Below are 57,671 nucleotides of genomic sequence, written 5' to 3' on the forward strand. Positions count from 1 at the left end.
TTAGGTCAGATTTCACTTCTGCAACGAATGATGATTCTAGACAGCCCGCGCGGTGACCACCTGTACCTGCCGCCCATGCTTTGGCGATATCCCAACCTTCACCTTTTGGATCGTTCTCTGGGTGAACAGCGATGAGTGTTGGAACGCCGAAACCACGCTTGTACTCTTCACGTACTTCAGTACCAGGACACTTAGGTGCAACCATGACAACCGTTAGGTCTTTACGGATTTGCATGCCTTCTTCAACCACGTTGAAGCCGTGTGAGTAACCTAGTGCAGCGCCTTCTTTCATTAGCGGCATTACCGTTTCTACAACGTTAGTGTGCTGCTTGTCTGGCGTTAGGTTGATCACTAGGTCTGCTTCAGGGATTAGTGTTTCGTAGCTACCGACTTCAAAACCGTTTTCTTTTGCGTTCTTGTAAGACTGACGTTGCTCGTCAATCGCCGCCTGACGTAGTGCGTACGCTACGTTTAGGCCAGAATCACGCATGTTTAGACCTTGGTTCAGGCCTTGAGCACCACAACCAACAATTACGACTTTCTTACCTTTTAGGTAATCCGCTTCAGTTGCGAATTCGCTGCGGTCCATGAAACGACAACGACCTAATTGGTCTAGTTGCTCGCGTAGGTTTAAAGTATTGAAATAGTTAGCCATCTGGGCACTCCTTAAAGAATTTTTCCATTGAGGTCGGTCGTTTTCTTACCGAATGCGTTCATACTAATTCAGGAACTTTGTTGCTTAAAGTGATATATTCACAATTAGTAATTGCAATAAATGCAACAAGGATGTAACCAATTTATGAACATTAAATGTCTGCAGCTGTTCATTCATCTGTGTGATAGTAAGAGTTTTGCGAAAACCGCTTCAGCGATGCATATCAGCCCATCAGCGCTCAGTAGACAAATACAAAAGCTCGAAAGCGACACTAATCAAATCTTGTTTGTGCGCGACAACCGCAGTGTTGAGCTTACTCCGGCCGCCAAGAAGCTGCTGCCCGTGGCACTCAACATTGTTAGCGAATGGCAGAATTACAATGCTCAGTTGAATGGCCATGAAGAGGAATTAAAAGGTGAGATCCGCTTGTTTTGCTCGGTGACCGCCAGTTATAGCCACCTTCCAGAGCTGCTGTCTGAGTTTCGCCTCCAGCACCCTTTCATTGAATTTAAACTGTCGACTGGCGACCCTGCTCAAGCCATAGAGAAAGTTCTGGCAGACGAAGCGGATATCGCAATCTCAGCAAAACCTGAACAACTCCCTGCACGAATCGAGTTCGAAACCATCAGCGAAATTCCACTTTCGGTTATCGCCCCGGTTGGTGTGAGCAATTTCGCCCAAGAACTGCAAAAAGAGAGCCCAGATTGGTCAGTGATCCCTTTTATTGTTCCTGAGTCAGGCACGGCCAGAGAGCGTGCCAACACTTGGTTTAAAGCAATGAAGATCAAACCCAACATTTACGCTCAAGTCTCAGGACATGAAGCAATCGCGAGTATGGTGGCATTGGGCTGTGGCGTGGGCATAGCTCCCGATGTGGTGATTAACAACAGCCCTGTCAAAGAGAAGATTCAGCGGCTAAAAGTCGCCTCCATCAAGCCATTTAGGTTAGGCGTATGTTGTAAGCGTTCGCAATTAGACAACCCACTCGTCAAGGCGCTGTGGGATATGGCGCAGAATACATACATCGCCCTCTAGCCTTGCATCAGATGCAACAAAGCCACCGCTTTTTCAGATATAGAAAACACGGTGGCTTCAAACTTTTGTATTTTTCAAATACGAAGAAAATTTAGATAACGCGAGAAAACTGCTGCTGACGCGCCTTCGCTCTTAAATACTTATCGAAACACATACAGATGTTACGAATCAGCAAACGGCCACGCAATGTCACGCGAATTTCTTTACCATCGACTTCAACCAACTCATCGTTGATAAATGTCTGAAGCAGCTCTAAGTCTTCTTTAAAGTAGTCGTTAAATGTCACGTCAAACTCCGACTCTATCGCCGTTTTGTCGAGTTTAAAGTTACAAATAAGCTGTTTAATCACCTCACGACGCAGTAAGTCATCACTATCCAGTGCGACCCCTTTCCATAATGCATGGCGCTGGTCACTCACTTGCGCGTAGTACTTTTTCAGCTCTTTTTGGTTCTGGGCGTAAGCATCACCAATCATTGAAATCGCAGAGACACCGAACCCAACAAGATCGGCTTCACCTTGAGTCGTGTAACCTTGGAAATTGCGATGAAGCACCCCTTCACGCTGAGCCACTGCCAGCTCATCATCCGGCTGAGCAAAGTGATCCATGCCGATAAACTGGTAGCCAGCATCGGTAAGGGTTGCGATAGTATCTTGTAGAATCGCCATCTTCTCTTCGGCGACTGGCAGGTCTTCATCTTTAATCTTACGCTGCGCCGCAAACAATTGGGGCATGTGAGCGTAGTTAAACACGGACAATCGACCCGGCTGCATCTCTAGCACTTGTTTTAGCGTCTCGGCAAAGGAGTCTTTGGTTTGCTTTGGCAATCCGTAGATTAAATCGAGATTGGTTGAACGAAAACCCAGCTCTTTCGCGCGGGCAACCATAGCAAAAATGAACGCTTCATCTTGTTCACGGTTGACCAGTTTTTGTACTTCTTTATTGAAGTCTTGTACACCAATGCTCAAGCGGTTAAACCCTTCGCCGCGCAGGTGATCAAGCATGTCCAACTCGATTTCACGTGGGTCTACCTCAATGCTGATTTCAGCATCGCCTTCGAAGCAGAACTCTCCACGAAGAATGGCCATCAGACGACTAATTTGCGCTTTGGTTAAGAAAGTTGGCGTACCACCACCAAAGTGCAGTTGAGTAACTTTACGCTCTTGAAGCAAAGCCGCTCGAGTGCGGATCTCAAGTTCCAACACGTCAAGATACTCATCCGCTTTGTGGGCGTGGCGCGTAATCACTTTATTACAGCCGCAGTAGTAGCAAAGCTTGTGACAAAACGGAATGTGAATGTACAGCGAAAGCGGACGCTCAGGGTACTGTGTACAAGCCATGTCGTAGTCCGAAACCGTAAAGGCTTCATGAAACTCGAGTGCTGTTGGGTAAGAGGTATAGCGAGGACCAGAGTAGTTGTACTTATCCAGTATGGCTTGATCCCAGACAATTTGTTGGCTTGCGACGACAGGCTGCGACATGTTGGTTTTTCCGTTTGGGCTGTAATGCTTAACTTATAATTAGCAGGCTATTTTGCCACACCTCAGTGAAACTGGCGGAAAGGCTGGCTGCTTTTTGAGTAGCAATACTCAGAATTGATAACTCGATCACTACCCACTAAGTGTAAGCGATCGAGTGATAGTTGCATCGACCTAGATCATTTGGATGTTGATCTGGTTGTTGAGAGGTTGAACCTTTTTCTGCAGTCGCTTGAGCTCTTCAATGATCGCATCTTGTAGACGCGTTTCGGCTTTATGGCGTTCAAGGTTTTGTTTCATGCGCTCTTTCTTAACCAAGTTCTGGCGTTCTTCACCACGAGCCATATCTTTTACGATATGGAACAGTTCGGATGTCGCTGGATACTCGGCGTCAAAATCGACTCTATCGTCACCTTGAACGTAATCCATGATGTTGTACAGGCGAATACTGATTTCCGACAAATCACATTGGCCTTGAATACCCGCCAAACAAAGCACGTGAACACTTTCAAAGATGTTCGCGTTTCGCTTTTCAATGGCTAGCTTTTGGTGCTGCAGTTGCAACTCCTTTTGCTTCTTAAGCTGGAGCAGAAGGTAACCTGCATATGAGGCTAAGCCGAGGATAATCGCTCCACCTGCAATGGCTAATAAGGTTACATTCATCGCTTACTTATCCTTTAAATTGGTCTAGATCCAAGTCTTCAAACTGTGAAAGTAGGTCTTCATCAGACCCTAGTTCACGACTCGACGTTTGCTCGGTGTGCTCTTCTTGCTCTGACTCATCTTCATCGTAGATGCCAAGTTGCTTCATCAGAACTTCAATGCGCGCCAGTTTCTCATCTACGTACTTCTGTAGACCTGAACCTAGGCTTTCACCTTCTTCAATACGGTCTAGCAACACATTAAGCTGCGCATCGTTTTCTAGCATTGCAAGCTCTTGCTCTGCGCTTAAACGACGATCCGCTTTGCTTTGTTTCTTCTGCGGCTCAACCACAAGTGGAATTTTCTTTTTGCTGCCTAAACGCGGATCACGCTTCTGCCCTGCTGTCTGTTGCTTATTTGCTTTAGCTTCAGAGTTACGGCCACCTGTTTTTAGGCCTTTGCGCTTTTTATCTTTTTTACGCAGACGTCCTTCAACATCTGATTGAGTGCGATTACGAACGACAACAACGTCGCCATTACCGCCAGATCTTACTTTTTTACTACGGCTCATTACTGGGCTTTCCTCAGTAAAATTACATCATTACCAATAAATTCAAGCTCGAGCTGATCCCGCTCTGCCAAATATTGAAACGTTTTACGACTGAAAAACACCACATGGGTCAGATCGTTTTTGTAATGCCAAGAGGCAAATGCTTCAACATCAATGACCATTTTGGTCATAAGACCAATCCAGCCACCAGGCTTAACCAAATTTAACCATTGCTGCCACACCAAGTTCGGCGTATAGAGGTGCTCGATCACTTCGGTAGCAGTCATAAAATCATACGACTCTGCTAGCACCGATTTATCTGGGTGATAGTAAATGTCGTAAAGACTCATGGTGTGTCCTTGCTCTTCCAACATTAAAGATAATGTTGGGCCAGGGCCACAGCCAAAATCGATCCCGTGAGAGTTAGGTTCAATACGCTCTAATATGGGGTCTGCAACCCGAGATAAAAAGCGTCGGTAGCCTTCATCTTGTGGGTTGTTTTCATGCATATCATAGTGCACTTTTTCTTGTTCTTCATCCAAACGCTGGGCTGGATTAACGAACACCAGTTCACATTGCAAGCACTGAAGATATTCTCGGCGCTTATCTTGAAAATAGCGCTTAGTCTCTGGGCTTTGGCAAAGGGGGCAATTATGCATAGCGTCTGCGTTGACTCATCCTCAAACGGGATGCGAAACATACCAGAAACTGGCGTTAGAGTGGAGCACTATTGTGCAAATAATCATCGATTCATTGAAATTAAGAGATAAAAAAAGCGATAGGGTTAACTATCGCTTTCTAAATGCCTTGCGGCCAAACTGTGTGGTACTGATTTCAGTACACCAATATTCCGTTTGTTTTTGGTGCTTTCCCTGCCAAAAATGTTGTTTGCCACCATCCTGGTGAGTTTTGGCTTTCCTTTTACTTCCTGCTACCTGGGTTAGTCCTTAACCTGATCCGTTTCACTGTCTTAAACCATTAGACAAATTGACCATCCCTATCCAGTAGGCTTCCTACCTACCCTGCATCCTGCTGATCAACCAAGCAATCCTAGCTTGCGTCCTTGGAGACCTCCTGGTCTGAAATCCTTACTCAGCTCCCTGCCGATGAATACACTCTACCGCTTTCCTCTCTCTGCGCAATCAGCTGGGAGAAATAAATCGAGATAATTTTTAACCCCTTCCATTACCCCATAATTTTCAATCACTTATTTTTAATGGGTGGATATTAATGGACGCAAGTATGGCAAATATCTCACACAGCACTGAGAAACAAGCAGTGACAAGGCACAAACTAAGAAGTGAGCTCTGTCACACGAAAAAGCCCAGAGACAATCTCTGGGCTTTTTCAATACAACTTTGCGCTCGAACAAATGATAGGGCTTAGTGCAGGCCGCCAACGTATTTAGAAAGAGTATCGATATCTTCGTCCGTCAGCTTCTTCGCAATATCACGCATCATGGCGTTCATATCGTTGTTGCGAGAGCCATCACGGAACTTCTCTAACTGAGCTTTAATGTAGTCAGCATGCTGGCCAGAAATCTTAGGGAAGCCAGAAAGCTCTGTGCCGTTACCACGAGGACCATGACAAGCAATACACGCTGTTAGACCACGCTCAGCATCACCCGCGGTGTAAAGTGCTTTACCCGCATCGACAACATTTTCTGGTGTTGTGTTGTGTGAGATCGGAAGCGACGCGTAGTAAGCCGCTAGGTCTTTCATATCTTGCTCTGATAGCGGCATTGCCATACCACTCATCACAGGATCCATACGACCTTGCTTTCCATTGCTAGTCATACCCAACTTGAATTCTTTCAGCTGCTTTTCAATATATTTAGCATGCTGACCTGCAAGTTTAGGGTACATAGCGAGTTGACTGTTGCCATCAGCACCATGGCAGGCAACACAGGTTTGGGATTTTGCTTTACCAGCTTCAATACTGCCTTGGGCCCATACAGAGCAGCTGGCTAAAAGACTCAAGATTAGCGCTAATTTCTTCATGACATTCCATTATAATTATCAAGCTTCCAGTACCACTTGCTGTTGCCAGTCGTGATACAATAGGCGACCTTATGCCGAGCACGGTTATTTTACACAATTTCACAAAAAAGTAATCAATCGACTACACAAAGTCGAGATGGAGTTAACAGTGAGCGTAAAAATTCATTATCAAAACACGCATTTCATCACGAGTGCGCCGGATATCCGCGCCTTGCCAGCCGATGAAGGTATCGAAGTTGCGTTTGCAGGTCGCTCCAATGCGGGCAAATCCAGCTCCCTAAACCGATTGACCAATCAGCGTAGCCTGGCAAAAACCAGTAAAACACCTGGCCGTACACAATTAATTAACCTTTTTAAGGTGACCGACGGCTGCCACATCGTCGACTTACCGGGTTACGGCTTTGCTCAAGTGCCATTAGAAATGAAGAAAAAATGGCAAAAGTCACTGGGTGAATACCTACAAAAACGCCAAAGCTTGAAAGGTCTCGTGGTGTTGATGGATATCCGTCACCCGATGAAAGACCTCGACCAACAGCTTATCTTCTGGGCGGTAGACAGCGGCATTCCTGTACAAGTTCTGCTGACCAAAGCAGACAAGCTCAAGAGCGGTGCACGCAAAGCACAAGTGTTGAAGATTAAGAAGGATGCCGTTGGGTTTGGCGGTGACGTAAGCGTTGCAGCGTTTTCTTCACTCAAAGGGATTGGTGTTGACACACTACGAAACAAACTTGATGAGTGGTTTGCGCCCGCATTGGCGGATGCAATCACAGATGACATCATCGACGAAGAGAATCAGGATAATCAACACAACTAGCCTGACAAAATAGCACTTGAAGCCCTGCCACCTTGGCGGGGCTTTTTGTTATGGGCATAAAAAACCCCGCCTTTGGGCGGGGCAACGGGAGAGAATATAGATAGGTAATAATTATTGTGTGCTGATAATCATCGATACCTGTCGACAATGCAATTCTGGTTTTAGTGAGGATTTCGAAGCAATCCCTTCCCCCACAAGAAAACAAGTTATTGTTTTATAATGACTTAGATAGCCTACAGCGAAATCTGGCACATCAAACCACCCGTTAGTTTCCTAACAAAAATAACCAAAGTGTGATTGGTATTTATTTACAAACGTTGTGAAAATTACAGACAGAGGAGTCTAAGCTGAGTGGCATTTGGACGACATAAACTGAGTGGATATGGGCGTTTTTAATGCAGGTTGTGACGTTTTACTCGCATGAGCTGACTTTTTCTTTGCCACAATAAAAAACGCCCCAGTCAAAAGCTGACTGGGGCGGCTGAATCAGCCTAATCCAATAACGTGAAACAAAAGGTCTGAAAGATAGAACATCTTACCTCTGTACCCTACGCCGATTAATGTACAACATTTGGTCAGAAATGAAAACAATTTTTGTAAGTTTTTTTCATGAAAATTTTGTTAAATAACATTTAGGCCAAACTTACCCTTACTTATTTATTGATAAAAAAAAGCCAGCGTTTGTGCGCTGGCTCATGTTATTTGTCCAATTTAGCCTATTTTGTGTCTAGTGCGCCTGATCCCAGTTGTCACCATGACCCGCTTCAGCCACTAACGGTACATCGAGTGTCGCTGCAGACTCCATCAATTGTTGTACTTTACTTTCAATTTCGGTCAAAGCTGACTCCTGAACTTCAAATACCAATTCATCGTGTACTTGCATCAGTAGTTTAACGCGACCATCACCTTCTGCCTGAATCCACTCATCGACAAGCAGCATCGCTTTTTTGATGATATCAGCAGCAGTGCCTTGCATCGGTGCGTTGATCGCGGCACGCTCTGCCGCTTTTCGGCGCATCCCATTGCGAGACTTGATTTCAGGAAGGTGTAAACGGCGACCAAATATCGTTTCTACGTAACCTTGCTCAGCTGCGGCACTGCGAGTGTCTTCCATGTACTGCATGACACCAGGGTAGCGTTCAAAGTAGGTGTTCATGTAGTCCTGAGCTTCACCGCGAGGAATCCCTAACTGTTTTGCGAGACCAAACGCACTCATACCGTAGATAAGACCAAAGTTGACTGCTTTCGCTCGGCGACGCTGCTCTGAGCTGACTTGGTCGATGGTTGTTCCCATAATTTCTGCCGCCGTCGCAGCGTGGATATCTTTGCCTTGTTGGAAAGCATCCAACAGCGCTTTATCACCCGACAGGTGCGCCATAATACGAAGTTCAATCTGTGAATAGTCGACCGCCATGATCTTGTAACCATGCGGTGCAATAAATGCTTGGCGGATACGACGACCTTCATCATTTCGAATTGGAATATTCTGCAAGTTTGGATCGGTCGAAGATAAACGCCCTGTCGCTGTCACTGCTTGATGATAAGAGGTGTGCACTCGCCCCGTCTCTGGGTTAATCATCTTCGGCAACTTATCGGTGTAAGTCGATTTCAGTTTGGCTAAACCACGATATTCAAGGATCAGTTTTGGTAATGGGTAGTCCAACGCCAACTCTTGCAGCACTTCTTCATTGGTTGAAGGCGTGCCTGATGGCGTTTTCTTAATAACAGGCAGACCCATTTTCTCGAACAGAAGTGCTTGCAGTTGCTTAGGTGAATTCATGTTGAACTCTTGCTCGGCAATTTCATACGCTTTCTGCTCGAGTTCGTCTAGGCGTTGTGCAATCTCTTGCGACTGAGCCGCGAGCTTCATATCGTCGATCAAGACACCAGTGCGCTCAATGCGTGATAGCACTGGGACAAGCGGCACTTCTATCTCTCCATAAATCGCTTTCAACTGCTCATCTTTTTCGATATTTGCCATAAGGCGGTTGTGCAAGCGTAATGTTACGTCCGCATCTTCCGCCGCATACGGTGAGGCTTGATCAAGTTCAATTTGGTTGAATGTGAGCTGTTTCTTTCCTTTCCCCGCGATTTGTTCAAACGAGATGCAACTGTGCTGAAGGAAGCGCAGGGCTAAGCTGTCCATGTCATGCTTACCACCGACACTATTGTAAACGTAGGAAGCGAGCATGGTGTCATGCTTGATGCCCTTCATTTCAATGCCATAACGTGCCAACACGCTTGCGTCATACTTTAAGTTTTGACCAACTTTCGCTTGGGTATCATCTTCCAAGATAGGTTTCAGCAGTGCCAATACCCAATCACGATCAAGTTGCTGTGGCGCATCTAGATAGTCATGAGCGACCGGTACATAGGCGGCAACACCTTCTTCTGTTGCAAACGACAGACCAACCAGATTAGCAACCATGTAGTCTAGGCTGTCTGTCTCGGTATCAAATGCAAAGACATCGGCGGCTTTTAACTTCTCAAGCCAAGTGTTAAATGTGGCTTCATCTAGGATGGTTTCGTACTGGCTGCGATCAATGGTAACAGCGGAAGTATCCATCTCAACCGTACTAGTACTCTTAGCTGAAGAGGCAGGAGCACCAGATTTTTCATCGGCTTCTACAACGCCCGAACCACCATCAAGCAGCTCGTTCAGCCATGACTTAAACACAAGCTGGCCGTAAAGCTTAATCAGCTCATCTTTATTCGGCTCATTTTTTAGCAATGATTCTGGCGTTTCTGCGAGTTCCACGTCCAGTTTGATGGTTGCCAACTCATAAGACAGCATGGCGTTGTCTTTGTTATCAACCAGTTTTTTCGCCATGGTCTTTGAACCACGGAAACCAAGTGGCGCGATATCATCAAGGTTCTCATACAGTTTTTCGAGACTACCAATACCTTGAAGGAGCGCTTTCGCGGTTTTATCACCCACCCCCGGAACGCCAGGAATGTTATCGACCTTATCCCCCATCAACGCGAGGTAGTCGATGATCAATTCTGGTGGAATGCCAAATTTTTCTACCACTCCGTCACGATCCATCACAACATTGGTCATGGTGTTGATCAAGGTAACGTTGTCATCCACGAGCTGTGCCATGTCCTTATCACCCGTACTGATCAAAACAGGCATACCCGCTTGCGACGCCTGATACGCTAACGTGCCGATCACGTCGTCGGCTTCTACACCTGGCACACAGATAAGTGGCAAGCCCATTGCGCGAATCACATTGTGCAGCGGCTCAATTTGGCAGCGAAGATCATCTGGCATTGGTGGTCGATTGGCTTTGTACTCTGGATACATATCATCGCGGAAGGTTTTGCCTTTCGCATCAAAGACCACTGCCATTCGATCTGAAGAGAATTGACGCATCATGCTACGCAGCATATTCACTACACCATAAACGGCGTTTGTCGGAATATCTCCGTTGCTCATGGTTTCTGGGTAAGCATGAAACGCACGATATAAGTAGGAAGATCCATCGATCAGAATCAATGGGTTATCAGGAATATTAGCCATAGTCTTTACGTATCCAAAGAAAATGCAGAAAGATCTGCCTAGGATGCCATGACTGTCGCGGTGAATCCATTTTAACTCTCTCGAGCCCATTCACACATTTGTCGATTCTTTTGCCAATGGAATGACTTGCTTGTGGATAACTCTGTTTATATTATTTATCCACAAGATATGAAAAACGCTTTCGCCCCATGAAATTCAAGACTAAGTATTTGTAATTTAAAGATTTATTATTCGATCGATCATCTAGAGATCGATCGAATTACGATCCTTAACTGTGGAAAAGGCTGCTGGTGTCCTTTTGTTCACTCTGAATGACAGGCATAAAAAAAGCGACATCGTATGATGTCGCCTAGCAAAAAGGGGTCAAAGCGAAATTAGGTGAATAAAGTGCTTTGCCATAAAGCTATAAATTACACTGGAAGCAATGTGAGCAATGTCGTGTCAAAAAGAACTCGTGCAAGTTCGATTAAGTTCAGTGTCATCACCGTCTCCAATTTGAATCTGGTAACTCAACGTCCTTGTGAACTTCTCTCATTCCCTAAGACGAGATAAATAATAACCATTCTCATTTGAGTCGTCAACACCTAAATGAGAAAAAATCTCATTTAATTTTTATGACTGGTTCTGAGTACTTTTACAAAGTGAATGCGACTCTCTAGCAGTGGCTCTCTTGCTTCATAGTTTTCTATCAGGTAACCATTTTTGATCAACAGTCTCAGCATTGAAGGAAACTGATTACGAGACTTTACCTTAAGATATTGATAGCCCTGCTCTGCCACCCAGTCTTCCTGTATTTCAAGGAGCCGCTGTGCGACTCCCTTATTTCGAGCAAGTGATGAGACACCACCAAACCAACTGTAGAATGTTTGGCTGTCCAATTGATAGCCAATCTTAAATCCGAGTAACTGCTCACCCTCTTCGGCCACTTGGACTAAAAACCGCGGCTTATCACGAAGTCGCGCAGATAAACTTTCAACGGTTTCTTTGTGTACAAACTCGGTGATCTGTTCCACCACTTGTACGCACTCTTCCAGCGTACCCTCACGATAGATAATGGTCACGATGCCCCTCCAAAACTAAAAAAGGCTGACAATTGCCAGCCTTTGAAATCCATGATCGGTGTTTATTCTTGCTCGTTTTTCAAAAACGTTGCAGCTTGTGCATTTTCTTCAGCTAGCCACTCTGCGACGTCTTTGGCAAAGTAGGTTAAGATCCCGTCTGCGCCCGCTCGCTTAAAGCAAAGCAGAGATTCCATCACGGTATCGCGCTCTTTTAACCAGCCATTAGCAAACGCGGCTTTATGCATCGCGTACTCACCGGATACTTGATAAGCAAACGTCGGCACTTGCAACTCTGATTTGACGCGGCGAACCACATCTAGGTATGGCATGCCCGGCTTGACCATGACCATATCCGCGCCTTCATTGATATCCATCGCCACTTCGTGGATCGCTTCGTCGCTGTTCGCAGGATCCATTTGGTAGTTCTTCTTGTTACCACCTTTTAGGTTACTAGCACTGCCGACCGCATCACGGAAAGGACCGTAGTAACAAGAGGCATACTTCGCTGAGTAAGCCATGATTTGGGTATTGATATGGCCTGCGTTCTCGAGTGCTTCACGGATTGCACCAATGCGACCATCCATCATATCTGAAGGCGCAACCACATCGGCCCCAGCTTCAGCGTGCGACAGCGCTTGTTTAACCAGAACCTTAGTCGTTTCATCATTTAGAACGTAGCCATCTTCATCAATGATGCCGTCTTGGCCGTGTGTGGTAAATGGATCCAGCGCGATATCTGTAATCACTCCAATTTCAGGCACATGCTCTTTCAGCGAACGAACTGCACGTTGAACCAAGCCCTCAGGGTTGTATGCTTCCGCCGCACAAAGGCTCTTCGCATCTTGGTTTACCACAGGAAACAGAGCAATTGCAGGCACACCCAGCTGCGCAAGGTATTGTGCTTCTTCCAGCATTAGGTCGATAGACAAACGCTCGACACCCGGCATTGACTCCACAGTTTCACGTCGATCTTTGCCCATCAAAATAAACATAGGGTAAATCAGATCACTCACCGATAATTGGTTTTCCGCCATAAGGCGACGGCTAAAGTCATGCTTACGCATACGGCGCATACGACGGCCAGGGAACTGACCTTGAATAGAAACTGACACTCTGTTCTCCTTGTATGGTGAAAGTGCTTGATTCGCATCATATCACTCCAAACTTGAGACGCCAGAGCGAGTCGAGAAAAATGCAGAAAATGACCAAAAGCTCACACTGCCGTATACTGACCTCTCGAAATAGCAAAGAGAATCACCATGATCGATACCCATGCCCATATCTACGCCAGTGAATTTGACCACGATCGCGATGACGTTGTACGCCGCGCACTTGAGCAAGGGGTTGAGAAAATTCTACTGCCCAACATCGACTTAGAGTCCATCGAACCGATGCTGAAAACCGAAGCCGCTTACCCAAAGGTGTGTCGCTCAATGATGGGGCTTCACCCTTGCTATGTTGATGGCAACGTTAAGCAAACCTTGGACGTCATTCACTCGTGGTTTGATAAACACAATTTTATTGCTGTGGGTGAGATCGGTATCGATTTGTATTGGGACAAAACCTATAAAGCTGAGCAAGAGATGGCATTTATTACTCAGCTAAACTGGGCAAAAGAGAAGAAGCTCCCAGTCGTCATCCACACTCGCGATTCGATTGAGGAAACACTTACCTTGCTGCGTAAAGAGCAAGACGGCTCACTTTCCGGCGTCTTTCACTGCTTTGGTGGGAGCGTTGAGGAGGCGAAAGCGATCAATGATCTCGGGTTTCACTTAGGGCTTGGTGGCGTATCCACATTTAAAAATGGTGGAATGGACAAGGTAATTCCACATCTAGACATGAACTACGTGATTTTAGAAACAGATTGTCCTTACTTGGCTCCAGTTCCACACCGTGGCAAACGAAATGAACCCGCTTATGTTTCATTGGTTGCACAAAGAATCGCCGATCTACGTAGTTGCTCTATCAATGAAGTTACAACAGTTACCAGCAAAAATGTTAAGCAACTGTTTTTATTGTGAAAATCAACAATTAGAATCCGTTAAATTTCTCATTATAGTGAGATGTAAGTCACACTTTAACCTTTAAAAGTAAATGCGACTGGTTTAGTATTGCGTCTCAAATATTAGAAGGCGTCTTGTATGTGCAACCACAGTAGTTACTTACAAAGACAGCACCGTACATTTTGGCAAAAGTTGCTAGGCATTAAAGAAATCTACCTATGCTCCCAATGTGGGCATATCATCAAGGTTAAGTAGTTCCTTGCGATAGTATGAGATGTATCGTTACTGTCAGAAAACAAAAAAGCTTGCCACTCGGCAAGCTTTTTTTGTTTCAGATGACAGCTAGTTTTATACGTCCTGCTGCTCTTCTTCCGTTTCATCTTTACGTACATAAAAACGGGCGAAAAACAGTCCGACCTCAAACAACAAGCACATAGGTATTGCTAGCAGTGTCTGGGAGATCATATCCGGTGGTGTCAGCATCATACCGACAATAAACGCCCCGACGATAATGTACGGACGTTTCTCACTCAGACTTTTCGGGGTTGTCGCCCCTGTCCAACACAGCAGGATAATGGCAACCGGTACTTCAAAAGCGATACCAAAAGCCAAAAACAGCGCCAATACAAAGTCGAGATAACTCGAAATATCAGTCGCAAATTCCACGCCACCGAGAGAAATCGCAGTAAAGAAGCCAAATACCAGCGGGAATACCACAAAGTAGGCAAAGGCAACCCCACAATAAAACAGCAACGAGCTTGAGAACATCAATGGCATGATCAATCGGCGCTCATGCTTGTATAAACCCGGAGCGACAAACGCCCAGACTTGATACAGGATAAAAGGCACGGCGACAAAAATTGACGCGATTAAGGTCAGCTTTAGGGGTGTAAAGAAGGGAGATGCGACATCCGTGGCAATCATGGTTGCCCCTTCAGGTAGACGCTCTACCAAAGGTGCGGAGATAAACTCATAGATATCATTTGCGAAATAAATCAGTCCAATGAACACCACCAGCACCGCTAATATTGCACGGAGCAGACGATTACGGAGTTCCAACAAATGGCTGATCAAAGGCTGTGTCTGCTCTACAGAAGACATGGAGACCTCATACTATAAACGATCGAAAAGGAGCTACTGGTTAGTAGCTCCTCCTAATGCGAGACTATTCGGCTTTCTTATCTGCCTGTGGTGAGTCTGGAGTGGTTAAGCTCTCGACTGCACCTGCTGAGTCATTGGCACTTTGAACAGAGTCTTGTTTCTCGTTCAAAGTCTCAGCAGCTTGCTCTGCTGAGTCGCTTTTGCTCGCATATGGGCGTTGCACATCTTGAGCAGCTTGCTTCAACTCTTCAACTGAAGATTTGAGCTCTGGAGAGAGATCTTCCATCCCCATTTGCTCAGCTTTGCGCAGATTTTCTTGCAGCTCTTGAACTTTCAATTCATGAGAAAGTTCATCCTTCACGCTGTTTGCCATGTTTTTCGCTGCGCCAATAAATTTGGACACGCTGCGGATCGCATGAGGCAAACGCTCAGGCCCTAGAACCACAAGCCCGACGACAGATATTAATACCAGTTCCCAAAAACCGATATCAAACACGTGTTACGCCTGCTCTTTGTCTTTCTTAGTTTCAGCAGTCGCTTCTGTTTTCTGCTGTTCTACGCTCTTTTGCTGATCGACAGCTTTTGGCTCAAAGTCAGCGTCTTTCTTCGCTGTCTCATCTTCGCTCATTGCTTTCTTGAAGCCTTTCACTGCACTACCTAGATCGCCACCAATACCACGTAGCTTCTTAGTACCGAATAGTAGAACGACGATGACAGCAATAATCAGAAGTTGCCAAATACTAATACCACCCATTCTTTTTACCTCGGGTCTATAAACAAATTTATTTCAAGAGTTTAACGTCTATTGACGGTAAGCTCGCCAACTAAGCAACCAAAATGTGACACCACCTAGGGCGCTGAACATAGAAAGTTGCTCATAGGTGCTGTTGACCAATATTGCCGAGCATACGACTAATGTGGCACCAACACCAAATAAAAATTTACCTGTTGCCTGCTGACGTTTGCTTGAACGGTAGCCTTGATAGAGCTGATCCATTCGCTGATTCATCATTTTACCTTGGCGCAAACTGTCGTACAGCAATTCTGGTAGCTCCGGAAGTTTTTCTGCCCAGAACGGAGCGCGATCTTTCACCGCGTTGATCACCGCTTGCGGGCCGACTTGATTCATCATCCACTCTTCAAGAAATGGCTTAGCGGTTTCCCATAAATCAAGCTGTGGGTATAGCTGACGCCCTAACCCTTCGACATAGAGCAAGGTCTTTTGCAGCAGAACCAACTGCGGCTGAACTTCCATATTGAAGCGACGCGCCGTATTAAATAGGTTCAGCAGTACGTGACCAAACGAAATTTCACAGAGCGGCTTGGCAAAGATCGGTTCGCAAACAATTCGAATCGCGAACTCAAACTCATCGACGTTGGTTTCACGTGGAACCCATCCGGACTCAACGTGCAACTCGGCCACACGGCGGTAATCACGGTTAAAGAACGCCAAGAAGTTTTCTGCTAGGTAGCGTTTATCTTCACTGTTCAATGTCCCAACGATGCCGCAATCTAAGCCAATCCAACGCGGGTTTTCAGGATGCTGCGGTTCAACAAAGACATTACCTGGGTGCATGTCAGCGTGAAAGAAGCTATCGCGAAAAACCTGCGTAAAGAAAACACTCACACCACGCTCCGCCAACAATTTCATATTGGTGCCGTTTGCGTGTAAGCCTTCTATGTCGGAAACCTGAATGCCGTATATTCGCTCAGAAACCATGACAGTTTTATTACTGAAGTCGGTAAAAACTTCTGGAACATACAATTCTTCACTGCCAGCAAAATTTCGGCGCAACTGAATCGCATTCGCAGCCTCACGACGTAAGTCCAATTCATCAAGCAGCGTCTTTTCGTACTCGCGCACCACTTCAACAGGTTTTAAACGACGTGCTTCAGGAAGCGCCTTGGCGACTATACGCGCCATGCGGTACATCAGTTTTAGATCTGCATCAATGACTGGGCGAATATCGGGCCGGATGACTTTTAATACCACTTCTTGGTTAGTCGATTTGAGCTTCGCAGTGTGCACTTGAGCGATCGACGCTGAGGCAAGCGGCTCGATATCAAAATCATCAAACCAAGTCTCAAGTGGACCACCGAGTGCGAGCTCAATCTGCTCTTTAGCCAATTGGCCATCAAACGGAGACACCTGGTCTTGGAGCAACGCGAGCGGGTCGGCAATATGAGGAGGAAAGAGATCGCGACGCGTCGACATCATCTGGCCAAACTTGATCCATACCGGGCCAAGCTCTTGCAAAGCTAAACGCAGGCGCTCGCCAAGGTCTTTTTCTGGATGCTGATTTTTAATCCAGAAGAGACTTTTGCGTGCCAGTAGTGGAGCCTTCATTAATTGATGGTCTGGCAAGAGTTCGTCCAAACCATACTCTAGTTGAACCTTGATAATTCGGTATAAGCGCTTTAACTCTGCAGTGGTCATGCGCGCTCCAACAGCTGATTCAAACGAGCTTCAACTTTTGCCGCTTGGCTTTTCACGTCATCCACTTGATCGCAAAAGTGGGCAACTTCCAATGGCGCGGGCGCGATACGCCACTCTTCGGTAAGAACCTGCCCCAAATGACGCTGATGTTTAGCGGCTTGACTCGTCACGATCTGACCAAAACCACTGACACCTTTTACCAAGGTATGTGCTACGACATCGCCCGTTACTCGTGACAGCCACTCTTCGATGTCTGGCTTGCAATCTGTCATCAATTGAGCAAATTTTTGCGCCAGTTGGATGTCACCTTCCAGTACTAACTTGTCTTGCTTGATGAGCTTGGTGATGTTGGATTGATCACGCAGTTCAGGAAGCACCGCTAGATTTAAGGAAAGGTAGCAGTCAGGCTCACCTTCATAGTTGGCCAAGACATCAATTTGCTGACTAAAAACAAAGGTCAATGTCTTGTTGATTTCTTTGAGATGAACTTGAATCACTTGACCTTTAAGGCGGCCAAGACGACGACCCAGCTCTGGGTCATCGTTGATGAGGGTATTCAGTGAAGTTTCTATCACTGCCGTAATGAGAGGTTCAAATGGCATAGTGCGTGACCTTAGAACTTGTAGCCGCGATGAAGCGCAACGATACCACCCGTCAAGTTGTAGTAGCTGGTGTTATCGAAACCAGCGTCATTCATCATGCCTTTAAGCGTTTCTTGATCTGGGTGCATACGGATCGACTCAGCAAGGTAACGGTAACTTTCTGAATCATTGGCCACCAACTCTCCCATTTTAGGTAGCAAGTGGAATGAGTACGCATCGTATACTTTTGATAGCGGCTCTAAGACGGGTTTAGAAAACTCAAGCACCAATAGACGACCACCAGGCTTAAGAACGCGATACATAGAACGAAGCGCTTGGTCTTTGTCGGTTACGTTACGTAAACAGAAGCTGATGGTAATCGCATCAAAATAGTCATCTGGGAACGGCAGCTCTTCCGCATTCGCTTGTACGTAGTGCACGTTACCAACAACACCAATGTCGCGCAGTTTATCGCGGCCAACATTGAGCATAGAGTTGTTGATGTCCGCCAAAATAACATGGCCTTTCTCACCGACAATACGTGAAAACTTAGCCGTCAAATCACCGGTACCGCCACCAAGGTCAAGGACGCGGTGGCCTGGTCGCACACCACTACAATCGATGGTAAAGCGCTTCCAAAGACGATGAATACCACCCGACATCAAATCATTCATGATGTCGTATTTAGCTGCAACAGAGTGAAAAACTTCTGCTACTTTTTCAACTTTTTGTTCTTTTGCCACGGTGGTGAAACCAAAGTGGGTAGTTTCACTCGATTCTAACGCTGGGTTTGATTGCACGCTTGTATCCGTCATGATGATTCCTCTTCGAGCAATGCTGATTATTAATTACGACCTGAGCACTGCGGGCGATTAGTTTACTTTATCCTCATCCGGATGTCTTTGTACGATAGAATCATTTTCATTCAATGCACGATTTTCTGTGAGCCCTTCATATTGAGCCATTTGAGTGAGCGCGCTAGAGATCGGTTTTTTGACCTCCACCCCTAACTGTTTGAAGCTCTCCGCTTGGCGAATGACGTTTCCGCGCCCGGTAGCCAATTTGTTCATCGCACCTTGGTAATTCTGGTTGGCTCGATCAAGCGCGCCGCCCAAGCTCTCCATATCGTCAACAAACAATCGCAGTTTGTCGTACAGCTTGCTGGCACGCTCAGCAATCACTTGCGCGTTTTGATTTTGTCGCTCATTGCGCCACAAGTTATCAATGGTTCGAAGCGCCACCAGCAAAGTGGTCGGGCTGACCAAAATAATGTTGTGCTCCATTGCCTCTTTAACCAAGCTTGGGTCTGCTTGAATGGCGATCTGAAAAGCGGGCTCGACAGGAATAAACATCAGCACGTAGTCGAGACTCTGAATGCCTTTCAACTGATGATAATCCTTGTTCGATAACCCCTTAATATGCGCTCTCAATGCAAGTAAGTGGTCACTTAGGGCTTTGTCTCGCTGAGCATCGGTTTCTGCATTAAAGTAACGCTCGTAAGCCACGAGCGCCATTTTAGAGTCAACAACCACCTGCTTATCTTGTGGTAAGTGAACAATCACATCCGGCTGATAACGTTTACCCGCTTCATTTTGCAAGCTAACCTGAGTTTGATATTCATGCCCTTCTCGCAAGCCTGATTCGGCAAGCACACGCGCTAGCACGACCTCTCCCCAGTTGCCTTGCTGTTTGTTGTCCCCTTTCAGAGCCTGAGTAAGATTCACAGCCTCTCGGGTCATTTGTTCGTTCAAACGTTGCAGGTTTTTCAGCTCATGAACCAGGGTATGACGCTCTTTGGCTTCGACCGTAAAGCTGTCGTTGACTTGGCGTTTAAAGCCTTCCAACTGCTCTTTCAATGGTGAGAGCAAGCCTTCTAAACTTTGGCGGTTTTGTTGGTCGACTTTGGCGGTTTTTTCTTCAAACAGTTGGTTGGCAAGGTGTTCAAACTGTTGCTTCAGGCGTACTTCGGCTTGCTCGAGTAATTGCAGTTTCTCTTGATTGGCTTTGTTTTCTTGTTCATGGCGGGCTTGTTGTTCGCGAAGCTGAGCATCAAGTTGTGACTTCTGCTCTCTTGCGATGTTTAGGTCGTCAGCGTATTGCTGACGTTCTTGTTTCACAGCGTCAAAGTAACGCAGCTTTTCCATCACCGCCATCAACTTACCGTGTGCTTGTTTCAGCTCATAAGCGGCTTTGTCTCTTTCGCTGTCTAATTCATCCAACTCTTGCTGGCATTGTTCGAGCTCTCGCTGCAACTGTTGGATCTGGCTGTTGGCAAGTTGTTGATTGGATTCTAGTTGCTGCTCAGTGAGTTGTTGCTGAAACTGCATTTTTTGTTTTACCCACCAACCGACAACAAAACCACCGACAACGGCACTGGTGATGGATGACATCAATAAAGTTTGATTCTCTAGAATCCATTGCATAGTAAAGGCTTAACTCGTGTTTATCGTCTTCACTCAATGGTATTTTAGCACTGGATAAATGTCCAGTTTGTCGGCCAGTTATCGAACAGCTAGACTAGGCGCTTCATACCCTCAGCCATACCAACAACCAGCGCAATATCACTGCTGGTTTGATGAAAGGAACATCATGAACGAGCGCCGCGCTTTAGGATTAGGTTTATCTGCTGTACTACTCTGGTCAACAGTAGCGACTGCTTTTAAGCTCACGTTAGCTGAATTCACCCCGATTCAGATGTTAACCGTGGCGAGTATTGTCTCGGCACTAGCGTTGATGATTATCTGCGCGGCCACCGGTAAGCTGAAGCAATTACCCCGCACGTTTCTATCTAACCCTTGGTACTACCTGCTACTTGGTGTCATCAATCCGCTGGCTTACTACATCATATTGTTCAAAGCCTACGATCTTCTGCCTGCCTCACAAGCGCAAGCCATCAACTACAGCTGGGCGATCACCTTAACCTTGATGGCTGCGGTTTTCTTAGGGCAAAAGATTCGCAAACAGGATTGGGTCGCTTGTACGTTCAGCTATCTGGGCGTGATCGTTATCGCGACCAAAGGGGATGTGCTAGGTCTTAATTTTGACAGCCCATTAGGTGTTGGACTGGCGTTGCTATCCACCCTGCTTTGGGCTGGTTATTGGATCTTAAACGCGAAGAACAAAGCCGATCCGGTTGTTGGTGTGTTACTTGGCTTTTTAGTCGCCATTCCTTTCGCTATTGGCTTAACCCTTTACGAAGGCGCAAGTTTTAGTCACATTACCAACAAAGGTTGGCTTGCGGTTACGTACGTCGGTTTGTTTGAAATGGGGGTGACGTTCGTCCTTTGGCTAAGTGCTCTAAAGGCCACGCAAAATACGGCGCGTATCAGTAACCTCATTTTTGCATCGCCCTTCATTTCGTTAATGCTGTTGGCTTCGATTATTGGTGAGGAAATCCACCCAGCAACGTTATTTGGATTAGTGCTGATTATCACAGGCTTGGTGATCCAGCAGATCAAAATCGGCAAAAAAGATCGCGCTCAAACTGACCACTCTAACGCACACAATAGCTAGAAAAGTTGATACGCCAGTTCACTGCCCTGACCGCGAACAGCATCAATACTCGCCGCAAGCGTTGGAGAGACATGCAGTGCTATCGCGGCTTTGCTCGTTGTCAGGTAGTGCTGCTTCTCTTGCTCATCAAGCATGTTGTCCCAACGTTGGTGAATGTCTCGCGCTAAGTAGAGTAAACATGCCAAACGTTTCGACTCTACCGCCTTCGCTGGGTGGTTAACATTGGCGATGGCATCCACCAGTTCGTTGGGGAACTGCCAGCTTTCTGCAAGCACGGCGCCCAGTTGCTGCGCGTCCGTACCTAATACTTCACGTTGAACCTGCGCGGCATTTTCCCCATTCCACACTCTTTGCTGAATATCGACGGCTTTTTCTGGCTCCAAGGCATGAATCATCAGCTCGCCAATATTGTGCAATATCCCTGTGGTAAACGCTTCATTCGGGTCCAGCTTGATGTCTTTAGCAATGGTGCTGGCAATTGTCGCCACTTCAAAGGTACCAGCCCAATAATCTTTGATATTGAGGGTTTCGAGCTTAGGGAAGGTTGTCGCGAGAATCGAGGAAGAGATGAGGTTACGAATGGCGCCAATCCCAATTCGAACAATGGCGTCATTGATGTTGGCGATGCCTTTCACGCCGCCAAACTGTGCGGAGTTCGCCATCCTCAACACACGAGCCAACAACACCTGATCCATCGACATTTTGCGCGCTAACTCGCCAAAGTCTATCGTCTCTCGATTGACCATTTCGAGTAACTCTTGCAGGACGCTTTCAATTCTGGGTAGTTCGTTAATACGGGAAATTAACGCTTCTTGACTCATAGGATTCACTCCTTTGACCACACTGCTATCTCACTAACTAAGTGTAGTACTAAAGAGTGAATTCTCAGTAATTATTCGTGTGACTTTACACCCACTGGCCAGCTACGAAACCTGAACTCCAACACCACTGGAAGTTATAACCTCCCAACCAACCAGTTACGTCCATCACCTCACCGATAAAGTACAGCCCTTTAACTTGCTTACACTCCATGGTCTTTGAAGAGATATGATCGGTATTCACACCACCTAACGTCACCTCGGCGGTGCGGTAACCTTCAGTACCATTCGGTACAATCTGCCAATGCTGTAAGGTTTGGCTGATCGCCTTAAGTTGATTCACACCAAACTGCTTGAGTGGCTTATCTTCTAGTACTTTGCGTTCTATCAGTACCTCAACCAATCGCTTCGGCAAGACTTTAGCCAACGTGTTCTTCAGACTTTGATTCGGATGTTTTTCCAAGTTTTGACTGAGTAACTCATCCATATCAACGTCAGGCACAAGGTTAATGGTCACCGTCTCACCCGGCTTCCAGTACGAAGATATCTGCAAAACGGAAGGACCTGATAAACCACGGTGAGTAAACAACAGAGCCTCTTTAAATACGGTGTTGTTTTCTGCTGTCAACTCGACCGGAATCGCAATGCCGGACAGTTCAGCAAAGTCTTCTTTGTCTTCTTTGTGCAAGGTAAACGGCACCAAGCCGGCCGTTGTTGGGACGATAGACAATCCAAACTGCTCGGCAATCTTATAGCCAAATGGGGTCGCACCTAGCTTGGGCATGGATAAGCCACCCGTAGCGACAACCAGTGACTGACACTCTATCACGCTGGTGTTGGCGTGCAGCTCAAAGCCTGACTCTGTCTGTTCGATATGGTGAATATCTTGCTGGTAGCGCTGCTCTACCGATGGTAACTGACACTCCGCAAGCAGCATCTTCACAATGTCTTTTGAGTTGTAATCGCCCACGCAAAATAGCTGGCCATGATCGCGCTCTTCAAACTCGATGCCATGTTTGTAGATCATCGAGATAAAGTCCCAGTTGGTGTATTGAGCCAACGCGGATTTTACGAAGTGTGGGTTTTGAGAAAGGTAGTGTTTAGCCGTGACATCGTAGTTGGTGAAATTACAACGGCCGCCACCCGCAATTAGGATTTTGCGACCGGGCTTTTTGGCGTGGTCGAGCAGCAGCACACTGCGCCCTCGTTTACCTGCTTCTGCAGCGCACATTAAACCGGCCGCACCCGCACCAATAATGACCACATCAAACTTTTCCGCCATGATACCCACTCAATCAAAGACCAATAAAAAAGGATGTGCACGATGCACATCCTTAGCAATTTAGGTCCGCTATTCTAGCGGTATTCGTGTTGCTTGCCAAATCATCAACGCTTAGAGAATGAACGCCGCAAGTAACGTAACACCTAGCAGGGAAGTCGACAAAATAAACAGCTCTCTGACCCGCTCACATTTACCCGTAAATACCTCATCATGATGATGGTGATACTCTTTGCTTTTTAGGTAGTGATAGAGACGCACTTGCTTGGTGACATTACCGTGCGTGGTGAAGAAACCGTTGCCATCAACTTGCTGATATAACAGCGGATGGGCTTCACGCATGATGTAAATAAGAGAACGGAGCGCAGTGAGGTATCTGGCTAAATTGACGAGAGTCACCAACATTAGCGTGAATAGAATTGTGTCTGCATTGATCATCTTTTCCTCCCTACATCTTCTCAGAATGCCCAGAAGAAAAAGACGACCTTTATAACGTCTTTCGCTGAAAGTTATTCAGCAGAGGCATCCATGATAGAAGATGAGCCTTCTTTAGCTAGAGCGGCTAGATCTTTGTCGATAAAGAATAGCGCTTTACCATCTTCACCAACGAGTTCTAGCTTATCTAAAATCCCTTTAAATAACTTCTCTTCCTCGTGCTGCTCAGCAACGTACCACTGTAAGAAGTTGAAAGTTGAGTAGTCTTGAGACGTAAATGCCACGTGAGCGAGCTTGTTAATCTTCTGAGTGATCATTTGCTCATGCTCGAACGTTTCACGAAATACTTCGCCAAGGCTTGAGAACTCATGCTTAGGCGCATCAATCGCACCTAAGATTGGCATCGCGCCTGTCTCACTTACATACGTAAATAGACGTTGCATGTGCTCCATCTCTTCTACGGCATGTGCGCGTAAAAATTCAGCCGCGCCTTCAAAACCTTTGTCTTCGCACCAAGCACTCATTTGTAAGTATAGATTGGATGAGAAAAATTCGAGATTAATTTGCTCATTCAATTGTTCAACCATTGCTTGTGAAAGCATCTGCTTCTCCTACTAAGTCTATGAACTGTAAATGACTATAACATGTTTGTTACTTTAACACTTTGACGTATGAATGTGGATCTGAGATCACTACAACAAAATTTATTGGTTGGGGGTGCTAATCTTTAAACAGACACCTAAAGGAGATAGCACTATGAGTTATCAACATATTTTGGTTGCCGTCGACCTCTCTGAAGACAGCAAACTTTTGATTGAAAAAGCCGTTTCTCTTGCCAAACCACTTGAAGCTGCCGTGTCGTTTGTACATATCGATGTCAACTACGCTGAGCTCTACACTGGGCTGATTGATATCAACCTAGCTGAAACCCAGCATCAAGCAGTGCAAGCGTCTCAAGCGCAACTTCAAGAGTTTGCCGATCACGCCAATTACCCCATCAAACATACGCTAGTGGGCAGTGGTGATTTAGGTAATGAACTGTGTGAAACCATTCAAGAGTTCAACATTGATCTGGTGGTATGTGGTCATCACCAAGATTTTTGGAGTAAGTTGCTTTCCTCTACCCGACAATTAATCAATTGCTCTCCTGTCGATATGTTGGTCGTGCCACTTAAAGACTGATCGAGAGGAAAATTTCCGCTAGACTGCAGAGCATTTATTGATAATGAGTATTAGTTATGGGTTATCTCTCTGCCGTCACCCTTTTATGGGCTTTCTCGTTTAGCTTGATCGGCGTTTACCTCGCCGGTCAAGTTGACTCTTGGTTCTCGGTCTTTATCCGTGTCGCACTCGCCAGCCTAGTGTTCTTACCTTTCCTACGTTTTAAAGGTATCGATCGTGGGCTCATTGCAAAACTGATGACCGTTGGTGGTTTTCAGCTTGGCTTGATGTACTGCTTCTACTACCAATCTTTCTTACTGCTTTCCGTTCCAGAAGTCCTTTTGTTTACCGTCTTCACGCCAATCTATGTCACCTTGATTTATGATCTTTTAAAAGGACGATTTTCACCATGGTATTTAGTGACTGCGATAATTGCCGTGGCGGGCGCAGCTTTCATTAAGTTTGCTGGAATCAATGAAAACTTCGTGCTGGGCTTCTTAGTGGTTCAAGGGGCGAACCTGTGCTTTGCCATTGGCCAAGTGGGCTACAAATACATCATGGAGAAAAGCCCAGTTGACCTGCCACAACATACGGTGTTTGGCTATTTCTACCTGGGTGCGCTCTGCGTCGCAACAATCGCCTTTGCCTTGATGGGCAACCTAGATAAGCTTCCAACCACTCAAACACAGTGGGGAATCTTGATCTACTTGGGCTTGATCGCGTCAGGCTTGGGGTACTTTGCGTGGAACAAAGGCGCCACCATGGTTAATGCAGGGGCACTGGCAGTCATGAACAATGCATTGGTTCCTGCAGGTTTAATCGTGAATATTCTGATCTGGAATCGAGATGTCGACCTAGTTCGACTCACCATTGGCGGCGCGATCATCATGTTATCGTTGTGGGTCAACGAAACCTGGGTCAAAAGAAAGGTTGAACAAAGCTATCAATCGGCATAAACAAAAACGCTCTCCTAATCGAGAGCGTTTTTTATTGTTAATGCACCGCAGCGTCGATCTGTGCTGCAACCAGTTCTGGAATAATCAAAGGTGTTTGGCGCTCAACTTGAGCTTCAAGTTTATGCTGCTTCTTAAGCAATTTGCGTTGCTTCTTAGCCAACTTGAGGAGCTTCTTCTGCTGCTTATAGTGTTTTTTAAGCGCCTTCTTCGCTGCTTTAATTGATGTGTTACTCGAGATATCGACCACCGATTCTGTGGACAGCGACGGCTTGTGAGTCGCCTTTGTTGCCGCTTTTTGTTTAACTTTGTCAATCACACGTCTAACGGCCTGTGCTTTCTTGGCATCAACGACATCTGCGCGATCTTGTGTTGGCAACGCTTCTGCAAGTAAGCCGCAAGCTCTTTGTTGCTCTATCGGCTTATCTTGGCACTTTTGAGGAGGAATCGCAGCAGGCTTACACAACGAGCCTTGTGAAGAAGACGAACGCGCACACGAGCGGCAGACAAACTTAGGTTCAATCACCAAACGATGAATGTCCCCTAGGTTTTCAGCGATCTGCTTGCGATTCATCTTACAAAGACGTTTAGCCATGCTACTACTCCAGCTAAGAATACGAATAATTCTTAGTAAGATATACCTACATGACGGTTAATTAGCAAGCACTAAATGAAGATTTAATCGGCTTTGAGCACTAAGTCATTGATGCTTTGACATAAACATCAAAACGATTTTTTTTCGTTTCAATCGCCATCGCCGGGCGCTGTTCATCAAGCCAGTTTGCGTAGTCAGGACGCTTCACCACCACTCGCTTCGTTGCCAGTTCAAGTGCAGGTGCTAACAGACCATCCGCATCCAAGTCTGCGCCAACTAAAGACTGAAATACTCGCATCTCTTTCTTCACTAACGCACTTTTCTTTTTGTTCTCAGGATGAGGGTACATTGGATCCAAGTAGACAACATCGGGTCTAACGAAGGACTCGTCGTTCACAAGGTCTTGCAACGCAGTGTGGCTAGAAGCATGGATCAAAGACATACGCTCACTTACCCAGGAACCGATCTCTGGATCTTGCTGAGCACGAGTCAGCCCATCATCAAGCAAAGCAGCAACCACAGGGTGGCGCTCTACCATTTGCACCTTGCACCCTAGCGAAGCCAATACAAAGGCATCGCGCCCAAGCCCCGCCGTGCCGTCCAATACATGAGGGGTCGCCCCTTTGTTGAGCCCTGCCGCCTTCGCAATAGCTTGCCCCTTACCGCCCCCGAACTTGCGTCGATGACCTACCGCACCGCCAATCAAGTCAACGTAAATGGCGCCTAGCTTAGGCTCGTCGACTTTACGCAGCTCAAGGCGCTCAGCTGTAAGCACTAAAGCAAACTGGCTTTGCGGGTTGTGCTCTAATCCCCAACGCTGAGCGATGCGCTCAAGCTGTTCATTCTGGTCTGGAGATTGACAAATAAGTTGTAACTGCACATTAGGCTCCGATTCAAGGGGCAATAAAACTGGCGCAAGTGTAATGGATTTTAAGATTGGGCACTAACCCTATTCTCATCGATCAACTCCTCCACCAGCGTCGGCAGGGGTTTAGGTTTTCCGATAATGTAACCTTGCGCGTAATCCACGCCAAGCTCCATCAGTTGGTCAATAATGCGCGTGTTCTCGACAAATTCAGCCACGGTTCGCTTACCCATTTGTTTCGCCAAATCATTGATTGAACGCACCATCAAATGGTCCATCTCATTGACATCAATATCGCGAACAAAGATGCCGTCTATTTTCACAATATCGACAGGCAGTTTTTTCAGGTAGCCAAACGAAGAGAGTCCTGAGCCAAAGTCATCCAAAGCGATCAAACACCCCAGTGCCTTTAACTGGCTAAAGAATTCGATGGCTTGCTTCATGTTGCTCATGGCCGCCGTTTCGGTAATTTCTAAGCAGACCTTGTTACACGGCACCGCGCTCTCTTGGAGCTTGTTGAGCAGAAACTGGATGAACTCTTGATTACCCATTGAATGACCAGACAGGTTGATCGCAACCTGACTGAGATTTTCCAATGCAGCAGGATTCGCGCTAAACCAATCCAAGGTTTGGCTTACCACTTCTCGGTCGATCAAATGCGCAATGTTGTAGCGCTCAGATGCAGGCATAAAGATACCCGGAGAGATGTAATCGCCATTCACATCACGAATCCTAACCAAGATTTCAAAGTGCATGCCTTTGTCATCGTTGTCTAAGGCAATAATGCGCTGGGCGAACAGCTCAATGCGTTGGTTAGCAAGAGCATCATGTACTAAGTTCACGCTCTCCATTTCTTGCTCACGACGGCGCAGTTCTTGATCATCAAGGCAGTATAAGCTGTAGCGATTACGCCCTTCCTCCTTCGCGACATGACACGCGGTATCCGCTTGTGCATGGACCATTTGCGGTGAAGAAGCAGTATGATCAATCAATCGAATACCGATGGAACAGTTGAGGCTTAATCGGATGTCTTGCCAGACGAAAGGTTGCTCACCAAGGTTATCGATGATCATTTTCGCCAGTTTCTTCGCGTCTAACTCGGTACAATCTTTGAGAAGAATCGCGAACTCATCGCCTCCCATCCGCGCTAAGACAGTGTTGTAAGGCAAGACTTCCTCCAACGTTCGCGCACAGAATTTGATCGCTTCGTCCCCTGCTTCATGACCTGCGGTGTCGTTTAATACCTTAAGCTGGTCAAGATCGAGATACAGCATTGCGTGAGTGCGCGTATAGCTTTCCACTTCCTTAAGTGCTTTGGTGAGCTCTTTTTCGAAAAAGTTGCGACTAAAGGTGCCGGTTAGAAGATCATGTCTGGCTTGATACGCCAATTGATCGGACAGTTTGCGCGTCTCGGTGATGTCCTCTCCGACAATGAGTAAATGCCCCGACTCGACCAAAGGACGGATATTTTCGCGAATCCACAGCACTTGTCCGTCTGCGTGGCGATACTCAATCTCACGTCGCCAGACCCCTTTCATAACTTGTTTAGGTTGCAGCAGTACCTGACGCGGAATAAGCGCATCCTCATGCAGATAAAACTCTCTCAAGCGATGACCTAAGATTTGGTCTGGCGTGTAACCCAGCAATTGTTCAGCAAATTGGTTCACTTGTTGGATGCGGTTTTGGTCATCGAGCGTCACCATCATCACCGGCTGTTGGTCGTAATAATGACTCAAGTTAGCCTCACGTTGATACAAACGCTCTTCGGTAATTTTCCGAGTAGTAATGTCTTTGGCTTCAAGTAAGTAACGCGCGGACTCTACGCCTGACGGGATCGGTTTGAGAGAGACTTCAAGAACTAACGCGCCCAGCTCTTCATGCCAGATTTCTGCCTCAAATTGGGTTACCGTCTCGGCTTGCTTTTCATCTAAGAAGCGTTTGAACTGAGCAACGGCGTCTTCTTGCCAGTAACGATGTTGCCAAATGGGCAAGTCTTGGCTGAAATCCTGACTGTAAAGCAACTCTTGCAACTTACGGTTGCTTGATGTCACGCCTCCCTTTGAATCGAGCACACCAATAAAGTGGTAACTTTGGTCAAACACCATTTCAGTCAGCATTTGGCTTTCCGTCGCCAACTGTTCAGTGCGCTTTAATCGGCTCAGGTAGTACACCAACACCAAAATGATGATAAGCAACACTGAAACCAGACTGGCTGCTAGATTAAGTTCACTTTGGTAGCGATCGGCAAACGATTGAGGTTTATTAAAAAACATCGACGCCGCCACGTCTTCTGCCCCGAGTCCCCATTTCTTTACAGCAACGTAATCTAACTTGATCTCTGGCGTACCAACTCGAACCTTAGGCAATTCTCCGCGCTCAATAATTTCTCTGAGCATTTCCCCTGTTTGCAACCCATGGACCAAACCGCTTTGTATGACACCGCCGACCGCACCATAACCTAGCCCGAGATCATGAACCATATAAACGGGGGCTGCTGAACGTAGATTCAGTTCTTTCCAAAGTTGCTTGTCGGAAATCACGTGGCCATTTTTGTCACGGTAGTAGACCCAAAACAGTGCGGCACTCTTTGCGTTTAGCTCGCTAAGCGTATCGAGTAATTGATCGTAACTTTCTGGGACCAGCTGAGTAATTTTGTTGCGGTAATTAGGGTAAGTATCAATGAACTTTCCCACTTGTTGTCTCACCGCCTCTCCTGTTACGGAATGATCGCTAATCACATAAATCGACTCGACGTTAGGCTGCAGACGCTCAATAAGCGAAATGTTGCTGTAGAGGTCAATGTCTTCAATCAGCCCCGTTGCGGTTAAATTACTATGCAGACTAGGGTCATAGTTGTTGATTCCGCCAAATACTACCGGCGTACTACCTAGCTGCTCCCCCAAACGATTCATAAGGTTGAGCGCATTGTTATCGCTTACCACAACCGCTTGAAACTGTTCTTGGCCAAATTTGGTGATATACAGATCAAGCAGCAAGTCGAGGTACTCTTGGCTTTGGTTACGTTTGGTATCGAGGTAGACGACTCGGGTGGAAATCCCTGAATCTTTTAGAGCGTTCTCTAGCCCTTCTTGAAAACTGTCGGTCCAGAAAAATCCTTGATGGTATGAGTGAACGACCAGTACGTCAGTGTCTTTCGCATAAATCGAAGAAGATAGAAATACCGCTAGAAGAATCAGACTAAAGCGCACTAAAATAGCTCTCAGATGGGAAATAACTCTTTTAATAGTATCACTCTTGTTGATATTTTGAACTAAGAGCCCGACCTTATTGGGAGAGAAATGTGCACGCACACAACGTAAAACTCGACGACCTCGATCGCGCGATTTTAAAGACGCTCATGGAAGACGCGCGAACGCCTTATGCCGAAATGGCCAAGCAGTTTAATGTTAGCCCCGCCACTGTTCATGTACGAATAGAGAAAATGAAGTCAGCTGACATCATTCAAGGTACAGAAGTTATTGTCGACACCAAAAAGCTTGGCTACGACGTTTGCTGCTTTATCGGCATTAACTTGAATGCCGCGCGAGACTACCACTCGGCACTCGAAAAACTCAATGCGTTGGAAGAAGTCGTGGAAGCCTACTACACCACGGGGGCTTACAATATCTTTGTAAAGCTGATGTGTCGTTCTATTGAGGAGCTGCAATACGTGCTCATCGACAAACTCCAAGCCATTGATGAAGTGCAATCGACAGAGACGCTGATTTCACTGCAAAACCCCATCAACCGAAATGTGAATCCATAAAAAAATGGCCCCTACGTTTAGGGGCCATTTTTTAGCGGGATTCTAAATACTGCTTAAGCTCTTCCGCTGAAATACCTTGCTCTGCTATCGATTTAGCAAGCAGTTCCACTTGCTCATCTTTGCGCGACTCGATTACTTGCTGGAACTGATAAACAATATCACGAAGCATATGCAGTGGAACTTGTTTCGCCGCACTTCGAATGCGCTCTCCACTCTGATTACCTAGCTCGTTGAGTAATTTACCAAACATGATTTTTTCTGGAGAATCTTCTAGTTGCTCCAAAACACGAGCCATTTCGTAGGTTGTCATCGACATCGTCGTTTTAAGTCCACAGTATTAGTTAGCAAAGGAGCTCAAATATACAACGTTTTGGTAACGCATCAAAGCAAATCACAACTTATTGCGCAGCAGCTACGTGCCAGTGTTTGCCACTCTTGCTCATCAAGATGAGTAAGCCCGGTAGCAAGATAAGCATCTGAATGGCTATCATAAGTTGTGGTTCCAAGCCCAACCTTTGAACGGTGCCCACCACCAAACCAGATCCGCTCATCTGGAATAAACCAAGCAGTGCGGCAGCCGTGCCCGCTTTATCACCAAATGGTGCAAGCGCTTTGCCAGCCGCTGCGCCAAGAATCCAAGCAAAGCCGATTGATGACATAAAGATAGGCAACATAAACGCAAACGCGGTTGCTTGCTCAGCTAGAACCAACATAACGATGCCTGCGATGGCAAGGGTCACGATACCGACCACCAAAGTTTTGTGAGTACCAAACTTCTCCATAAATTTTGGTGCCGTCATACACGCAACAATATTGATAGCCGCATTAATCCCAAACCATAGGGTGAACTCATTCATGCTCAAACCAAGGTTTTCCATCAATACTACAGGCGCCGAGGTCACGTACGCCAAAATGACCGCCATAGCACACATGCACAATGAAGCGTGAAAGATAAATGAAGGCGTTTTCAACACCGCCCAGTAGCGACTCGGTTTAAACACAGCTTCTGAGCTTGGCGCTGGGTTCGTCTCTTTTAGCTTAATGATCATGGCAACCAAGGCTATCAATGCAAAGCCCGCCATAAAGCTAAAGTTTGAGCGCCAGCCAAACTGTTGTGTTAACCAACTGCCCAATATTGGCGCCAGTGCCGGAATAAAACAGATCGCGCCATTGAGATAACTGATCATCTTGCCGCTTTTTTCCGGTCCAAACATATCGCGAACTGTTGCAAAGGCTGCTACCGATGTCGCGCACGCACCTAAGCCTTGTAGCAATCGGGCCGTTAGCATCCACTCAATGTTTTGAGCGCTCCACGCCAATAAAGCACTCATTGCGTAAATACTAATGCCTACCAATGCAACAGTTCGACGTCCATATTTGTCCGCGAGTGGTCCAGCAAACAGTTGGCCTACACCCATCGCAAACAAAAACCAAGTGATTGTGTCTTGAGCAAGTGCATGTTCCACGTGAAACGATGACGATATTAGTGGCAAAGCCGGAAGATAAATATCAATCGCCAGTGGGCTAAACAACACCAACAGCGTTAAGAGAGTAAGCTGTATTTTTGAGTGCTGCAGTTGGTTACTTGAATGCACTTTAATCTCCACAAGAACTAATGTAATTGGTGGGATTCTAAGCTACGATAAGATATGAATTCCAATGACAAATAATCATTGGTGATATTCCTAGGGAGAATTTCTTGTGAGTTTAGAAAAATTGGTTCGGCTAGACCTTAACTTGCTTATCTGTTTGAAGGTGCTTATTGAAGAGCTAAACGTTACTCGAACAGCACATAGACTATGTCTCAGCCAATCGGCAGTTAGTAAGAATTTAGCTAAGTTACGCAGTCAATTCGATGATCCTTTGTTTATTCGAAACGCTCACGGCTTAACGCCTACACCCAAAGCTATATTTCTAAAACCAAAGTTGGAGTCTCTCATACACCAACTTGAACAAATTACCCAACCAGAGGAATTCTCACCTGAATCGAGCTCATATCGATTCCAAATCGCTGCGGTGGAAAGTGTCTATCCACTCATCTTGCCGCATTTTTTGCCAGCAATTTTCTCGCAAGCTCCAGGCGTGACAATCAGCACTCATGCGTGGTCCGATACCACATTCAAAATGCTCCAGCGAGGTGAACTCGATCTTGGCATTACTGGCAAAGACATCGACATCAATGACGCCAAGCTAACCATGTACCCACCTAATGATATTTGCGAAGCTGAAATCTACCGCGATAACCAAATGTGTTTGATGCGCAACGATCACCCAGTCTTGCAGCAACCATGGAATCTGGATAGCTATCTCGCACATCGACATGTCCAAGTACGATGTGATGGCAATGAGCGTTGGTTACTCGACTATAGGTTGGCAGACATAGGTAAAGAGCGTGATATCGCGATTATGGTGCCTGATTTCAACAGTGCTGCAAGCCTTTGTTCTTACACCGACTTCATATTCACCGCGCCCAGCCACTTCGTTAAACTCGCCTCCGAGCAACTCAACCTGACGGTGCGCCCATTACCCATGGAGTTTCCACCCATGGCCTATACGCTTTTTTGGCACAGAGATAGAGAAAACGACCTTGCATTGACGTGGTTGCGACAGATCATCAAAGAAAAGACCGAATCTCTTAGATAATTTGCAGCCTTTTGGTAAAAGGAGTAGCTTATTGCCATCGTCCCGAGATGTGAAATGGACGCCTAAGAAATATGAAGGAATAACCCATGCTCAGCACTACTGAACAGCGTGTATCAGCTATCCGCCAATGGCTAGCACAACATAATATTGATGCCCTACTTGTCCCACATGAAGACGAGTACTTGGGCGAATACGTACCAGCGCACAACGAGCGTTTACATTGGCTAACGGGTTTTACCGGTTCTGCTGGTGCTGCGGTAATCACCAAAGACAAAGCCGCTATCTTTGTTGATGGTCGCTACACAGTACAAGTAACAAAGCAGGTTCCTGCTGATCTATTCGAATACCGTCACTTGATTGAAGAGCCTGCACTAGATTGGATTAAAGACCATCTTGCAAATGGCGCGTCTGTGGCAATCGACCCTCGCATGCACAACTCTGCTTGGCTAGACATGGCACAGGCAAAACTTGCAGGTGCACTTGAGCTTAAGATTCTCGACAGCAACCCAATTGATGAGCTGTGGCACGACCGCCCTGCTCCTGTAGTTTCTGATGTTCGCCTAATGGCAACAGAAGCAGTTGGCCAATCAAGTGAAAGCAAACGCCAAGAAATCGCAGAGCTGGTGAAAAAAGCCGGCGCAGATAGCGCAGTGATCACAGCACTTGATTCTATCTGTTGGCTACTTAACGTTCGTGGTCTAGATGTATCACGTCTACCAGTTCTGCTTTCTCATGCGATTCTGCACTCAGATTCAAGCGTGGAGTTCTTCCTAGATCCTGCTCGCCTACCTGCTGAGTTTGACGCTCACGTTGGTTCTGGCGTAACAGTTCATCACCCAGAAGCATTACAAGCACGACTAGAAACTCTAACTGGCAAGAATGTACTGGTTGACCCTGCGACAAGTAACGCATGGTTTAAGCTGGTTCTACAAAATGCTGGCGCATCAGTGGTGAGTAAAGCTGACCCATGCCTAATGCCAAAAGCAGCGAAGAACGCAGTTGAAATCGCAGGTATGAAAGCATGTCATATCCGAGATGGCGTGGCGATGAGCAAGTTTCTATCTTGGTTAGATGCTGAAGTCGTTGCTGGTAACCTGCATGATGAAGCGACGCTGGCAGACAAACTGGAAACGTTCCGTAGCGAAGACCCGACACTTATGGATCTTAGCTTCGATACCATTTCAGCTGCGGGCGGCAACGCGGCAATGTGTCACTACAACCACGAAAACCAACCTGAACCTGGCAAGCTAGAACTGAACACGCTTTACCTAGTGGATTCAGGCGGTCAGTACCTAGATGGCACGACAGACATCACGCGTACCATTGCGATCGGTCAGCCTTCACAAGAGATGATTAAACAATTCACTCTCGCACTAAAAGGTCACATCGGTGTTGCTCGTGCACGTTTCCCGAAAGGCACTCGTGGTTACCAAATCGATACACTAGCTCGTCAGCACCTATGGGCGGAAGGCTACGATTACGACCACGGTACTGGTCACGGTGTTGGTCACTTCCTAAGTGTTCATGAAGGTCCAGCGAGCATTTCGAAGAAGCAAATCGACGTGCCTCTAACAGAAGGCATGGTGCTATCCAACGAGCCAGGTTACTACCGTGCAGATGCGTTTGGTATCCGTATTGAGAACCTAGAGCTTGTTGTTGAAACCCCAACTAACGGTGACTTCCCTGTTCTGTCATTTGAGTCGCTAACGCGCTGTCCAATCGACAAGCGCAATATCAACGTTGATATGCTAACTCGTCCAGAACTTGCTTGGCTGAATGATTACCATCAGAAGGTATGGGATGAGATCAGCCCACTTGTTGAAGGTGATGTGAAAGAGTGGCTTCGTCAAGCAACGCTACCAGTAGCACACAGCTAGAAGCTAGAAGCTAGAAGCTAGAAGCTAGAAGCTAGAAAAAGTAGAGGGTTGATGTTTTACATCAACCCTCTTTTTTTACTTATGTTTCACGTGAAACATAACGATGGCCAGTGGCTTTATTTATTGCTTAACCGGAATACGCTGAGTGCCAATCTCGCCATACAGGGTCAAAACCTTTGGCTCGAATCATATCTTCCACAGAACCCGCGCTTCGCTCATCACTGATCTCAAACTGCTCGAGTTCAACATCATCCATCGCATACCCACCCGGCTGAGTTTTCGATGCAGCAGACATACTGGTGATACCTAACGGTAATGCATTGTCTCTGAACTTCGGTGATTCACGAGTAGATAGTGACAACTCAACTTCTGGATTCAACAAACGATAAGCGCAAATCAACTGAACAAGCTGCTTATCTGTCATGACTGATTTGGGTTGCTTTCCGTTTAAAGAACTGGCCCCCTCACAAGGACGTAAACGTGGGAAAGAAATTGAGTAACGAGTCTGCCAATACGTGCGCTCAAGATAGTCCAAGTGCGCTGCTACATAAAAACAATCTGTTCGCCACTCTTCCAACCCTATTAAAGCACCAATACCGATCTTATCAATACCCGCTTTTGCAAGACGATCGGGTGTATCCAATCGGTATTCGAAATCCATTTTATTACCTCGCAAATGGTGCTCGGCGTAAGTCAAAGGATGATACGTTTCTTGATAGACCATCACCGCATCCAAACCCAATGTCTTGAGCTCAGCGTATTCGTCTTGATCAAGTGGCTGTACTTCCATCGCCAAATAGTTAAAACGTTGCTTAATCATAGGCACCATTTCGCGGAAGTATTTCATACCCACTTTAGTTTCGTGCTCGCCAGTCACCAGCAACACGCTATCAAACTTCATGCGCTTGATGGCTTCAACTTCTGCTGCCACTTCGTCCCGATTCAAGGTACGACGCTTGATTCTATTCTCCATTGAGAAGCCACAATAAGTACAAGCATTGGCGCACAAGTTAGAAAGGTACAGTGGAATGTAAAGCGACATGGTATTACCAAAACGCTTGCGAGTTGCCGAGTATGACAGCTGCGCCATTTGCTCTAAGTACGCTTCAGCCGCGGGTGAAATTAGCGCTTTAAAGTCTTCCAAATTACGCTTGGGTTTATTCAATGCTCGCTCGACATCTTGTGCCGTTTTCGCGTAGATCGACATCGAGATGTCATCCCAATTAAGCTGCTTAAATTGTTCAACGAAGCTCATGTTTTCCTCGCTTAATAGCTAAACCAATCTAGGACTAAAGCTCATCTAGGAATGACGTCAGTGGACTCGACGCAACCGCATGAGAAACCTTACCAGCAAGTCCAGCTTCATAAGCCATACGCCCCGACTCGACCGCCAACTTAAATGCCTTCGCCATCGCAACAGGATCGCTCGAAGCTGCAATCGCGGTATTGACGAGCACGGCATCCGCGCCCATTTCCATCGCGCGCGCAGCATGTGAAGGAGCACCGATACCCGCATCGACAACCACAGGAACATTAGCTTGGTCGATAATGATCTCTAGGAAGTCGTGAGAAACTATCCCTTTGTTAGAACCGATCGGCGCACCTAATGGCATGACCGCAGCACAGCCTACTTCTTCCAATCGTTTACACAGAACCGGGTCAGCATGACAGTAAGGAAGGACGATAAAGCCTTCACGAACCAATTGTTCAGCGGCCGCAAGTGTCTCAATTGGATCGGGCATCAAGTACTTCGGGTCTGGGTGAATTTCAAGTTTTAGCCAGTTTGTACCTAACGCTTCTCTCGCCAATTGTGCTGCAAACACAGCATCTCTAGCATTCTTTGCACCTGAGGTGTTCGGCAATAAGTTCACACCCGCTTGTACTAACGGCAGCAAAATATCGTCTTGTTGGTCGTTCACATCCACACGCTTCAACGCCATGGTCGCAAGTTGAGAACCCGATACTTGAATCGCTTCTGCCATTAATCGGCTGTTGGCAAACTTCCCTGTTCCCGTGAACAGTCTTGATTCGAATTGTTTATCACCAATTTTAAGCATCGACGTTAACCCCCTGCGATTGCTTGAAACAAAGAGATGCAATCTCCCTGTGAAAGAACTGTGCTAGCCCACTCACTGCGCGGTACAACATTGTTATTAATTGCAAAAACACAGCCCATTTCAGGCAGCGCAAATTGACTAATGATTTGCTGTAGATTCGACTCAGTGGCAACTTGATGTGACTGGTCATTGATGACAATAGTGATCACATCTAGGTCAGCAGCGGTCATTTGTGTTGTTTGTTGTTCTGATAACGTCATTGCTTCCAACTCTCTTAATTCTGCCCATTACTCGTAAGCTAAATCTGAGCACACACTTGGCACTGTTTGTCTTTGCTTATCGCCATGGTTTGCCATTGCAGTTTCAACCCATCAAACAGATGCAACTTGGCAGTCTCGAAATGAAACTTTCCCGTCGCCAGTTTTTGAATTGCCGCTATCGCTTGGTAGTTACCAAGTGTACCCACCACCGGACCGACGACACCGCTCTCACTGCACTTTTGCGTTTGCGGTAATTCGTCGAACGGATACAAACAGTGGTAACAGGCTGTACTCTCTGCTTCTTGTTCAATCTGCGTTTGATAATCAAAAACAGCGAATTGCCCTTGCCAACCAATTGCCGCCGCCGAGATGAGCGGCGTGTTTTGCTCGAAACAAACTTGGTTAATGAGCTGGCGCGTCGGCATGTTATCGGTGCAGTCGAGCACCACATCCGCTAGCATCACTTCAAGCTGCAGCTGTGCTTTGTCTAATCGCTTATTGAGAGCACGAACTTGAACCATAGAATTAAGTTCATCGAGTTGCTTTACAGTCGCTTTTGTTTTCGCTACTTGGATGTCTTGCTCACGATAAATGATCTGACGTTGTAGGTTACTGCTAACAACTTCATCGTCATCGACCACAACCAATTTACCAACACCCGCTGATGCCAAGTACAAACTCGCTGCGCTCCCTAACCCACCACAACCGATGATCAGCACATGCGATTTGCTCAAGCGCTCTTGCCCACTTTCAGCAATTTCAGGCAGAGCGACTTGGCGTTGATAGCGAAGGAACTGCTTATCCGTGAGCATGCTCGCCTCTCTTGGTATTCGCTAATTCACTATTCTGAACAGTAAACGTTAGCTGTCTTCCCTTCATCAGTTGGGCGAAGAACTCGATGACGAATTGAGGGGATTCTGCCAAGGTAATAGCACGCACTACTGCCAAGCTAGAGACGCCCGTTTGCCAAACTTGGTCAGCATTAGATTGGTCAATGCCACCAATTGCGACAGTCGGAAAGCCTCGTACATAACCACTTACTTGTTTGTCTTTTGCAGGACGGATAGCCAGTTCTTTGTTTCCGTAAGGAATGCTATCAATCAGCTTTTGATACAGAGCCAAGCGAACCAAACCTTGTGGTTTCGATGGCATCTGTTTTGTGGTGGTTGGGAAAATATGCCCTAGCGCGATGTAGCTAGGATGAATTTGTACGATGCGCAGTAGTTCGTAATAACCATGAGTAGAAAGACCAAGACGAATGCCGGCTTTGGTTAGCTGAGCCAAATTCGATTCTTCTATGTCTTCTTGTCCTAGGTGAACGCCATAAGCGCCATGCTTGATTGCCAACTGCCAATAGTCATTGATGAACACTTGTGCTTGATACTGACGACCTAGCTCAATTGCTCGAATGATCTGTTGTTCTGAATCGGCTTGTTGTGGGTTCTTGATTCGCAGTTGAATAGTGTTGATGCCGAGTGGCAGTAGACGCTCAATCCAATCAACATCATCAACAACTGGATAGAGCCCCAGACTTTGCTTAGTTAGAGTTGGAAAGCTAACACTCTCACCTTGGGCAGACCAACCAACTTGAATACCTAGTCGGTTATCCTCCAGTACAGGTGTGGGGAAATCATCAAATTGGTCAGCCCACTGAACGGATCGTTCCTCGTCAAGGTTGTCATTCAACAGTGTTTCACGTGAAACATTCGCTTGTTGAGTTAGCATTCCTCGAGCAAGTGTTAATGCATCTTCGATAGGAAAATCGAGTACTGTCAGCGTTACTATCCAAGCAAGGTGATGTTCGGGATCGAACATTGCGTTGGGTTTGGACTTAATGGAAAGCGCTCTCACTTCGTTGTTAATTGGGTGACGCCAGATATCAAGCTGATGCACTTTCTCCTTTTCATCGGATACCTGCGTATCAGCAATGCCAATATAAATCGCTTTCGACGGTTGCTTAGCACACGCTTCTACTGATAAAGCAGAGCGGTAATAGAGCACCAATGAACTCTCATGCTCAGAGTCATAACCATCAATAAGATCTGTCGTTATGCGTGTGGTCTGTTGGTCGCGAACAAGCTGAATAGATTGAGTTGGGCTCACACCCAACTCAATGTCTTCGATGCTAAAACCCTGTTCTTTCGCCAACAACAAACATTGCTGAACTAAACCTGTTAGTTCTATCAATGATGACGGAATAAGGATTTTGCTCATTAGTCACTTACCTCGGCATGTGCTGCTGGGTGGTACAGCTCAGAACCTGTATCTCTAAATTCTTGCGATTTCTGACGCATCCCCTCCAAAGGATCATCCAGCATTTTGATTGAGATAGCTTGGTCCGCAGCAACTTGCTCAGTGTCTTTCGCATACTCTCGTACCTCTTGCGAGATCTTCATCGAGCAGAACTTTGGTCCGCACATCGAACAGAAGTGAGCAACTTTTCCAGACTCTTGAGGCAAGGTTTCATCATGGAAAGCGCGTGCGGTATCTGGATCGAGCGACAAGTTGAATTGGTCTTCCCAGCGGAACTCGAAGCGAGCTTTAGAAAGCGCATTATCACGAACTTGTGCTCCAGGATGCCCTTTCGCCAAATCAGCGGCGTGTGCAGCAAGCTTGTAAGTGATCATGCCTACTTTCACGTCTTCTTTGTTTGGTAAGCCAAGATGCTCTTTTGGAGTGACGTAGCAAAGCATCGCACAGCCATACCAGCCAATCATAGCAGCGCCAATACCTGAAGTTATATGGTCGTAACCAGGAGCGACGTCTGTCGTCAGTGGACCAAGTGTGTAGAAAGGAGCTTCATGACAATGCTCTAGCTGCTCTTCCATGTTCTCTTTGATCATATGCATTGGAACATGGCCAGGGCCTTCAATAATCACCTGTACATCGTATTCCCACGCAATCTTGGTTAACTCACCAAGGGTACGAAGCTCTGCAAATTGCGCTTCGTCGTTAGCATCGGCAACCGAACCAGGACGCAGACCATCACCGAGAGAAAGTGCCACATCATACTTGGCACAGATTTCACAGATCTCTCGGAAGTGGGTATATAAGAAGCTCTCTTGGTGATGGGCTAAACACCATTTCGCGATGATCGAACCACCACGAGAAACGATGCCAGTAACGCGTTTTGCTGTCATTGGTACATAGCGAAGTAGTAAACCGGCATGGATAGTGAAATAGTCAACGCCCTGCTCTGCTTGCTCGATAAGAGTATCACGCATCACTTCCCAGTTAAGGTTTTCCGCAACACCATTCACTTTCTCAAGCGCTTGGTACATTGGTACGGTACCGATCGGAACCGGACTGTTACGTAGAATCCACTCGCGAGTTTCGTGAATATTACGTCCAGTAGAAAGGTCCATAACGGTATCCCCGCCCCAGCGCGTCGCCCATACTAACTTCTCTACTTCTTCCTCAATCGAAGAGGTGACCGATGAGTTACCGATGTTGGCATTCACTTTAACCAAAAAGTTACGGCCAATGATCATTGGTTCGGATTCTGGGTGGTTGATATTAGAAGGGATAATTGCGCGACCTTCGGCGACTTCTTTACGAACAAACTCGGCGGTAATGTCCTTTGGTAGGTTCGCCCCGAAGCTTTGACCTGGATGCTGCTGATTCAGCACTTCATCACGGTATTGAGCTCGCCCCATATTTTCACGCAAAGCGATATATTCCATTTCTGGGGTGATAATGCCTTTGCGAGCATAGTGCAATTGAGTCACGCATTGCCCATCTTTGGCACGTCGAATACGTGGTAGATTGCCGTAACGAAGCTCGTCTAGCGTTTCATCTTCTAGGCGCTCTTTGGTGTATAGCGAGCTTACTTCATCAAGTAGTTCAGTATCGGCACGCTCTTCAATCCACCCTTCTCGCAGCTTAGGTAAGCCGTTGTAAAGGTCTATGGTGTGATTTGGGTCTGTGTATACACCCGAGGTATCGTAAACGCGAACTGGCTCATTAGGCTCGAAAATAGGGGCTTCTTTAGTGCCTCCAATAAGGCTATCAGCAAGTGATATTTCGCGCATTGGCACACGAATATCAGGACGTGAACCCTCTACATAAACTTTGCTTGAATTTGGGTACGGCTGTACCGAGAGTGTATCAATGAACTGTTTTGCTTCCAGTCTCGCTTGCTTGCGACTCGACATAGCATTTTTCCTTGCTTTGTAATTAGTTTGGATAAAAATGCTTGGCGGAAAGATGCGACAAGAGGTTTCAAGACACCACAAAATGTGTTGCTTGAATATAGATAGATCACTGATGGGAAAATATAGTGATCTCTTCTCCTGTTCCCTTCGCAGATTCTAATCTGATCAGGTTCAACGGATCCCGAATTAACGGTCTCAGCCTTATGGCACTCCGACAAGTGAAAATAGTATATAAAATCGGCTTGGTTAAACCAAGCCGACCTGTATAAAAATAACGAGAAGAGCCGTATTGCTAACTCTTAATAAGTAGCTGGAATCCTATCCACGCTGCAGAGATACTCAGAACAACATTAAGCAGTACATTAAGTCCCATCTTAAAAAAAGCACCTTGCTGCATCAAAAGGACATTATCCATAGAGAATGTTGAAAACGTTGTTAATGCACCAAGGAAACCAAGGCCAATGATTTGACGCCAAGGCTCAGTTGCAATCAGCTCATTTTCGAAAGCTGCAATGAGCAAGCCCATAATGAAAGAGCCAACCACATTAACAGTTAGCGTACCGTAAGGAAAACCTCGCCCCAGCAATACGACACACAGCTCAGAAATTAGGTAACGAGAACACGCACCAAATGCTCCACCTAGTGCAATAAACCCAAGAATAGACAGTTGTCCCATGACACCCCCATATTTAACTGCTCACTATTGTAGCTTTTACTCGCTATTTATCGATCAGAAAATGGCTAACTTATCTAAATCAAAGTTTGAAATTTCAAAAGTTACAGGCATCACTTTTCCCGTTGTATACAAATAATACACGCATACAACTTTATCGTATTAGCCTAGGGTGGAGGGATAACTTCAATGAATTTCCTCCGTGTAGAGATGACTTATTTGTGGACAGAGCTTAGTCTTTGAACTGTACGAGCGAGAATAGTTACTCTGTTAATATGACTAGCTCACACAAATAACCCCGCCAGAGCTTAGAATATGTTAGAAACAGAAGAGACTGACAAGGTGAAGTCTCAATCGAACTAGCGACTCAAGATAAATAACATTGCTTAAATGCGAAAAATCCTCAGCATTTCTTCTGAGGCTTTTGAATATGGCAGAGGTGGACCGGGCTGGCGCTCCAGAGATTCGAACTCCCAACTCGCGCTGTTTTTGATAAGTCGGAGAATCCGCTGCTCTGCCAATTGATTACTTCAACATCAAAAAGTAAAAAGGCTCCAGTCTTTCGACTAGAGCCTTAAATATGGCAGGGGTGGAGAGATTCGAACTCCCAACACGCGGATTTGGAATCCGCTGCTCTGCCAATTGGAGCTACACCCCTGTAGAATCTTTTCAAATTGTAGATTCGAAAAAACCTCGCATTAAGCGAGGTTTCGAAATAAGTGGCGGAGTGGACGGGACTCGAACCCGCGACCCCCGGCGTGACAGGCCGGTATTCTAACCAACTGAACTACCACTCCGCAGTGGCGTACTCGCTATCAAGCAAGTGTCCATAATTTAAAGCCTGGCGATGTCCTACTCTCACATGGGGAAGCCCCACACTACCATCGGCGCTAATTCGTTTCACTTCTGAGTTCGGCATGGAATCAGGTGGGTCCAAATCGCTATGGTCGCCAAGCAAATTCTTTAATCTGGAAAGCTGTTTGTGCTCTCAAAACACAATCAAGTTAATTCTTGTATCGAGTCCATCAAAACCCTTTGGGTGTTGTATGGTTAAGCCTCACGGGCAATTAGTACAGGTTAGCTCAATGCCTCACAGCACTTACACACCCTGCCTATCAACGTTCTAGTCTCGAACAACCCTTTAGGACCCTCAAGGGGTCAGGGAAGACTCATCTCAGGGCTCGCTTCCCGCTTAGATGCTTTCAGCGGTTATCGATTCCGAACTTAGCTACCGGGCAATGCGTCTGGCGACACAACCCGAACACCAGAGGTTCGTCCACTCCGGTCCTCTCGTACTAGGAGCAGCCCCCTTCAATCTTCCAACGCCCACGGCAGATAGGGACCGAACTGTCTCACGACGTTCTAAACCCAGCTCGCGTACCACTTTAAATGGCGAACAGCCATACCCTTGGGACCGACTTCAGCCCCAGGATGTGATGAGCCGACATCGAGGTGCCAAACACCGCCGTCGATATGAACTCTTGGGCGGTATCAGCCTGTTATCCCCGGAGTACCTTTTATCCGTTGAGCGATGGCCCTTCCATTCAGAACCACCGGATCACTATGACCTGCTTTCGCACCTGCTCGAATTGTCATTCTCGCAGTCAAGCGGGCTTATGCCATTGCACTAACCTCACGATGTCCAACCGTGATTAGCCCACCTTCGTGCTCCTCCGTTACTCTTTGGGAGGAGACCGCCCCAGTCAAACTACCCACCAGGCACTGTCCGCAACCCCGATAAGGGGTCAACGTTAGAACATCAACACTACAAGGGTGGTATTTCAAGGACGGCTCCACCGATACTGGCGTACCGGGTTCAAAGCCTCCCACCTATCCTACACATGTAGGGTCAATGTTCAGTGCCAAGCTGTAGTAAAGGTTCACGGGGTCTTTCCGTCTAGCCGCGGGTACACTGCATCTTCACAGCGATTTCAATTTCACTGAGTCTCGGGTGGAGACAGCGTGGCCATCATTACGCCATTCGTGCAGGTCGGAACTTACCCGACAAGGAATTTCGCTACCTTAGGACCGTTATAGTTACGGCCGCCGTTTACCGGGGCTTCGATCAAGAGCTTCGTGCAAGCACTAACCCCATCAATTAACCTTCCGGCACCGGGCAGGCGTCACACCGTATACGTCATCTTACGATTTTGCACAGTGCTGTGTTTTTAATAAACAGTTGCAGCCACCTGGTATCTGCGACTCTCAATAGCTCCATCCGCGAGGGACTTCACCGTCAAGAGCGTACCTTCTCCCGAAGTTACGGTACCATTTTGCCTAGTTCCTTCACCCGAGTTCTCTCAAGCGCCTTGGTATTCTCTACCCGACCACCTGTGTCGGTTTGGGGTACGATTCCTTACAATCTGAAGCTTAGAGGCTTTTCCTGGAAGCATGGCATCAATGACTTCACTACCGTAGTAGCTCGACGTCGTGTCTCAGCCTTAGAGAGAGCCGGATTTACCTAACTCTCAAGCCTACGCACTTGAACCTGGACAACCGTCGCCAGGCCCACCTAGCCTTCTCCGTCCCCCCATCGCAATTGTAAGAAGTACGGGAATATTAACCCGTTTCCCATCGACTACGCCTTTCGGCCTCGCCTTAGGGGTCGACTTACCCTGCCCCGATTAACGTTGGACAGGAACCCTTGGTCTTCCGGCGAGGAGGTTTTTCACCCCCTTTATCGTTACTCATGTCAGCATTCGCACTTCTGATACCTCCAGCATGCTTTACAACACACCTTCAACGGCTTACAGAACGCTCCCCTACCCAATGACTAAAAGTCATTGCCGCAGCTTCGGTTTATAGCTTAGCCCCGTTACATCTTCCGCGCAGGCCGACTCGACTAGTGAGCTATTACGCTTTCTTTAAATGATGGCTGCTTCTAAGCCAACATCCTAGCTGTCTAAGCCTTCCCACATCGTTTCCCACTTAGCTATAATTTGGGACCTTAGCTGGCGGTCTGGGTTGTTTCCCTCTCCACGACGGACGTTAGCACCCGCCGTGTGTCTCCCGGATAGTACTTACTGGTATTCGGAGTTTGCAAAGGGTTGGTAAGTCGGGATGACCCCCTAGCCTTAACAGTGCTCTACCCCCAGTAGTATTCGTCCGAGGCTCTACCTAAATAGATTTCGGGGAGAACCAGCTATCTCCAGGTTTGATTGGCCTTTCACCCCTAGCCACAAGTCATCCGCTAATTTTTCAACATTAGTCGGTTCGGTCCTCCAGTTGATGTTACTCAACCTTCAACCTGCCCATGGCTAGATCACCTGGTTTCGGGTCTATATCCAGCAACTCGACGCCCAGTTAAGACTCGATTTCTCTACGGCTCCCCTAGATGGTTAACCTTGCTACTGAATATAAGTCGCTGACCCATTATACAAAAGGTACGCAGTCACACCACGAAGGTGCTCCTACTGCTTGTACGTACACGGTTTCAGGTTCTATTTCACTCCCCTCACAGGGGTTCTTTTCGCCTTTCCCTCACGGTACTGGTTCACTATCGGTCAGTCAGTAGTATTTAGCCTTGGAGGATGGTCCCCCCATATTCAGACAGGATATCACGTGTCCCGCCCTACTCGATTTCACTGAACACACATCGTCAACTACGGGACTATCACCCTGTATCGTCGGACTTTCCAGACCGTTCGTCTAACGCGTGTAAAGCTTAAGGGCTAGTCCAATTTCGCTCGCCGCTACTTTCGGAATCTCGGTTGATTTCTTTTCCTCGGGGTACTTAGATGTTTCAGTTCCCCCGGTTCGCCTCCTGCTGCTATGTATTCACAACAGGATACTTACTTATGTAAGTGGGTTTCCCCATTCGGAAATCCCAGACTCAAATGGTTTTTACTACCTAATCTGGGCTTATCGCAAGTTAATACGTCCTTCATCGCCTCTGACTGCCAAGGCATCCACCGTGTACGCTTAGTCACTTAACCATACAACCCCAAAGGGTCTTTGTTAGTAACCAAAGTTGTCTGCATTTTTATACATGTGCAGACACGATTTTGCCGGACTCAAATTCCAAGAACACTTGAATGTGTTGTATTGGTGTTTGTCATAAAGACAAACATTGAGAACTTTACAATCAACAATAATTTGTTGATTTGTCAGCTTTCCAAATTGTTAAAGAGCTAGATTTCTAATGAAACCATTTTTAAAGATTCTTTTGCAAGAACACTTAAAGATGGTGGGCGATACCGGGCTCGAACCAGTGACCCCCTGCTTGTAAGGCAGGTGCTCTCCCAACTGAGCTAATCGCCCATATTAGTTTTACTTCTTATAGGAAGAAGTTTCTCGAATGGTGGAGCTATGCGGGATCGAACCGCAGACCTCCTGCGTGCAAGGCAGGCGCTCTCCCAGCTGAGCTATAGCCCCATCGAGAAATGGTGGGTCGTGCAGGATTCGAACCTGCGACCAATTGATTAAAAGTCAACTGCTCTACCAACTGAGCTAACGACCCAATGGTATCCCGTAGGGGAGTCGAACCCCTGTTACCGCCGTGAAAGGGCGGTGTCCTAGGCCTCTAGACGAACGGGACACTAAGTTGAACATCTTGGGGGATGTTCTATCTCTTAAACTACATAAACCATCAATCTGTGTGAACACTCATCGCAATAATCATCGTATAAGGAGGTGATCCAGCGCCAGGTTCCCCTAGCGCTACCTTGTTACGACTTCACCCCAGTCATGAACCACAAAGTGGTGAGCGTCCCCCCGAAGGTTAAACTACCCACTTCTTTTGCAGCCCACTCCCATGGTGTGACGGGCGGTGTGTACAAGGCCCGGGAACGTATTCACCGTGGCATTCTGATCCACGATTACTAGCGATTCCGACTTCACGGAGTCGAGTTGCAGACTCCGATCCGGACTACGACGCACTTTTTGGGATTCGCTCACTCTCGCAAGTTGGCCGCCCTCTGTATGCGCCATTGTAGCACGTGTGTAGCCCTACTCGTAAGGGCCATGATGACTTGACGTCGTCCCCACCTTCCTCCGGTTTATCACCGGCAGTCTCCCTGGAGTTCCCACCCGAAGTGCTGGCAAACAAGGATAAGGGTTGCGCTCGTTGCGGGACTTAACCCAACATTTCACAACACGAGCTGACGACAGCCATGCAGCACCTGTCTCTCAGTTCCCGAAGGCACACTCGTATCTCTACAAGCTTCTGAGGATGTCAAGAGTAGGTAAGGTTCTTCGCGTTGCATCGAATTAAACCACATGCTCCACCGCTTGTGCGGGCCCCCGTCAATTCATTTGAGTTTTAATCTTGCGACCGTACTCCCCAGGCGGTCTACTTAACGCGTTAGCTCCGAAAGCCACGGCTCAAGGCCACAACCTCCAAGTAGACATCGTTTACGGCGTGGACTACCAGGGTATCTAATCCTGTTTGCTCCCCACGCTTTCGCATCTGAGTGTCAGTATCTGTCCAGGGGGCCGCCTTCGCCACCGGTATTCCTTCAGATCTCTACGCATTTCACCGCTACACCTGAAATTCTACCCCCCTCTACAGTACTCTAGTCTGCCAGTTTCAAATGCAATTCCGAGGTTGAGCCCCGGGCTTTCACATCTGACTTAACAAACCACCTGCATGCGCTTTACGCCCAGTAATTCCGATTAACGCTCGCACCCTCCGTATTACCGCGGCTGCTGGCACGGAGTTAGCCGGTGCTTCTTCTGCAGCTAACGTCAAACGAGCACGCTATTAACGTACCCGCCTTCCTCACTGCTGAAAGTACTTTACAACCCGAAGGCCTTCTTCATACACGCGGCATGGCTGCATCAGGCTTGCGCCCATTGTGCAATATTCCCCACTGCTGCCTCCCGTAGGAGTCTGGACCGTGTCTCAGTTCCAGTGTGGCTGATCATCCTCTCAGACCAGCTAGGGATCGTCGCCTTGGTGAGCCCTTACCTCACCAACTAGCTAATCCCACCTGGGCATATCCTGACGCGAGAGGCCCGAAGGTCCCCCTCTTTGAGCCGAAGCTATTATGCGGTATTAGCCATCGTTTCCAATGGTTATCCCCCACATCAGGGCAATTTCCCAGGCATTACTCACCCGTCCGCCGCTCGACGCCGTTATCGTTCCCCGAAGGTTCAGATAACTCGTTTCCGCTCGACTTGCATGTGTTAGGCCTGCCGCCAGCGTTCAATCTGAGCCATGATCAAACTCTTCAATTTAAGATTTTGTCGGCTCAATGAATACTGAACATTACATAATGTAATGTTTGAATTGACTGTGCTGAGTCTTGCGACTCGTTGGTCACTTCGTTTCATTGAAACCTAATTTGAAGCCGAAGCTTCTAATTGGATTATCATCAACGAGTGCCCACACAGATTGATAGGTTTATATTGTTAAAGAGCTTTCCGCTTGAGCTTCGCTCAAATCGGACGGCCATTTTAGCGAGATAAAGTTTAGTGTCAACCACTTTTTTCAAACTTTTTTCAAGCGTTTCCGCTTGGCTAATTGACCTTGCTAGCTGGCTTAACGTTTCTTTTGAAGCGTTGCCGTGTCAGCGAGGTGGCATTATAGGGATCGGAATTATCTTGGCAACCCCTTTTTGCCTTTTTTTCTAACTTTTTAACTGTTCGGTCAATAATTAAGCCAAAACAGCTAAAAACACACCTAATGATTACAAATCTACAAACTTTTGGCTAAATAAGGCGACTTTTTCCCAGTTGGTGTACTCCACTTCTTTTGTTGTATCTGTCTCTCCACCAGTCAGGGTCATGATCAGCTTAATCATCATTTTATCGAATAGACCATAGCGAGGATAATAGAGAGCACCAGCAAACACACCGATAAGCTCAGGATGCCAGGGCGACTTTTTCAAGAAGGTACGAATATACGCACTGCCTTCAGGTGTATCTTTTCCCTGCTCTTCTTTACGAGCGGTTAGATTCACGCAAAAGAATGCGACTTTATTTCGTTCTAGATGTTCGAGATTCTGCTCAATAAACTGATACAGTTTCTTATTAAGGTGACCATAACGAATAGAAGCCCCAATCAAGACTCTGTCGTAATGACTGAAGTCGACCGTTGTGACGTTATGTAAGTCCACCAGCTCACACTCGAAGTCTTTGAGTTGTTCTTCTATATAATGAAGAATTTTTTTTGTCTGCCCTTCACGAGAAGAGTATAAAAATAGTGCTTTAGCCAAAATTGTTCCTTAACTCCGCCAAAACGTAGGCGTGAGTAGTATAAGAAGAGTGAACACTTCTAGACGACCAAACAGCATGGATACGATCAACACCCACTTTGCTTTGTCATTAATATCACCAAAATGAAGCGCCACCTCACCTAAACCAGGGCCTAAATTGTTCAATGTCGCTGCGACCGCAGAGAAAGCGCTCAGCTCATCAATACCCGTCGCGATTAACGCTAGCATACAAACCACGAACACTAGCGCATATGCAGAGAAGAATCCCCAAACCGCATCAACAACACGCTGTGACAAGGCGGTACCACCCACTTTGATGGTATAAACCGCACGCGGGTGAACCAAACGCTTCAGCTCACGAGCACCTTGTAAGGTCAGTAGCAGAATACGGATCACTTTCATGCCACCACCTGTCGAGCCAGCACAACCACCGATAAAAGAAGAGAACAATAGCAACACTGGTAAGAACAATGGCCAATCAGAGAAACCTGTTGTGGTAAAACCCGCTGTAGTTGATATGGAAACAGTTTGGAATAGCGCTTGGTCAAACGCGTCGTACACCGAGTCATAAGAGTGGTGATTCAACAGCACTAAAAAACATACAACAAACAAGATCGCTTGAATGAATAGAAAGGCGCGAAACTCTGGATCTTTCCAATAGTATTTAGGATGTACACCACCAGATGCAAACGCGGCGAAGTGCAAAGAATAGTTACATGCCGATATCAACAAGAAGACAACGGTAATCATGTTAATGGCGTAGCTATCAAAGTAGCCCATACTCGCATCGTGTGTGGAGAAGCCACCAATTGCGATAGTAGAGAAACTATGACTAATCGCATCGAACGGGGTCATGCCCGCTAGCCAAAACGCACCAGCGCAGGCCAGAGTCAAACTCAGATAGATATACCAAAGCGCTTTTGCTGTCTCAGCAATCCTAGGAGTCATCTTGGAGTCTTTTACCGGACCAGGGATTTCTGCGCGGTAAAGCTGCATACCACCGATACCTAATACTGGAAGGATGGCAACGGCGAGAACGATGATGCCCATACCACCAAACCATTGCAGAAACTGGCGATAGAACAAGATCGCTTTTGGCAAATCATCCAAACCAACAATCACTGTAGCACCAGTGGTTGTTAAGGCAGAAAAGGATTCAAAGAACGCGTCGGTTACCGAAATATTTGGGTTATCTGAGAGTAAAAAGGGAATAGAGCCGGCACTACCAAGTACAGTCCAAAACAGGACGACGATCAAAAAGCCATCTCGAGCTTTTAATTCGTGCTTAAACCGACGATTGGGGAACCAACATACTGCACCACAAAATAGCAGTACGAAAAAAGTAGTAACAAACGCAACCCCCGCGCCATCACGATAAATAAGCGCAACCAAAGCGGGCGCAAGCATGGAGACACTAAAAAGGGCGAGCAATAGCCCGACAATGCGAATAATTGAACGAAATTGCATGTGTGATTAATGAATGAAGCAGAGCTTCCAACTTCCTAGTATTTATTGTCCCTTCAGAGGGGTAACATGTGCTTTTGCACCACTTTTATTGATTACGCTCTGGGTGAAATCTGCGACATGTCTGCGCTCAATCTCAACCACCATTCGCACTTGGTCACTATACTCTGCCGATATTTCATGGCCTTCAAATTGGCCGATGAGGGACTGAGCAATAGGCATAAACCCATAGTCTAACCCTAGTTGCAATTGTGCGGTTATTTTTTTCTCAATTGTTTGAAGCAGCTTGAGCGCTTGTTGCACGCCGCCGCCATAAGCTTTGACCAAGCCACCTGTACCGAGCTTAATACCACCAGAGTAACGAGTGACTACCGCGGTGATCTCACCAACCCCGGAGCCAGACAACTGAGCAAGAATCGGCTTTCCCGCAGTCCCTGAAGGTTCTCCATCATCACTGAAGCCCCACTGCATGGAATCTTCTGGTCGCCCAGCAATGAATCCCCAACAATTATGGCGAGCGCCTGAATGTTTGTTTTTTATTTTTTCGACAAAAGCTTTCGCTGCATCAATATTTGGCGTGTGAGCTAAGTAGGTAATAAAGACGCTTTTCTTTATTTCTTCTTCAAACTGACAAGGTTCAGAAGGTATTAAATAAGGTGTGTCGTTCATAATAACGCTAGGTTTTCTCAGATCATTTGAGTCTATCACGACCACTCTTTACTCGTCGCCCTTGATCTGCACCAGCGCACAATGTTAAACACTTGTTTAAAAAATGTATTGAATTTAACCAAAGACCGATCCAAACTAATCTCACTGGTCAAACCAGATTAAAAATATAACAACTTTCCTGCTTGCCTGTTACGTGCCTTATGTGACAGGTGAACACACAATCCAAGATTGTATGTCATGGAGATAGACAATGATTTACCAAGCCGAAACCCTACAGGTAAAGGAAGTACAAGATGGTATAGCAGAGCTTAGCTTCTGCTCTCCAAAATCCGTTAACAAGCTCGACCTAGCGACACTAGAGTCACTCGACAAAGCCCTTGATGCACTAAAAGCGCACCAAGGACTGAAGGGCTTGATGCTCACCTCAGATAAAGACGCGTTCATTGTTGGCGCAGATATCACCGAATTCTTAGGTCTTTTTGCCAAGACAGACGCTGAGCTCGATCAGTGGCTGCAATTTGCTAATAGCATCTTTAACAAGCTGGAAGACTTACCCGTCCCGACTATCTCGGTACTAAAAGGTCACACGTTAGGCGGCGGCTGTGAGTGTGTGCTTGCCACTGATATGCGAATTGGTGACGAGACAACCAGCATCGGTCTACCAGAAACAAAACTGGGCATCATGCCGGGCTTTGGTGGTTGTGTACGTCTGCCACGTGTTATTGGCGCCGACGGTGCGATGGAAGTGATCACACAAGGCAAAGCGTGTCGTGCGGATGAGGCATTAAAGATTGGTCTTCTGGATGCGGTTGTTGATAGCGACGCACTTTATGAGTCAGCACTCAAGACACTGACTTCGGCAATCAACGAGAAGTTGGACTGGCAATCTCGTCGTAAGCAAAAGACATCACCACTTACGCTAAGTAAGCTCGAATCAATGATGAGCTTTACCATGGCGAAGGGTCTAGTGGCACAAAAAGCAGGTCCTCACTACCCTGCTCCAATGACAGCCGTTATTACTATTGAAGAAGGTGCTCGCTTTGCTCGTAACGAAGCACTCGACATTGAACGTAAGCACTTCGTAAAACTGGCTAAGTCTGAAGAAGCAAAATCACTGGTTGGTTTATTCCTCAACGACCAATACATCAAAGGGCTTGCTAAAAAATCAGCTAAGTCAGCGAGTAAAGACACGCAACGTGCAGCTGTACTTGGTGCAGGTATCATGGGCGGCGGCATCGCTTACCAATCTGCATTAAAAGGCATGCCGGTGTTAATGAAAGACATCGCGCAACCTTCACTCGATTTAGGCATGACTGAAGCATCTAAGCTGCTGAATAAACGCTTATCTCGTGGTCGTATTGATGGCTTTAAGATGGCTGGTATTTTAGCGTCTATCACACCGAGCCTACATTACGCAGGCATCGAAGAATCAGACGTGATTGTTGAAGCCGTAGTAGAAAACCCGAAAGTAAAAGCAGCAGTTTTGAGTGAAGTCGAATCACATGTCGGTGAAGACACGGTTATCACCTCAAACACCTCGACGATTCCAATCAATCTATTAGCGAAATCGCTAAAACGTCCAGAGAACTTCTGTGGCATGCACTTCTTCAACCCAGTGCACCGCATGCCTCTTGTTGAGATCATCCGTGGTGAACATACCTCTGATGAAACCATCAATCGTGTTGTCGCCTACGCAGCGAAAATGGGCAAATCACCAATTGTCGTTAACGACTGCCCTGGGTTCTTTGTAAACCGCGTGTTGTTCCCATACTTTGGTGGTTTCAGCATGCTACTTCGCGATGGTGCAGACTTTACGAAAATCGACAAAGTCATGGAACGTAAGTTTGGCTGGCCAATGGGACCTGCATACTTGCTCGATGTCGTTGGTATTGATACTGCTCACCACGCACAAGCCGTTATGGCACAAGGCTTCCCTGAGCGTATGGGCAAACAAGGTCGTGACGCGATCGATGCGCTGTTCGAAGCAGATAAATACGGTCAGAAGAATGGCAGTGGCTTCTACAGCTACACCATTGATAAAAAGGGTAAGCCCAAGAAAACCTTCTCTGAAGAAATCTTGCCGGTACTCGCTGACGTTTGTGCCGATAAGCAGGACTTTGACGATCAGACCATCATTCAACGTATGATGATTCCAATGATCAACGAAGTGGTACTGTGTCTACAAGAAGGCATCATTGCCACTCCACAAGAAGCGGATATGGCACTGGTTTACGGTCTTGGCTTCCCTCCATTCCGCGGTGGCGTATTCCGCTACCTAGATAGCGTAGGTATTGCTGAGTTTGTTGCAATGGCAAAACAATACTCAGAGCTCGGTGCAATGTACCAAGTACCACAGATGCTGATTGATATGGCGGCGAAAGGTGAAAGCTTTTACGGTGCACAACAGCAAGGTTCTATCTAAGGAGGGATTCTAAAATGACTAATCAAACAAGAAATGTTGTCGTAGTCGATTGTCTACGTACTCCAATGGGTCGCTCTAAAGGTGGTGCTTTCCGTCATACGCGAGCAGAAGATCTATCTGCGCGCCTAATGAAAGGTATTCTTGCACGTAACCCACAAGTAAACCCAAGCGAGATTGAAGATATCTACTGGGGCTGTGTACAACAAACCCTAGAACAAGGCTTTAACGTGGCACGTAATGCGGCGCTACTTGCTGGTCTACCAATTGAAATTGGCGCCGTGACGGTTAACCGCCTGTGTGGTTCATCAATGCAAGCGCTTCACGATGGTACACGTGCCATCATGACGGGTGACGCTGAAATCTGCCTAATTGGTGGTGTTGAGCACATGGGACACGTACCAATGAACCACGGCGTGGACTTCCACCCAGGTATGTCCAAGACAGTTGCAAAAGCAGCAGGCATGATGGGCTTAACCGCTGAAATGCTTGGTAAGCTGCATGGCATTAGCCGTGAGCAACAAGACGAGTTTGCTGCGCGTTCCCATGCTCGTGCACATGCTGCAACCGTAGAGGGTCGTTTTAGAAACGAAATCCTACCAATTGAAGGTCATGCGGCTGACGGCACGCTGTTCACTCTAGATTACGATGAAGTCATTCGCCCTGAAACATCCGTTGAAGGTCTATCTCAACTTCGTCCTGTTTTCGACCCAGCAAACGGCACAGTAACAGCCGGTACATCATCGGCGCTGTCTGATGGTGCATCAGCGATGTTGATCATGAGTGAAGAGAAAGCCAATGAACTTGGCTTGAAGATTCGAGCACGCATTAAAGGTATGGCCATTGCGGGCTGCGATCCTTCAATCATGGGTTACGGTCCTGTACCTGCGACGCAAAAAGCGCTCAAGCGTGCAGGTCTTTCAATTGAAGACATGGATGTGGTTGAGCTAAACGAAGCATTTGCCGCGCAGTCTCTACCATGTGCTAAAGACTTGGGTCTGCTTGATGTTATGGATGAGAAGGTCAACCTTAACGGTGGTGCGATTGCATTGGGTCACCCGCTTGGTTGTTCTGGATCACGTATCTCAACAACGTTAATCAACCTTATGGAAGCGAAAGACGCGAAATACGGCTTGGCAACCATGTGTATCGGTTTAGGTCAGGGAATTGCGACCGTGTTTGAGCGACCTTAGTAAGCTATATTTATGTAGTCAAAGCGCCAGTCTACACTGGCGTTTTTTCATTACGCTTGTAACCAATCTTGATAGAGCTGATCACTCGAACCCAAATAATCGACCATCCATTGAATCATCTTGTGGTTTTCATCTTTGCGCCAAACTAAACAACAGTGGCTCAGCGGCTTATCTTCAGGAAGAATTTTCTCGACCAAAACGCCTTCAGTGATCAACGGCTGCGCGATATGGCGCGGCATATAACCCACCCCGACACCATGCTTTAAGCATTCAATAGCGCTATACCAATTCGGCAATAACAATCGACGCTGCTTTGGATAATGAACGGTGTGACGCTTTGGTAGCACACTCGAGGTATCATCTAAACAAATTGCAGGGAATTGGCTGACAAACTCTTCCGTTAAGTGCTGCTGTTTAACACAGGCATGGCTTGATGACATCACAAACGCCCAATCCAAGAGACCCATGGCTTTGACTTCAAAGTCTCCACCGACTGGAATGGCCGATGTCGCGCCAACAACAATATCGGCACGCCCCTGTGAAATAGCCTCCCACGAGCCATTGAACACTTCCATATTGATCTGCAGCTCCGCATTGGGAAACGTTTGATAGAAATCTTCAATAAGAGGCTTGAGCCGCTCCAGCTTAACCACATTATCCAACGTCAACTTAAGTGTTTTCTTCCACCCTTGAGCGACCCGCCGAGTCTGGGCTTTTACCTCTTCCATCTGCCTAAGCATCGTTCTAGCTTGAGTAAGGAAAAGTTCTCCCGCAGGAGTCAGCTCTACCTTTCTAGGCAGTCGCTTAAACAAAACCACATCCAACTCTTGTTCTATTTGCCGAATGCTATAACTGATGGCAGAAGGTACTTTATGTAATACCTCAGCGGCAGCGGTAAAACTCTCTAGCCGCGCAACGGTGTCCACCAGCTCTAGGGACGATTGGGAAAAAGCACTCATAACTAACTTTCAATTTTTTTGATTGATAACTGCAAATTTTAGCGTTTTATTTTATTAAAAGTGAAGAATAGACTACTCAAGTTAATAAAAAGGTTGGCGCCGACTGATAACTATCTATCAATTATTTTGAATGGAAAAATGATGAATATTTCAAAATTACAACTTTTTTACTTAGCTCTTTTATCTATGCTCGGCTTCATTGCTACTGATATGTATTTGCCTGCATTTAAAGCGATGGAGATAGATTTTGCTACAGGGCCAGAGCAAATCGCCCTATCTCTTACCGTGTTCTTAGTGGGTATGGCACTTGGCCAACTCTTATGGGGCCTAGCTTCGGATAAATTTGGTCATAGAAATACTCTGGCGGCGGGTCTAACACTATTCACCGTTGCTTCATTTGGCTTGGCTTACAGTGACCAAGTGTGGCAACTTCTCACATTGCGCTTTGTCCAAGCGATCGGCGTGTGCGCGCCAGCTGTTATCTGGCAAGCGATGGTCATTAAGCGTTACTCGAGCAGTAGCCAACAAATTTTTGCTACCATCATGCCATTAGTCGCATTATCCCCCGCGTTAGCCCCACAATTAGGCGTGCTTCTCGCCGATAATTTTGGCTGGAGCAGTATTTTTATTGCGCTCACGCTAATGGGCATCATGCTAGTTATAGCGACAATGGCACAAAACAATGAAGAAGTAGAATCAAAGCAAACCAGCATCTCGTCAGATATTAAGGCTCTACTCGGCTCTAAAACGTACCTTGGTAACGTGTTGATGTTCGCCACCGCCTCTGCGGCGTTCTTTGCTTACCTGACCGGAATGCCAGAAATCATGGCGCAACTGGGCTACGAAGCGAAGGACATTGGTTTGAGTTTTATCCCACAAACC

49 protein-coding genes, 6 tRNA genes, 3 rRNA genes and 1 riboswitch (2 of these 59 running past the window's edge) are annotated in these 57,671 nt (G+C 46.7%); of the genes, 12 read left to right on the plus strand and 46 right to left on the minus strand.

Features of this window, described 5'->3' with window-relative positions:
- On the minus strand, window positions 1–655 hold the start of the coding sequence (gene ilvC, locus ACUALS_RS13940; RefSeq protein ID WP_454448547.1) for a ketol-acid reductoisomerase. 830 nt of this gene lie to the left of the window's left edge; the window shows 655 of its 1,485 coding nt (coding positions 1–655); its start codon is at window positions 653–655; its stop codon lies off the left edge, out of view.
- 144 nt (window positions 656–799) lie between these two features.
- On the opposite strand from ilvC, the gene ilvY reads away from it, so the two are divergent.
- Window positions 800–1,690 carry an HTH-type transcriptional activator IlvY gene (gene ilvY / locus ACUALS_RS13945; RefSeq protein ID WP_454448548.1) on the plus strand — a complete coding sequence of 297 codons (891 nt, stop codon included), beginning with the start codon at window positions 800–802 and terminating at the stop codon, window positions 1,688–1,690.
- 91 nt (window positions 1,691–1,781) lie between these two features.
- On the opposite strand, the gene hemN is transcribed toward ilvY, so the two are convergent.
- The 5 genes from hemN to ACUALS_RS13970 all read right to left on the minus strand — a co-directional run bounded on the left by hemN (window position 1,782) and on the right by ACUALS_RS13970 (window position 6,359).
- Window positions 1,782–3,170: an oxygen-independent coproporphyrinogen III oxidase gene (hemN, locus tag ACUALS_RS13950; protein ID WP_038139808.1), complete on the minus strand. Its 1,389-nt coding sequence runs from the start codon at window positions 3,168–3,170 to the stop codon at window positions 1,782–1,784.
- Between the two features lie 171 nt (window positions 3,171–3,341).
- Window positions 3,342–3,830, minus strand: a complete 489-nt coding sequence (locus tag ACUALS_RS13955) for a DUF2489 domain-containing protein (RefSeq protein WP_005474481.1) — start codon at window positions 3,828–3,830, stop codon at window positions 3,342–3,344.
- A gap of 7 nt (window positions 3,831–3,837) precedes the next feature.
- Window positions 3,838–4,380, minus strand: a complete 543-nt coding sequence (gene yihI, locus ACUALS_RS13960) for a Der GTPase-activating protein YihI (protein WP_454448549.1) — start codon at window positions 4,378–4,380, stop codon at window positions 3,838–3,840.
- Window positions 4,380–5,018, minus strand: a complete 639-nt coding sequence (locus tag ACUALS_RS13965) for a class I SAM-dependent methyltransferase (RefSeq protein ID WP_454448550.1) — start codon at window positions 5,016–5,018, stop codon at window positions 4,380–4,382. The genes yihI and ACUALS_RS13965 overlap by 1 nt, the downstream gene beginning before the upstream one ends.
- 723 nt (window positions 5,019–5,741) lie before the next feature.
- Window positions 5,742–6,359, minus strand: coding sequence for a c-type cytochrome (locus ACUALS_RS13970; RefSeq protein WP_005474466.1), 618 nt, complete (start codon window positions 6,357–6,359; stop codon window positions 5,742–5,744).
- A gap of 148 nt (window positions 6,360–6,507) precedes the next feature.
- Here ACUALS_RS13970 and yihA point away from each other — a divergent pair, with 148 nt between their 5' ends.
- Window positions 6,508–7,173: a ribosome biogenesis GTP-binding protein YihA/YsxC gene (gene yihA / locus ACUALS_RS13975; protein WP_454448551.1), complete on the plus strand. Its 666-nt coding sequence runs from the start codon at window positions 6,508–6,510 to the stop codon at window positions 7,171–7,173.
- A 486-nt stretch (window positions 7,174–7,659) separates the two neighbouring features.
- Here the strand turns inward: yihA and ACUALS_RS13980 are convergent, their stop codons facing one another.
- The 4 genes from ACUALS_RS13980 to hemB form a co-directional block, all read right to left on the minus strand.
- Window positions 7,660–7,707, minus strand: a complete 48-nt coding sequence (locus tag ACUALS_RS13980) for a hypothetical protein (protein WP_438356636.1) — start codon at window positions 7,705–7,707, stop codon at window positions 7,660–7,662.
- Between the two features lie 193 nt (window positions 7,708–7,900).
- Complete coding sequence (gene polA, locus ACUALS_RS13985; protein ID WP_454448552.1) at window positions 7,901–10,696, minus strand: DNA polymerase I; 2,796 nt, start codon at window positions 10,694–10,696, stop codon at window positions 7,901–7,903.
- 605 nt (window positions 10,697–11,301) lie between these two features.
- On the minus strand, window positions 11,302–11,757 hold the full coding sequence (locus ACUALS_RS13990) for a GNAT family N-acetyltransferase (RefSeq protein WP_038192489.1): 456 nt from the start codon (window positions 11,755–11,757) through the stop codon (window positions 11,302–11,304).
- A gap of 62 nt (window positions 11,758–11,819) precedes the next feature.
- The gene (gene hemB / locus ACUALS_RS13995; RefSeq protein ID WP_005474478.1) at window positions 11,820–12,869 is read right to left on the minus strand and encodes a porphobilinogen synthase; all 1,050 of its coding nucleotides are present in this window, start codon (window positions 12,867–12,869) and stop codon (window positions 11,820–11,822) included.
- A gap of 147 nt (window positions 12,870–13,016) precedes the next feature.
- Between hemB and ACUALS_RS14000 the strand changes: the two genes are divergently transcribed.
- A complete protein-coding gene (locus ACUALS_RS14000; protein WP_334475440.1) occupies window positions 13,017–13,778 on the plus strand; it encodes a TatD family hydrolase in 762 nt (253 codons plus the stop codon).
- A 330-nt stretch (window positions 13,779–14,108) separates the two neighbouring features.
- Here ACUALS_RS14000 and tatC read toward each other — a convergent pair whose 3' ends face one another.
- The 7 genes from tatC to rmuC form a co-directional block, all read right to left on the minus strand.
- Complete coding sequence (gene tatC, locus ACUALS_RS14005) at window positions 14,109–14,861, minus strand: twin-arginine translocase subunit TatC (RefSeq protein ID WP_334475439.1); 753 nt, start codon at window positions 14,859–14,861, stop codon at window positions 14,109–14,111.
- 64 nt (window positions 14,862–14,925) lie between these two features.
- Window positions 14,926–15,357: a Sec-independent protein translocase protein TatB gene (gene tatB, locus ACUALS_RS14010; RefSeq protein ID WP_005474370.1), complete on the minus strand. Its 432-nt coding sequence runs from the start codon at window positions 15,355–15,357 to the stop codon at window positions 14,926–14,928.
- A gap of 3 nt (window positions 15,358–15,360) precedes the next feature.
- Complete coding sequence (gene tatA, locus ACUALS_RS14015) at window positions 15,361–15,615, minus strand: Sec-independent protein translocase subunit TatA (RefSeq protein ID WP_005474461.1); 255 nt, start codon at window positions 15,613–15,615, stop codon at window positions 15,361–15,363.
- Between the two features lie 48 nt (window positions 15,616–15,663).
- Window positions 15,664–17,298 carry a ubiquinone biosynthesis regulatory protein kinase UbiB gene (gene ubiB / locus ACUALS_RS14020; RefSeq protein WP_454448553.1) on the minus strand — a complete coding sequence of 545 codons (1,635 nt, stop codon included), beginning with the start codon at window positions 17,296–17,298 and terminating at the stop codon, window positions 15,664–15,666.
- On the minus strand, window positions 17,295–17,900 hold the full coding sequence (locus ACUALS_RS14025; RefSeq protein ID WP_038139821.1) for a ubiquinone biosynthesis accessory factor UbiJ: 606 nt from the start codon (window positions 17,898–17,900) through the stop codon (window positions 17,295–17,297). Before ACUALS_RS14025 ends, ubiB begins: the two co-directional genes overlap by 4 nt.
- Before the next feature lie 11 nt (window positions 17,901–17,911).
- The gene (ubiE, locus tag ACUALS_RS14030; RefSeq protein WP_038139823.1) at window positions 17,912–18,694 is read right to left on the minus strand and encodes a bifunctional demethylmenaquinone methyltransferase/2-methoxy-6-polyprenyl-1,4-benzoquinol methylase UbiE; all 783 of its coding nucleotides are present in this window, start codon (window positions 18,692–18,694) and stop codon (window positions 17,912–17,914) included.
- Window positions 18,695–18,751: 57 nt separating this feature from the next.
- Window positions 18,752–20,302 (minus strand): DNA recombination protein RmuC, encoded by a 1,551-nt coding sequence (rmuC, locus tag ACUALS_RS14035; RefSeq protein WP_039479015.1) that lies wholly within the window; start codon window positions 20,300–20,302, stop codon window positions 18,752–18,754.
- A 166-nt stretch (window positions 20,303–20,468) separates the two neighbouring features.
- Here rmuC and ACUALS_RS14040 point away from each other — a divergent pair, with 166 nt between their 5' ends.
- The gene (locus ACUALS_RS14040) at window positions 20,469–21,392 is read left to right on the plus strand and encodes a DMT family transporter (RefSeq protein WP_331398629.1); all 924 of its coding nucleotides are present in this window, start codon (window positions 20,469–20,471) and stop codon (window positions 21,390–21,392) included.
- Here ACUALS_RS14040 and ACUALS_RS14045 read toward each other — a convergent pair.
- The 4 genes from ACUALS_RS14045 to ftnA all read right to left on the minus strand — a co-directional run bounded on the left by ACUALS_RS14045 (window position 21,389) and on the right by ftnA (window position 24,526).
- The gene (locus ACUALS_RS14045; protein WP_038192474.1) at window positions 21,389–22,213 is read right to left on the minus strand and encodes an HDOD domain-containing protein; all 825 of its coding nucleotides are present in this window, start codon (window positions 22,211–22,213) and stop codon (window positions 21,389–21,391) included. The two genes, ACUALS_RS14040 and ACUALS_RS14045, sit on opposite strands and share 4 nt — an antisense overlap.
- 85 nt (window positions 22,214–22,298) lie before the next feature.
- Window positions 22,299–23,492: an NAD(P)/FAD-dependent oxidoreductase gene (locus ACUALS_RS14050; RefSeq protein WP_454448554.1), complete on the minus strand. Its 1,194-nt coding sequence runs from the start codon at window positions 23,490–23,492 to the stop codon at window positions 22,299–22,301.
- Between the two features lie 111 nt (window positions 23,493–23,603).
- The gene (gene uspB / locus ACUALS_RS14055; protein WP_005474468.1) at window positions 23,604–23,927 is read right to left on the minus strand and encodes a universal stress protein UspB; all 324 of its coding nucleotides are present in this window, start codon (window positions 23,925–23,927) and stop codon (window positions 23,604–23,606) included.
- Between the two features lie 71 nt (window positions 23,928–23,998).
- Window positions 23,999–24,526, minus strand: coding sequence for a non-heme ferritin (gene ftnA, locus ACUALS_RS14060; RefSeq protein ID WP_005474447.1), 528 nt, complete (start codon window positions 24,524–24,526; stop codon window positions 23,999–24,001).
- 154 nt (window positions 24,527–24,680) lie between these two features.
- Here ftnA and uspA point away from each other — a divergent pair, with 154 nt between their 5' ends.
- Window positions 24,681–25,106, plus strand: a complete 426-nt coding sequence (gene uspA, locus ACUALS_RS14065; protein ID WP_005474439.1) for a universal stress protein UspA — start codon at window positions 24,681–24,683, stop codon at window positions 25,104–25,106.
- A 56-nt stretch (window positions 25,107–25,162) separates the two neighbouring features.
- A complete protein-coding gene (locus ACUALS_RS14070; RefSeq protein ID WP_005474381.1) occupies window positions 25,163–26,041 on the plus strand; it encodes a carboxylate/amino acid/amine transporter in 879 nt (292 codons plus the stop codon).
- 37 nt (window positions 26,042–26,078) lie between these two features.
- Here the strand turns inward: ACUALS_RS14070 and ACUALS_RS14075 are convergent, their stop codons facing one another.
- The 3 genes from ACUALS_RS14075 to ACUALS_RS14085 form a co-directional block, all read right to left on the minus strand.
- Complete coding sequence (locus ACUALS_RS14075; protein WP_454448555.1) at window positions 26,079–26,633, minus strand: hypothetical protein; 555 nt, start codon at window positions 26,631–26,633, stop codon at window positions 26,079–26,081.
- A gap of 100 nt (window positions 26,634–26,733) precedes the next feature.
- Complete coding sequence (locus tag ACUALS_RS14080) at window positions 26,734–27,513, minus strand: class I SAM-dependent methyltransferase (protein WP_454448556.1); 780 nt, start codon at window positions 27,511–27,513, stop codon at window positions 26,734–26,736.
- A gap of 50 nt (window positions 27,514–27,563) precedes the next feature.
- Window positions 27,564–30,707, minus strand: coding sequence for an EAL domain-containing protein (locus tag ACUALS_RS14085; RefSeq protein ID WP_454448557.1), 3,144 nt, complete (start codon window positions 30,705–30,707; stop codon window positions 27,564–27,566).
- A gap of 149 nt (window positions 30,708–30,856) precedes the next feature.
- On the opposite strand from ACUALS_RS14085, the gene asnC reads away from it, so the two are divergent.
- On the plus strand, window positions 30,857–31,264 hold the full coding sequence (gene asnC, locus ACUALS_RS14090) for a transcriptional regulator AsnC (protein WP_005474435.1): 408 nt from the start codon (window positions 30,857–30,859) through the stop codon (window positions 31,262–31,264).
- 31 nt (window positions 31,265–31,295) lie between these two features.
- Here asnC and tsrA read toward each other — a convergent pair whose 3' ends face one another.
- Both tsrA and ACUALS_RS14100 read right to left on the minus strand, forming a co-directional pair.
- Entirely contained in the window at window positions 31,296–31,580 is a 285-nt protein-coding gene (gene tsrA / locus ACUALS_RS14095; protein ID WP_005474424.1) for an H-NS-like global regulator TsrA, read from the minus strand.
- A gap of 82 nt (window positions 31,581–31,662) precedes the next feature.
- Complete coding sequence (locus ACUALS_RS14100; RefSeq protein WP_039479025.1) at window positions 31,663–32,859, minus strand: multidrug effflux MFS transporter; 1,197 nt, start codon at window positions 32,857–32,859, stop codon at window positions 31,663–31,665.
- Between the two features lie 106 nt (window positions 32,860–32,965).
- Here ACUALS_RS14100 and ACUALS_RS14105 point away from each other — a divergent pair, with 106 nt between their 5' ends.
- Both ACUALS_RS14105 and ACUALS_RS14110 read left to right on the plus strand, forming a co-directional pair.
- Window positions 32,966–33,907 carry a LysR family transcriptional regulator gene (locus ACUALS_RS14105; protein ID WP_454448558.1) on the plus strand — a complete coding sequence of 314 codons (942 nt, stop codon included), beginning with the start codon at window positions 32,966–32,968 and terminating at the stop codon, window positions 33,905–33,907.
- 86 nt (window positions 33,908–33,993) lie between these two features.
- Complete coding sequence (locus ACUALS_RS14110) at window positions 33,994–35,784, plus strand: aminopeptidase P family protein (RefSeq protein ID WP_454448559.1); 1,791 nt, start codon at window positions 33,994–33,996, stop codon at window positions 35,782–35,784.
- Between the two features lie 127 nt (window positions 35,785–35,911).
- On the opposite strand, the gene thiH is transcribed toward ACUALS_RS14110, so the two are convergent.
- The 19 genes from thiH to ACUALS_RS14205 all read right to left on the minus strand — a co-directional run bounded on the left by thiH (window position 35,912) and on the right by ACUALS_RS14205 (window position 52,218).
- Window positions 35,912–37,039 (minus strand): 2-iminoacetate synthase ThiH, encoded by a 1,128-nt coding sequence (thiH, locus tag ACUALS_RS14115; protein ID WP_454448560.1) that lies wholly within the window; start codon window positions 37,037–37,039, stop codon window positions 35,912–35,914.
- Window positions 37,040–37,073: 34 nt separating this feature from the next.
- Window positions 37,074–37,841: a thiazole synthase gene (locus ACUALS_RS14120; RefSeq protein ID WP_454448561.1), complete on the minus strand. Its 768-nt coding sequence runs from the start codon at window positions 37,839–37,841 to the stop codon at window positions 37,074–37,076.
- A 5-nt stretch (window positions 37,842–37,846) separates the two neighbouring features.
- The gene (gene thiS, locus ACUALS_RS14125) at window positions 37,847–38,101 is read right to left on the minus strand and encodes a sulfur carrier protein ThiS (protein WP_334475429.1); all 255 of its coding nucleotides are present in this window, start codon (window positions 38,099–38,101) and stop codon (window positions 37,847–37,849) included.
- Between the two features lie 38 nt (window positions 38,102–38,139).
- The gene (locus ACUALS_RS14130; RefSeq protein ID WP_334475428.1) at window positions 38,140–38,913 is read right to left on the minus strand and encodes a HesA/MoeB/ThiF family protein; all 774 of its coding nucleotides are present in this window, start codon (window positions 38,911–38,913) and stop codon (window positions 38,140–38,142) included.
- Window positions 38,900–40,315 (minus strand): thiamine phosphate synthase, encoded by a 1,416-nt coding sequence (locus ACUALS_RS14135; RefSeq protein WP_454448562.1) that lies wholly within the window; start codon window positions 40,313–40,315, stop codon window positions 38,900–38,902. The genes ACUALS_RS14130 and ACUALS_RS14135 overlap by 14 nt, the downstream gene beginning before the upstream one ends.
- Window positions 40,315–42,255 carry a phosphomethylpyrimidine synthase ThiC gene (gene thiC / locus ACUALS_RS14140; protein ID WP_334475426.1) on the minus strand — a complete coding sequence of 647 codons (1,941 nt, stop codon included), beginning with the start codon at window positions 42,253–42,255 and terminating at the stop codon, window positions 40,315–40,317. Before thiC ends, ACUALS_RS14135 begins: the two co-directional genes overlap by 1 nt.
- A 125-nt stretch (window positions 42,256–42,380) precedes the next feature.
- A riboswitch (TPP riboswitch) is annotated at window positions 42,381–42,479 on the minus strand.
- A 68-nt stretch (window positions 42,480–42,547) separates the two neighbouring features.
- Window positions 42,548–42,931 carry a fluoride efflux transporter CrcB gene (gene crcB / locus ACUALS_RS14145; protein ID WP_005474414.1) on the minus strand — a complete coding sequence of 128 codons (384 nt, stop codon included), beginning with the start codon at window positions 42,929–42,931 and terminating at the stop codon, window positions 42,548–42,550.
- Between the two features lie 578 nt (window positions 42,932–43,509).
- Window positions 43,510–43,586 (minus strand) — tRNA-Trp (locus ACUALS_RS14150).
- 62 nt (window positions 43,587–43,648) lie between these two features.
- A tRNA-Asp gene (locus tag ACUALS_RS14155) sits at window positions 43,649–43,725 on the minus strand.
- A 42-nt stretch (window positions 43,726–43,767) separates the two neighbouring features.
- Window positions 43,768–43,883, minus strand: a 5S ribosomal RNA gene (gene rrf, locus ACUALS_RS14160).
- Window positions 43,884–43,974: 91 nt separating this feature from the next.
- Window positions 43,975–46,863: ribosomal RNA gene (locus ACUALS_RS14165) — 23S ribosomal RNA — on the minus strand.
- A gap of 249 nt (window positions 46,864–47,112) precedes the next feature.
- Window positions 47,113–47,188 (minus strand) — tRNA-Val (locus tag ACUALS_RS14170).
- A gap of 38 nt (window positions 47,189–47,226) precedes the next feature.
- Window positions 47,227–47,302 (minus strand) — tRNA-Ala (locus ACUALS_RS14175).
- A 9-nt stretch (window positions 47,303–47,311) separates the two neighbouring features.
- Window positions 47,312–47,387, minus strand: a tRNA-Lys gene (locus ACUALS_RS14180).
- A 2-nt stretch (window positions 47,388–47,389) separates the two neighbouring features.
- A tRNA-Glu gene (locus ACUALS_RS14185) sits at window positions 47,390–47,465 on the minus strand.
- Window positions 47,466–47,553: 88 nt separating this feature from the next.
- Window positions 47,554–49,105: ribosomal RNA gene (locus tag ACUALS_RS14190) — 16S ribosomal RNA — on the minus strand.
- The 16S, 23S and 5S rRNA genes sit together here with 6 tRNA genes alongside, the layout of an rRNA operon.
- A 452-nt stretch (window positions 49,106–49,557) precedes the next feature.
- Window positions 49,558–50,085, minus strand: coding sequence for a menaquinone-dependent protoporphyrinogen IX dehydrogenase (gene hemG / locus ACUALS_RS14195; protein WP_454448563.1), 528 nt, complete (start codon window positions 50,083–50,085; stop codon window positions 49,558–49,560).
- Window positions 50,086–50,094: 9 nt separating this feature from the next.
- Complete coding sequence (locus tag ACUALS_RS14200) at window positions 50,095–51,552, minus strand: TrkH family potassium uptake protein (protein WP_005476124.1); 1,458 nt, start codon at window positions 51,550–51,552, stop codon at window positions 50,095–50,097.
- Window positions 51,553–51,594: 42 nt separating this feature from the next.
- The gene (locus ACUALS_RS14205; protein ID WP_454448564.1) at window positions 51,595–52,218 is read right to left on the minus strand and encodes a YigZ family protein; all 624 of its coding nucleotides are present in this window, start codon (window positions 52,216–52,218) and stop codon (window positions 51,595–51,597) included.
- A 250-nt stretch (window positions 52,219–52,468) separates the two neighbouring features.
- On the opposite strand from ACUALS_RS14205, the gene fadB reads away from it, so the two are divergent.
- Together fadB and fadA are read left to right on the plus strand one after the other, a co-directional pair.
- Window positions 52,469–54,640 carry a fatty acid oxidation complex subunit alpha FadB gene (fadB, locus tag ACUALS_RS14210; RefSeq protein ID WP_454448565.1) on the plus strand — a complete coding sequence of 724 codons (2,172 nt, stop codon included), beginning with the start codon at window positions 52,469–52,471 and terminating at the stop codon, window positions 54,638–54,640.
- Between the two features lie 14 nt (window positions 54,641–54,654).
- Complete coding sequence (gene fadA / locus ACUALS_RS14215) at window positions 54,655–55,830, plus strand: acetyl-CoA C-acyltransferase FadA (RefSeq protein WP_050936511.1); 1,176 nt, start codon at window positions 54,655–54,657, stop codon at window positions 55,828–55,830.
- A 50-nt stretch (window positions 55,831–55,880) separates the two neighbouring features.
- Here the strand turns inward: fadA and punR are convergent, their stop codons facing one another.
- Window positions 55,881–56,789: a DNA-binding transcriptional activator PunR gene (gene punR, locus ACUALS_RS14220; RefSeq protein ID WP_038141397.1), complete on the minus strand. Its 909-nt coding sequence runs from the start codon at window positions 56,787–56,789 to the stop codon at window positions 55,881–55,883.
- Between the two features lie 141 nt (window positions 56,790–56,930).
- On the opposite strand from punR, the gene punC reads away from it, so the two are divergent.
- Window positions 56,931–57,671, plus strand: partial view of a purine nucleoside transporter PunC gene (gene punC, locus ACUALS_RS14225; protein ID WP_043887444.1) — the 5' portion only. Its footprint extends 465 nt past the window's final position; 741 of the gene's 1,206 nt are visible here — the first part of the coding sequence; its start codon is at window positions 56,931–56,933; its stop codon lies off the right edge, out of view.

The organism is Vibrio sp. NH-7, assembly GCF_053643215.1.

Excerpts from the sequence above, each read along its gene's own strand:
- ilvY (WP_454448548.1), top strand. The coding sequence starts at position 800 with ATGAACATTAAATGTCTGCAGCTGTTCATTCATCTGTGTGATAGTAAG.
- hemN (WP_038139808.1), bottom strand. The coding sequence starts at position 3,170 with ATGTCGCAGCCTGTCGTCGCAAGCCAACAAATTGTCTGGGATCAAGCC.
- ACUALS_RS13955 (WP_005474481.1), bottom strand. The coding sequence starts at position 3,830 with ATGAATGTAACCTTATTAGCCATTGCAGGTGGAGCGATTATCCTCGGC.
- yihI (WP_454448549.1), bottom strand. The coding sequence starts at position 4,380 with ATGAGCCGTAGTAAAAAAGTAAGATCTGGCGGTAATGGCGACGTTGTT.
- ACUALS_RS13965 (WP_454448550.1), bottom strand. The coding sequence starts at position 5,018 with ATGCATAATTGCCCCCTTTGCCAAAGCCCAGAGACTAAGCGCTATTTT.
- ACUALS_RS13970 (WP_005474466.1), bottom strand. The coding sequence starts at position 6,359 with ATGAAGAAATTAGCGCTAATCTTGAGTCTTTTAGCCAGCTGCTCTGTA.
- polA (WP_454448552.1), bottom strand. The coding sequence starts at position 10,696 with ATGGCTAATATTCCTGATAACCCATTGATTCTGATCGATGGATCTTCC.
- ACUALS_RS14000 (WP_334475440.1), top strand. The coding sequence starts at position 13,017 with ATGATCGATACCCATGCCCATATCTACGCCAGTGAATTTGACCACGAT.
- tatC (WP_334475439.1), bottom strand. The coding sequence starts at position 14,861 with ATGTCTTCTGTAGAGCAGACACAGCCTTTGATCAGCCATTTGTTGGAA.
- tatA (WP_005474461.1), bottom strand. The coding sequence starts at position 15,615 with ATGGGTGGTATTAGTATTTGGCAACTTCTGATTATTGCTGTCATCGTC.
- ubiB (WP_454448553.1), bottom strand. The coding sequence starts at position 17,298 with ATGACCACTGCAGAGTTAAAGCGCTTATACCGAATTATCAAGGTTCAA.
- ACUALS_RS14025 (WP_038139821.1), bottom strand. The coding sequence starts at position 17,900 with ATGCCATTTGAACCTCTCATTACGGCAGTGATAGAAACTTCACTGAAT.
- ubiE (WP_038139823.1), bottom strand. The coding sequence starts at position 18,694 with ATGACGGATACAAGCGTGCAATCAAACCCAGCGTTAGAATCGAGTGAA.
- rmuC (WP_039479015.1), bottom strand. The coding sequence starts at position 20,302 with ATGCAATGGATTCTAGAGAATCAAACTTTATTGATGTCATCCATCACC.
- ACUALS_RS14040 (WP_331398629.1), top strand. The coding sequence starts at position 20,469 with ATGAACGAGCGCCGCGCTTTAGGATTAGGTTTATCTGCTGTACTACTC.
- ACUALS_RS14045 (WP_038192474.1), bottom strand. The coding sequence starts at position 22,213 with ATGAGTCAAGAAGCGTTAATTTCCCGTATTAACGAACTACCCAGAATT.
- ACUALS_RS14050 (WP_454448554.1), bottom strand. The coding sequence starts at position 23,492 with ATGGCGGAAAAGTTTGATGTGGTCATTATTGGTGCGGGTGCGGCCGGT.
- uspB (WP_005474468.1), bottom strand. The coding sequence starts at position 23,927 with ATGATCAATGCAGACACAATTCTATTCACGCTAATGTTGGTGACTCTC.
- ftnA (WP_005474447.1), bottom strand. The coding sequence starts at position 24,526 with ATGCTTTCACAAGCAATGGTTGAACAATTGAATGAGCAAATTAATCTC.
- uspA (WP_005474439.1), top strand. The coding sequence starts at position 24,681 with ATGAGTTATCAACATATTTTGGTTGCCGTCGACCTCTCTGAAGACAGC.
- ACUALS_RS14070 (WP_005474381.1), top strand. The coding sequence starts at position 25,163 with ATGGGTTATCTCTCTGCCGTCACCCTTTTATGGGCTTTCTCGTTTAGC.
- ACUALS_RS14075 (WP_454448555.1), bottom strand. The coding sequence starts at position 26,633 with ATGGCTAAACGTCTTTGTAAGATGAATCGCAAGCAGATCGCTGAAAAC.
- asnC (WP_005474435.1), top strand. The coding sequence starts at position 30,857 with ATGGAAGACGCGCGAACGCCTTATGCCGAAATGGCCAAGCAGTTTAAT.
- tsrA (WP_005474424.1), bottom strand. The coding sequence starts at position 31,580 with ATGTCGATGACAACCTACGAAATGGCTCGTGTTTTGGAGCAACTAGAA.
- ACUALS_RS14110 (WP_454448559.1), top strand. The coding sequence starts at position 33,994 with ATGCTCAGCACTACTGAACAGCGTGTATCAGCTATCCGCCAATGGCTA.
- thiH (WP_454448560.1), bottom strand. The coding sequence starts at position 37,039 with ATGAGCTTCGTTGAACAATTTAAGCAGCTTAATTGGGATGACATCTCG.
- ACUALS_RS14120 (WP_454448561.1), bottom strand. The coding sequence starts at position 37,841 with ATGCTTAAAATTGGTGATAAACAATTCGAATCAAGACTGTTCACGGGA.
- thiS (WP_334475429.1), bottom strand. The coding sequence starts at position 38,101 with ATGACGTTATCAGAACAACAAACAACACAAATGACCGCTGCTGACCTA.
- ACUALS_RS14130 (WP_334475428.1), bottom strand. The coding sequence starts at position 38,913 with ATGCTCACGGATAAGCAGTTCCTTCGCTATCAACGCCAAGTCGCTCTG.
- ACUALS_RS14135 (WP_454448562.1), bottom strand. The coding sequence starts at position 40,315 with ATGAGCAAAATCCTTATTCCGTCATCATTGATAGAACTAACAGGTTTA.
- thiC (WP_334475426.1), bottom strand. The coding sequence starts at position 42,255 with ATGTCGAGTCGCAAGCAAGCGAGACTGGAAGCAAAACAGTTCATTGAT.
- crcB (WP_005474414.1), bottom strand. The coding sequence starts at position 42,931 with ATGGGACAACTGTCTATTCTTGGGTTTATTGCACTAGGTGGAGCATTT.
- ACUALS_RS14200 (WP_005476124.1), bottom strand. The coding sequence starts at position 51,552 with ATGCAATTTCGTTCAATTATTCGCATTGTCGGGCTATTGCTCGCCCTT.
- ACUALS_RS14205 (WP_454448564.1), bottom strand. The coding sequence starts at position 52,218 with ATGAACGACACACCTTATTTAATACCTTCTGAACCTTGTCAGTTTGAA.
- fadB (WP_454448565.1), top strand. The coding sequence starts at position 52,469 with ATGATTTACCAAGCCGAAACCCTACAGGTAAAGGAAGTACAAGATGGT.
- fadA (WP_050936511.1), top strand. The coding sequence starts at position 54,655 with ATGACTAATCAAACAAGAAATGTTGTCGTAGTCGATTGTCTACGTACT.
- punR (WP_038141397.1), bottom strand. The coding sequence starts at position 56,789 with ATGAGTGCTTTTTCCCAATCGTCCCTAGAGCTGGTGGACACCGTTGCG.